Origin of the sequence: Sedimentibacter sp. B4 (assembly GCF_000309315.1) — a bacterium.
In the GTDB taxonomy this organism is placed as follows: Bacteria; Bacillota; Clostridia; order Tissierellales; family Sedimentibacteraceae; genus Sedimentibacter; species Sedimentibacter saalensis.
The window spans coordinates 230,686-288,356 of sequence record NZ_CANG01000955.1; the positions used below are offsets into that span (position 1 = coordinate 230,686).

A 57,671-nucleotide genomic window follows, 5' to 3' on the forward strand; every position below is an offset into this window, starting at 1 on the left:
TCATATAATAATCATCATTTTCTAATGCTTTAATTATTTTTCTTCCAATACCTTGTCCCTGATACTCTGACAAAACAAATATTCTAAATAGACTACTTTCATCTTCTTTTCCCCAATATGATCCTATCGAACAATCCGATTATTTTATCTTTATCGCATACAACATAACTATGTGTCCATTTAGAACGTTCTATTAAATATTCTGGAGTTAAAGTTTTTACGTCATTTTCAATATACTCCTCAGAATAATCTCTGATATTCGTTTCTCTCAATGTTCTGGCGATTAAGGAAGATACCTCAATTGCATCTTCTTTTTTAAATTCTCTAATCATACAAAATGTTCCCCCTCTTTCAACTGATGTTACGTAATTTATTACAATTGTAGTATGCTCATTAGTTTTGATATGTTTTTAATATTTCGTTCCGTATTTTTTTATTTAGATTTCTAACCTATTGAAGCGTACCCCTTGGAGCATCTGGCCATTTAGCATATTACTAATACAAACGTCATATTTGAAAACTGTAAACAAATATCCATAAAAAATGGTCATGAAAAAATATTATTTCCTCGCCAAGTATAAATCTATTGTGTCATAAACATTTATAACATCACCATGTTCTAAAATAGCATTTTCAATTTCATTGTATAATAATTGTTTTGTAGATTCTGTCATACTTCTATGGTCTGAATATGTATTTAATAGCGAAATATAACCTGAAGAATTAAATACCCTTGTTTGGTGATATAACTTTACTTGTAAGTCTCTAAACCCATATGATCGAATAGTTTTTGATATTTTGTTATATCTTGCTGAATCATTTTCAAGAAGTTTATCATTTGAGGGTCTATATTTTTGGTATATGCTTTGAATTTTTTGATGTAATAAATCATCTTCTCGATTTATAAATGGTTTATTCCAAAACAATGCTATCGTTCCACAATTTTTCAATAGATTTAATGCCTTTGGATAACCTATATCTTCAGGAATCCAATGAAATGCAGTTGCAGAGTAAAGAATATCAAAACTGCTATCATCACATTCAAAATCCTCGAATGAAGTATTATATACACTAAAATTTTCATATTCTTTAAATTTTTCTTTCGAGTATTCTGCAAGTTCGTTTCCAAGTTCAATGGCTGTTACATCGCATCCTGTTATTAGAAAAGGTATAGTTGCTTGGCCAGTACCAATTCCAACTTCAATCGCTTTTTTATTTTTATTAAGTTTAGAAAATTGAATAATATCATAGAATAGTTCTTTACAATATGTTGGCCGCCATTTATCATAATTCCTAACATCTTCATTAAATGTAAAACGTTCGTCCATTTTATCCCCTATTTTAAATATTATAATTCTTATTTGTTCTATTTTACCGATGTGACACAAAATTCGAAAGATACGACATAACTAAATATAAGCATGCTACATCAAATCAAATATGCAAATTGGAATTTATCTAATGGATTTCTCCATTAGAAATAAATCAAACTCACCATTACTTCCTTCTCTAAAAATTTCAAATCCAATTTTATTCCAAAAATCTAAAGCATTAATATTTTCTTTTATTACACCTAATTGAACTATTGTTTTGCTATTATTTTTACAAACATCAAATAAATCATTAATAATTAAACTTCCTAACCCTATATTATGCCTATTTATATCAATTTCTAATAATCCAATCCAAATAGCATTTTTATTATTCGCATCTTGAAAACTATATCCATCGATGATATCTAATACTGCAACCAACTCATTTTGAATATTATATATACTTATAAAATGCTTACGAGTACTATCTATAAAAGGTGGTATATCTTCAACATCTCTTTTTACACTTTCAATAGTAATAGGATAATTATTAGATAGTTTTGCAAACTCTTCATTACCTTTGTATAAATCTAATATATCTTCATACTTATTATCTTTAACTTCTAAATGATCCAATTTCAATCTTTGTTTGATATCATCTAATAACATTCATCCATTCTCCCTTCAAATTCCTATTTATCGGTTTTTAATAAATAAATCTTATGTCTTATAATACTAATGACCTTAAAAACATTATACCCCTGTTGAGAAAACGTTTCAACTAAACTTTCCCTTGATTCACTTCATATCAAAAAAGAAATACGTGATGAGAGATAAACAATAAGTAAAATTGTAGAATTAAAAAAAGCACATTTTATTTCTTCGATGTGCTTTTTGATAAAACTATTTAGATTTTTGATAAGAGAATATTATGGAGGAACAAAAACATGCATTCAACTACATGTCTCTGCGGCCTTCCATTGCACGCATGAGCGTTACTTCGTCTGCGTATTCTATGTCTCCTCCGATTGGTATGCCGTGGGCTATACGCGTTGTCCTGATTCCCATTGGCTTTATGAGCCTTGATATGTATACTGCTGTTGCTTCGCCTTCAATTGTCGGGTTAGTGGCAAGAATTACTTCTGTCACTTCAGAATTTAATCTGCTTACCAGATTTTTGATGTTTATATCTTCAGGACCTATTCCGTCAAGAGGAGAAATTGTACCATGGAGAACGTGGTAAACACCTTTGTATTCCTTGGTGCGCTCCATTGCAGCAATATCCCTCACATCCTCAACAACACATATTGTTGAATGGTCTCTTTTAAAGTTACTGCATATGCTGCAAGTTTCTCCTTCTGTGAGGTTTCCGCATGTCTTGCAGTGTTTTGTAAGTTTCTTGGCATTTACTATTGCTTTTGCAAGTTCCACCACATCGTTGCCCTTCATGTCAAGTATGTGAAATGCAAGGCGTTGAGCTGATTTTCTTCCGATTCCGGGAAGTTTAGCCAGTTCTTCTATTAGCTTTGTAATCGGCGGTGTGTACTGCTCCATTATAATAACCCTGGAATGCTTACTCCACCTGTTACTTTTTTCATTTCAGTATCCATCATTTCATCTGCTTTTCTGAAAGCTTCGTTGATGGCTGCAACAATCATGTCTTCAAGCATTTCAACATCATCCTTGTCAACCACTTCAGGATCTATTTTTACTTCAAGCAGAGCTTTTTTGCCTGTTACCTTTACTGAAACTGCTCCTCCGCCTGAAGTTGCCTCCACTTCTTTCTGCTCAAGTTCTTTCTGCATATCTTCCATTTGTTTCTGCATTTTTTGAACCTGCTTCATCATGTTGTTCATATTTCCGCCCCCTGGCATTCCCATGGGCATTCTTCTACCTTTACTCATTTTAATCCTCCTGCTTAAATTCTACTATTTCTTCACCAAATTCATTTTTCAAATCTTCATAGATATCTTCTATTGTTTGTTTGGGTTTGTTTGATATTTCTTCTTTTTCTCTTTTTGAAATAAATTCAACTTCACAATTATCATTTACAAATGAGCTGATAACATCCTTGAATTTTTGCCTGTTCTTGGGCTGATTTGCAGCATTGATGTGGAAAGTGAACTTAGGGTCAAATTCAAATACAGCTTTTTTATTAGTTACTTCTGTGAGTTTTGATTCTCTTATGATTGCCTGCAATCCTGCATTTTCACTTCTAACTTTTTTCAGTATTGCCTGCCATCCGTTTATTATAGCATTGAAAATTGCCTCATCACTTTTGTTTTCAAAGTTTCGTGGTTCCTGAACAGAATTAGAAGTATCATGACTAGTTTCCTGCTTTACTGCATGTTCGGAAACCACAGTCTTTCTTGTTTCCTGAGCAGGAAAATCATTATGTACAGCAGTCTGCCTGCTTGGTGCTGCTTTAGCACTTTGCCTTGCAACAGGAACATTTCCACTCTTAATGATATTTTCAAGCTCTTCAATTCTTTTTGTCAGAGTTTCCACATCAGTATGATTTACACCGTGAAGCATTTTTATCAATTTTGTTTCCAGTAAAACTCTTGGATTAAGAGACCTTTTACATTCAAGCTGAGCTGTTGACAAATCTTCAATATAATTTACAATTTCATCTACTGAAATCTTTGAGCTTGCATTTTTTAACGCTTCTGCTTCATCCTCTGAAACTCTCATGAGATTATCAGTTGAATTTGTTGTCTTTATAATCAACATGTTTCTGAAGCATATTATAAGCTCATCCAGGAAAAAGGAAAGCTCTTTTCCGCTGTTTAATATATCATCAACCAAAATCATGGTTTTTTCTATGCTTTTGTCCATAAGGGAACTTGCTGCTTCCATTACAACCTGGTAATTAACGGTACCCAGCAAATTTATTACAGTTTCGTAATCAACCTCTTCATTGTTAAACGATACACACCTGTCCAGGATGCTAAGTGCATCTCTCATGGCTCCTTCTGAATTAGCAGCTATTAGCTTCAGTGCCTTTTCATCATATTTCACATTGATTTCCTGGCATATTTTCTCCATGTTTTCCACAATTACTGATGACTTGATTCTTTTCAGATCAAATCTCTGACATCTTGACAAAATTGTTGCAGGAATTTTCTGCGGCTCAGTTGTTGCAAGGATAAACAGCAAATGTTCCGGAGGTTCCTCCAGTGTTTTTAAAAGGGCATTGAATGCTCCTTTTGAAAGCATGTGAACTTCGTCTATGATGTATACTTTGTACTTGCTTTTTACAGGGAGAAATTTCACCTTATCTCTCAGTTCTCGTATATCTTCAACTCCATTGTTTGAAGCTGCATCCATTTCTATTACATCCATATTGGTTTCATCCAATATGCTTTTGCATATTTCACATTCGTTGCACGGATTGCCGTCATGGCTGTTTGTACAGTTAACAGCACGTGCGAATATTTTAGCAGTGGATGTCTTGCCTGTTCCTCTGATGCCGCTGAACAGATATGCATGAGCTATATTATCTGACAATATTTGATTTTTTAAAGTCTTAGTTACATGTTCCTGCCCCAGTACATCATCAAATATTTTAGGACGGAATTTTCTGTATATTGCTTGATGCGACAACTTAACCACCTGACCTCATCTGGTAATTTTTAATAATTATAGCATAAAAAAAACCTATGCACAACATTGTAATTATTGCTTTTGAACAGTGCCTAATAATTATTGCTACAAAGGCACAATACTATCAGCTACTGTTATATTTTCTCCGTTAGTTTCTTTTACAAACATAGTTCCTGCAAATGTAACAGCACTTAACACCGCAAGCACAATAAATGCCCTGGAATACAGCTCTCCCCCGACTAATGAAGGATTCATATCAATTATCTTTCCAACTGCTACCGGTCCCACTGCACTTCCAATGAACTCCATGAGGCCTACAAATGAAACTGATAATCCTGCATATGTCAGGTCGTTAGATTCCTTGGCAACTGTGTAGGATAACAGACATGATGACAGGGACAGCCCTGTAAGCATGTAAAGCATTTTCAGTTTATCAAAAGCAGGTTCTCCTTTGCTTATTACAACTATGTAAACCCAGACTGCAGTCATGGTACCGTTAAGAATAAGCATGAATATCTTTCTTTTTCTGAAACGATCAGATAAAAGCCCAAGTATTGTTGACCCTATGGCAAGTGCCAGAGTCAGTATCATTGTATACCTTGAAGCATCAACCATGGATACTCCGTAGGTATCACGTATATACACGCTGCCGAATGAACCTGACAATATTGAAAGTATTGCACCCAGTGAAAATACTACTGCAAATGTAGGCCAGTTGTAACGGTTTATCAGTATCTTTCCAACAGCACTTCGAATTTCTATTTTTTCTTTATTTGGATTTATGACGACTGTCTTTCCTTCTATGGATTCAATTGAAGGAAGCCCCATGTCCTCAGGAGAGTTTCTTACGATTATAAATGTTAGTATACCCATGAAAACAGACATTGCACCGAAAACAAAATATATGCTTCTCCATGAAAACATGTCTGCCAGCATCCTCAATGGCGTCTGAGCCAAGACGCTCCCAAGGTTTCCAAGGAGAAAAGTGAGTCCTGTCATGGTTGCAAACTCTCTTGACAAAAACCACTTTGTTTGGATTTTAATAAGTGAAATGTAGGTTACAGATATACCGATTCCTATTACAAATCTGCTGATGTTTGCAATGGCTGCACCTTGGGCAGCAGCAAACAAAAACGAACCAATTGCTGTAACTATGCATCCTGCCGTAACGGTCATTCTGGCACCTAAGGTATCGGCCAGCAGTCCTGATGGAATCTGCATAATAAGGTACGAGTAAAAAACCATGCTGCTTAAGTTTCCAAAGGCGGCAGTTGACAGATCAAATGAATCTATCAGTTCATCCTGCATTACACCCGTTGAAAACTTGTGAAAATTAGCCAGAAAGTATACCGTTGAAAGCAGAATATAAATTACCCAGCGATATTTCATAACTTTCCTTTTTTCTGTTTCGAAATTTTTGCCTTTCATATGTCACCCATATAAATATTAAGATTTACTGCATACTTTAAATTATATCATAGTTTACATTTACGTACAATTTTTATAATTTAGCAATGAATTACGAAAATTGTAATATTCAACTTAAACTCTGTTTAAAAATTTTGAAATATAATGCATTTTGTGGTAAAATTAACATTATTCTTTAAGGAGTTAAACATGAATATAATACAAATACGAGATCTGACTGTAATAGATTTTGATGAAAAAAGATATCTTGGCATTTCCTGTGATTCATGCGGAGGAATTGGATTAAAGGAACATGATTTTGTAAAGGCACCTCCGCAGCTTACTGCTTATCATACAGGAAAGGTTGTTCTTGCTGAGCTTATGAGCATGGGATTTGCTCCTATGATAATGGCCGACGGTCTGGCTGTTGAAATGGACGATACTGGCAAACAACTCATAGAAGGGTTTAATGAAGTTTTGTCAAAGCTTAAAACTTCAAAGGTTCACCTTACAGGAAGCACTGAGGAAAATATACCTACTGTCCAGACTTCCATGGGAGTTACGTGCATAGGGGTTTGCGACAAAGACAAGCTTAAGTACAAAAAAACAGTTAAAAATGATGTGTGCATGATCATTGGTCTTCCGCTTGTGGGAAATGATGTGGTTAACAACCCAGACAAAATTCTGGACATAGATGACTTTGAAGAATTGTATTTGTCCCATATGATTAAGGAAATGCTTCCTGTTGGTTCAAGAGGAACAGGAGCAGAACTAGAAGAACTTTGCAGCTACAACGGATTAAGTTTTAAATTCAAGGATGATATTTCAATAGATTTGAAACAATCAGGAGGTCCATCCTGCTGCTGCCTTGTTACATTAGAAGAAAAGGATATTGAAGCAGTAAGAAAACTCACCAAGAAACCTTCTGAATTAATCGGGTGGTTTTGTTAAGTGTTTGCAATAAACTATATGGCTATTGTTACAATTTTTAAATATTTGATAAATGTTTTAAATTAACTAGCCTTAGACTATTGACAACAATAATTATGTCATTCTGAACGTCATCGAAGAATTTCATCTTTTTTTAAAACATGAGATTCTTCGGGCAGCGCCCTCAGAATGACAGGGTCGAAAGTTATCTTATCATCAGCCTGAAGCTTGAGATTAATTCAGCTTTTTCTAAGTGATGAAAGTCTTGTTTTATCAATCTTATTAAATCAAAGCAAACTAAAAGGCAAATCCATAACGTATGTTTAGGATTTGCCCAAAAGTCAATGTTCTTATTTGTTGTCCAAGTTGTATTTTTTCTTAAATCTGTCAACTCTTCCGCCTTTATCGATAAACTTTTGTTTACCAGTAAAGAATGGATGACATTCTGAACAAATTTCAACTTTGATTTCGTCTAATACTGAACCAGTTTCAAATGTATTTCCACATGCGCAGTGTACAGTAACAGTTTTATAATCTGGATGTATACCTTGTTTCATCCCGTTCACCTCTTTCTCGCTCTATATATTAATTAAATAATATCTCAATTTACCTTGAGTATTATATCATACCATTTTATATAATACAATATTTTTTTGCTTTATATAATTATTACTTTTTGTTTAAAAATTTCTGTCGTCAAGATCATCTTTCATTTTATCGATATTCAGCAGCTGTGCTGACGCCTGCTTGATAAAATCAGAATTTGTCTTGGTTTTTATAAGCCCGTCGATTATTCTTTCAGTTACATCTGCAACTGAGAAATTGCTCATTGCTTTTCTGAGCTGCCATATTGTCTGCATTTCTTCTGCATTTAGCAACAATTCTTCTCTTCTTGTTCCAGACTTGTTTATGTCTATGGCTGGAATACTCTCTTTTCTGAAAGTTTTCTGTCAAGATGGATTTCCATGTTGCCTGTTCCCTTGAACTCTTCAAATATCATGTCGTCCATACGGCTTCCTGTTTCAATCAACGCACTTGCCAGTATTGTCAGGCTGCCTCCGAACTCGATGTTTCTTGCAGCTCCGAAAAATCTTTTAGGACCATACAGTGCTCCAGGATCAAGACCTCCGGACAATGTTCTTCCTGTGGGAGTGATTGTCAGGTTGTATGCCCTTGCAAGTCTTGTTATGCTGTCCAAAAGAATTACAACATCCTTGCCGTGTTCCACAAGCCTCTTTGCTCTTTCAAGAACCATTTCAGCGACCTTTATGTGGTTTTTTGGAAGCTCGTCAAATGTTGAATAAACAACATCTCCCTTTACAGAACGCTTCATGTCTGTAACTTCTTCAGGACGTTCATCTATAAGAAGCATAATAATTTCTATTTCAGGATAATTTTCAGCTATGCTGTTAGCCAAGTTTTTTAAAATTGTTGTTTTTCCTGCCTTAGGAGGAGCAACAATCATCCCTCTTTGCCCTTTTCCTATTGGAGCAATCAAATCTATCAATCTCATCGCAATTTCTTTGTGAGTATTTTTTCAAGTTTTTATTCTTTCATTGGGATAAATAGGGGTGAGAGAATCAAAATCTTTTCTGTTTCTTGCCAATTCAGGATTTTCATCATTGACTTGTTTCACGTACAATAAGGCTTTGAATTTTTCGCCTTGCTTAGGAGGCCTTGTTATTCCGGTAATTTTGTCTCCTGTCTTCATATGAAATCTTCTGATTTGAGAAGGGGATATGTATACATCTTCATCGCTGGTAAGATAGTTATTTGTTCTTAAGAAACCATAGCCGTCAGGGTGTGTTTCAAGTATTCCTTCAACCTTTACTGCACCTTCTCCGCTGGATTCAATTTCTTCGACTATTTTATCAGGCATTGAATTTTTCTTGTTTGATTCTTCTTCAGCTTCAAACACTTCCAAACTTTTTGCTTTTTCAACAAATTTTACACTTGATTTTCCTTCATCATCTTTATCTTCTATATTTTCGCTAACAAATACCTGAGCATTGTTATCTGTTTCATTCAAATTATCATAATAGTTGTTAAGTTTAATTAACAATTCTTCCTTTTTATACTTATAGGAATCATGCATCCCCAAAGATTTAGCAAGTTCCTTAAGCTCAGTAAGCTTCAAGGCTGCCAATTGGTTTTTTTCCATAAAAACCTCCATACTTATTTAGTTTTTGTCAATTCATAGGAAAATTAAGGTAAGTGTTCGGTAAGTGGTACAATGATAACATTTAATTAAATAATAGTCAAGGATAATCTTGTTGCAATTCCTTTCCTTTCGTTAACTGGATTATAATTTACTATTTGTTAATTTATTAACCAATCATTGACTTTAATTTTTATAAATATATAATGAATATATAAAGATAAATACAATATTACAGAGGGATAAAATGACTGAATTAAAGATTTGCGTAGGCAGCGCCTGCCATTTGAAGGGTTCAACAGAAGTTATAGATATTTTTAAAAAATGCGTGGACAGCCGCAATGTTTCTGACAAAGTGGAAATAAAGGGTGCTTTTTGTCTGGGCCATTGCACAGAAGCTGTTTCTGTGTGCCTGAATGATAAAATCTATTCAGTTGCACCTGAAAATGCTGAAACTTTTTTTGATAAACATGTTATGGACAGTCTATGTGAGGAGTTATTATGAGAATACTAGATTTTTATCCTACTAATTGCAAAAATTGTTACAAATGTGTGAGAAATTGTTCTGTGAAGGCAATAAAAATGATTGACGACCAGGCTCAAATTGTGGAAGAAAAATGTATTGCCTGCGGTAACTGTTTCCAGGTATGTCCTCAAAATGCAAGAAACATTCACAGCGATCTTGACAATGTTTCTGAAGCGTTCAAGCAAGGAAAGAAAATCATAGTAACTATTGCACCGTCATATCTTGGAGTTTACGAAGAGCCGTACAAGCTTATTTCTGTGCTTAAGTACCTGGGTGCTTCTCTTGTTGAAGAAACAGCAATCGGTGCAGTCAAGGTTACTGAACTATACAAGAAATATATTGAAAGCACAGATTCAAGCAGCCTCATAACAACCTGCTGTCCTTCTGTAAATATGATGATTCAGACTTATTACCCTGACTTGATAAAATACATGTTGCCAATAGATTCTCCTATGATTGCCCACTGCAAAATGATAAGGAAGCGTCATGGCGAAGATGCCTACATTGTTTTTCTTGGACCATGCATATCCAAAAAATGTGAAGCCTATGGGTACCAGATATCCGGAATTATTGATGGAGTCATTTCATTTGAAGAACTGGACAAGATGCTTGAAACAAGAAACATTGACATATCAAAATTTGAAGAAAGTCTGCCTGATCTTCAAGGCAACTATACAGGCAAAAAATATCCTCTTGAAAACGGCATATTGTCTGGAATGAAGGACACCATCACTTCAAACAAGTTCACTCCTCTTTCAGTATCAGGAATTGACAATTTAAGAGGGGCATTTGAAGCTTTGGAAAACGGAGACCTTAATAATGTGCTTATAGAAGCAAACAGCTGCATTGGAGGATGTCTCGGGGGACCTGCTGTTCCTAAGAAAAGCAAGAATGTGTTTGTAAGGAAGACTAAGACAAGGACTGAAATACGCCCTTTCAAAAATATAAATATTAAAAATTACACAGATGAAGAAAAAGATTTGGACTATGCGAGAAATTTCAGAAACAAGCAATATGTGCACTCTGTTTATTCAGAGGAAGAAATAATAAGTGTACTAACAAAGACAGGCAAGCATTCAAAATCAGACGAATTAAACTGTGGAGCATGTGGTTATGACACATGCAGAGACAAGGCCATTTCGGTTCTGGAAGGCCTTTCTCACCCTCAGATGTGCATGCCGTACATGCGAAGCGAAGCTGAAAAAATATCAAACATATATTTTCAATATTCTCCAAGCATCATAGTTATTGTTGACACAGACCTGAACATACTTGATTTGAATCCTGTGGGAGAAAAAGCATTCAACACAAAAATAAACTCTGTGAGGAACAAAAATCTTTCAACTCTTATGCCGGTTGATGATTTCAAGGAAGTTCTTACAACTGAAGAAAATACGGTTGGAAGAAAGCTCACTTTGGATAAGTACGGCATAATAGTCTTCGAACGCATCATATATCTGCCCAAAAATAAAATATTGTTTGGAATTTTAAACGACATCACTGATGATGAAATGAAAAAGGAACAAATAATAAACTTCAAGCTGAATACATTGGAAACAGCTGACAGAGTAATCGAAAAACAAATGAGAGTTGCACAGGAAATCGCAGGGCTTCTAGGTGAAACAACAGCCGAAACAAAGGCTGCTCTTCTCAAGCTTAAAAAAGTCGTCCTAGAGGAAAGTGAAAACAATGGATAATTTTATAGATATTAATTATAAAAGCATAAACAAGCACAGCGAAGAACTATGCGGCGACAAGGTGGAATATGTTTCTGATGACGACGGATATATCATTGTAATGTCTGACGGTCTTGGAAGCGGCGTAAAGGCAAACATCCTTGCAACCATGACGACTAAAATAGCAGTTACCATGCTGAAAAACGGAGCTTCAATAGATGACACCATTGAAACCATCATAAACACGCTGCCTGAGTGCAAGGTGAGAAAGCTTGCTTATTCAACATTTACCATAATTAAAATTGACAAGAATAACAATGCATACATTGCAGAGTATGATAATCCTCCCTATTTTTATTATTCAGGCAAAAGAATTATTCCTGTTGAAAAAAAGGAACGAATGATTGGAAACAAAAAGATTTACGAATCCAATTTTCAGCTTAACATGGGAGACACCATCTGTGTTGTAAGTGATGGAGCAATTCATGCCGGCATAGGACAGATGCTCAACCTGGGCTGGTCATGGAATGAAGTAAACGGATACCTGAAGGAGCTGAACAATGTAAATCGTTCTTCTCAGCTGGTAAATGGAAACTTCATAGGAGTATGCAACAATCTATACAACAATAAACCCGGCGATGATACGACTATTTTAACTGTAAAGGTTAGAAAGACTGAGTCTATAGATGTGTTTGTAGGACCCCCTGCTGATAAATCTTTTGATACTTATCTGGCAAACATAATGAAGACAAGTAAAAACATGAAAATAATCTGCGGCGGAACAACAGCGCTCATTGCTGAAAGGGAACTTGAAAAAGAACTGATGGTTGATCTTGAATCAATGAAAAATGATATTCCTCCAATAGCATACATGGATGATTTTGATCTTGTTACAGAAGGAGTTCTAACTCTTGGAAAAACTCTTGAAAACATTAAAAAACTAAACAAAGCAAGCTATGAAGACTCTATAGAGTACAATGACTATGATGGTTGCTCTATTTTGACAAACCTTCTGATGGATGTGGGCACACATATTAACTTTTATGTGGGTAGAGCAGTAAACCCTGCCCATCAAAATCCAAACTTCCCCATGGGCTACAACATCAAGCAAAACATTGTTGAAGGGTTAATGGAAGAATTAAAAAAAGCAGGAAAAAATATTAATGTGATGTATTTATAAAAAATATAGACTTCAAAGATTTCAATAATTAACAAACCCTATTTACGTCAGATCATAGGGGAGGACTACTGTCCTCCCGCAGCTGTTAGTGACCAGCCCCTACAATCTGTAGAATTCAATACTTATTAATTATAGAGCAAGGACATCCTTGCTCTTTTTTTTCACACATACAAAATACTACAAAATAGCTTGTATCATTAAGTTATAATTTTATTAACCAAATTATGTAGGAGGTCCATATGCGAAACAAAAAAATCATCTTTATTTTGTTAATTGCAATGTTAACAACTTTATTTCCTATTCAGGTATTTGCAGATGTTGTAACTGCAGACACAGTGTACATTAATGGAAACATTTATACTGTCGATGAAAACTTTTCAAAGGTTGAGGCTATTGCCATAAAGGGACAGTATATCATTGGAACAGGAAGCAACACAGAAGTTGAAAAGTTTGTTGGTCCATCAACACAGGTTATTGACTTACAAGGCAAGACAGTAATTCCTGGTTTGATTGAAGGACACATGCATTATCCGGGTGAAGGACAAAAGTTAATTAAACTTGATGTATTCTGGAAGCCAAAAGATGTTATATTGGCAGCTGTTAAAGCTGAAGCAGACAGACTTCCTGACGGTGAATGGATTACAGGCGGCGGATGGAATCAAGAAGTATGGGACATTCCCGAGTTTCCCACTAAGGAAGATTTAGATTCTGTTGCACCAAATAACCCTGTTGCTTTAAAAAGAACTTGCGGACATGCAACCTGGGTTAATTCATTAGCACTAAAATTAGGCGAAATCACTAAAGATACTCCAAATCCACAGGGCGGCGAAATTTTAAAGGATGCAAACGGAGAACCTACAGGAATATTGACTGATACAGCTGCTGCATTTGTTAACAGCAAAATTCCCCCATTGACTGAAGAAAGAAAAAAAGAAGCTTTGCTTCTGGCACAGGAAGAATTGTTCTCATATGGGCTTACTACATCAATGGATGCAGGTTCAGGAGTGGAAGATATACAGCAAATGAAGGGCTTATATGAATCCGGAGATTTGAAAATAAGATTGTATGTAATGGTTGATTCAGGTCCGGATGCTGAAGCATATTACGAAAAGGGGCCTGAAGTAGGACTTTACGACAACAGATTGACTATGAACTGCATTAAATTTTATACTGATGGTTCATTAGGTGCAAGAAGTGCATGGATGCTTGAAGAATACTCAGACAGAGCAGGGCATTTCGGTAACAGCAGACATACTTACGATGAATTTTATGAATTGATCAAGGCAGCAAGAGATAATGGATTCCAGGTGGCAACTCATGCAATAGGTGATGCTGCAAACAAACAGGTTGTAGATATATATGAAAAAGTATTAAGTGAAAATCCTCTTGAAGATCATAGATACAGAATCGAGCACTTCCAGGTGGCCGCACTGGAAGACATCCAAAGAATAGCTGACTTAGGAATAATTCCTGCAATGCAATCAGTACATGCAACTTCAGACAAAAATATGGCTGAAGACAGAGTAGGCTCTGAGAGAATAAAAGGTGCATATGCATGGCGCAAGGTTTTAAATACAGGAAATATTATAGTAAACGGGTCAGATGCCAATGTTGAGCTTGTTAATCCTTATCATGGATTGTATGCAGCAGTAACAAGAGCAGGAAGAGACGGAGAACCTGTTGGCGGATGGTATCCTGAAGAATGTATGACACGTGAAGAAGCATTGCGTTCATTTACAATTTGGGCTGCTTATGGACAATTTGAAGATAAAATAAAAGGCTCTTTAGAAGAAGGAAAGCTTGCAGACTTTGTTGTCATTGACAGAGACTATATGACATGTCCATCTGGCGATATAAAAGACATACTTCCATTAACTACTGTAGTTGGAGGAGAAGTAGTATATACTAAGGATAATTCTAATGTAACAGTTGTGTTCCAGGGTGACAAGATGGTATTTGATAGTGCTCCTGTTCTTGAAAACGGAACAACTTATGTACTGGCTAAAAATTTGTTTGTCAGCCTTGGAGTAGAATTTACATATGATGAAGTTAATAATAAGTATTATGTAAATAATGGCAGCAGCAAAATAGAAATAGATGCCAAAGATGGTGTATATGTTCCTCTTCGTGCTGCAGCAGAATCCCTTGGATATAAAATTAACTGGTATCAAAGCAGCATGTCAGTTTCAATAGGAAAATAATTTAGTTTATTTAAGTAATATTTGTCATCAATTTGCGGGAGGACAGTAGTCCTCCCCTACAATTTGCTCAAAATTATTCAGTAGTACAAATAAAAAACCTATGAAGTTAAAAATATTCTCCATAGGATTTTTACAATTTTTATTATTTCACATATGCATATGTGGGCTTTTTGTCCAATACATGAATTGTGTCTATGAAACGTATTGTACCTGACTTAGAGCGGGTAACCATTGAGTATGTCTGTGCCCTGTTGTTGGCCATGTATCTTACTCCCTTTAAAAGTTCACCGTCTGAAACTCCTGTCGCTGCAAAAATAATGTCATCACCCTTTGCCAGGTCTTCCATAGTGAGAACTCTGTCCCAGTTGTCTCCTGCCATTTCCTTGCATCTTCTTTTTTCTTCTTCATTGTCAGGAACAAGTATTCCCTGGAACTCTCCTCCCAGACACTTGATGGCAGCAGCTGAAATTACTCCTTCGGGAGCTCCTCCCTTTCCAATCATCATGTCCACACCGGAATCATCAAAGCATGTAGCTATGGCAGCAGCAACGTCACCATCTCCGAACAGTTTTATTCTTGCACCAACAGCCCTTGCTCTGTCAATGAAATCTGCATGTCTTTCCCTGTCCTGCATTATTACAGTTACTTCAGTAATATCCTTGTTCAGTGCCTTGGCAACATTGTACAGGTTTTCTTCAATTGGAGCTGTAATGTCTATATGTCCTGCTGCCTGAGGTCCAACTGCAATTTTATGCATGTACATATCAGGTGCATGAAGCAGACATCCTTTAGGTGCCACAGCAACAACAGCCAATGCTCCGGGCAATCCCTTTGCCACAAGTTTTGTTCCGTCAAGAGGATCTACTGCTATATCAATTTCAGGGGAACCTGCTTCCCATGTTCCGATTTTTTCTCCAATATAAAGCATAGGGGCTTCATCAAGTTCACCCTCACCTATTACAACAGTGCCTGAAATATCAAGAACCTGAAACATGCTTCTCATTCCGTCAACAGCAGCCTGATCGGCAATTTCTTTGTTTCCTCTTCCCATGTATTTTCCACAGCCCAGTGCAGCAGCTTCTGTAACCCTTACTATATTAAGCGCAAGTTCTCTATCCATATAAATCTCCCTATTGTTTTTTTATAGTGTAACACATTCGACAGATTTTGTGAAGTATGACACGTTATATTTTACAATTTTTAAATCATACTAATAATGCTACAATTTGTACTATTTGTATATTCTTTTCATACAATTATTTATTATGAAAATTTAATAATTAACAATCAATTGACTATATTATGCAAATCAGTTAAAATGTTGGTAGGCAAAGAATTATAAAAATGGAGGGTTACAATGGAAAAATTAATTATCACTGCTTGCTTAACAGGAGCAGAAGTAACAAGAGAACAACAGCCAAATCTTCCCCTGACACCGGATGAAATAGCTGAAGCAGCATACCAGTGCTACCTGGCTGGTGCATCAATGGTTCATGTTCATGCAAGGGATGAAAAGGGCAATCCTACGCAGGACTATGCAGTTTACAAAGAAATAAAAGAAAAGATTGAAGCAAAATGCAACATCATATTTCAGCCGTCTACAGGAGGAGCTACTTGGCATACACCTCAGCAGAGAATGCAGCCAATTGAACTCAGTCCTGAAATGGCAACACTGAGCATGGGTACTTGCAACTTTGCTGATGATGTGTTTATGAACACTGAAGAAAACATTAAAATATTTGCTAATAGAATGAATGAACTTGGAGTAAAACCTGAACTTGAATGCTTTGAAAAAGGAATGGTTGACACAGCTCTTCGTTTTGCTAAAAAAGGACTTATTAAAACTCCTATGCACTTTGACTTTGTTCTTGGAGTTCCGGGAGCAATGGGCGGAGAATTGAGAGATTTGTTATACATGGTTGAATCAATACCTGCTGACTCCACATGGACAGTTGCAGGAGTTGGAAGATATCAGCTTCCTCTTAACATAGCAGCAATCATGCTTGGAGGCCATGCTAGAACAGGTTTTGAAGACAATATTTACTACAAAAAAGGCGAAATTGCAACATCCAATGCACAGCTAGTTGAAAGAGTTGCAAGACTTTCAAGAGAAATGGGCCGTGAAGTAGCAACACCTGATGAAGCAAGAGCAATTCTTGGCTTACCAATAAAATAAGTTGTAAAATATTAGAAGGACTGTTGTGTTAAGCATTTTCATGTCATCCTGAGCGTCAGCGAAGGATCTCATCTTTTGAAGTAATGAGATTCTTCGGACTAAAGCCCTCAGAATGACACGATAATATTTACTACCGCAACAGCCCTTTTTTAAATTCTTAATTCTTAATTCTTAACTCTTAATTGCTTTTTAGTTTTTTTCCATTGCCAATTCCACAAGTTTCACAATCAAATCTTTGTATTCAATGCCTATTTTCTTAAGCATTGAAGGATAACGGCTTAAATCTGTGAGTCCGGGGATTGTGTTTATTTCATTTAAATATATTTTGCTTTCAGGAGTAACAAACATGTCAACTCTTGAAAGTCCCTTGCAACCTAAAGCTCTATATGTTCCTTCGGCTATTTGTTTTGCTTCTTTTTTAAGCTCATCGCTTATTCTTGCAGGGCAGTGGATTTTTGAATTGTGCTGAGAATATTTCTCCACATAATCGAAGAAGTCATTTTTTGTGTCGATTTCGTCAACTTCACCTATTATAAGTTCTTCATTTCCTACTACAGCACAGCCGATTTCAAATCCCTGTATCATTTTTTCAATTATTACCTTTTCGTCATATTCAAAGGCTTCCATTATTCCCTTTTCAAACTCATCATAATTTCTCACCTTGCTTATTCCAAGGGAAGAACCATTGTTTGCAGGTTTGATAAACATTGGAAGCTCAAGTTTCTCAAGAGCTTCTTCATATAATTTTTTTACATTAAGCTTATTTGAGTTAACTGCCCTCATGAAAGGTGCTGTCATGATTCCTGCCATTTCACAGATTACATGAGTGAATTCCTTGTCCATGCTAACAGCAGATGCAGTCATGCCGCATCCTACAAAAGAAATTCCAGTCATCTGACAAAGTCCCTGTATTGTTCCGTCTTCGCCGTTTCTTCCATGAAGAACCGGGAATATGCAGTCAATTGCTATTTTTTCAAATGTACCTTTTTCTTCATCAAGCTTTATCAGTCCTTTGAAGTTATTGTCCATGCTCAAGAGAACAGGACTTAACTTATCCTGATGCCATGTATCATCATTTACTTTATCAGCCGTACCTTCATAGTGAAGCCATTTTCCGTCTTTTGTAATTCCTATCAAAGTTACATCAAATAAATCTTCCGGCACATTCTTGATTATTGCAGCTGCTGAATGCAGTGAAACTGAATATTCGTCGGATTTTCCACCAAACAGTATTGCAAGTTTAGTCTTATTCATTTTTCCCCTCCGTATTCTTTAATGTGTTAACTATATATTCGAGTTTTAAAAATCTGGATCCCTTTATGAGAATTGCACAGTCTTCACTCATATATTTCTTCAGGTAATCTGTTGCTTCTTCCTTTGTGTCAAATTCAACAATGCTTTTTATATTTGTGTTTTCCCTCGCACCCTTGGCCATGAACTTTGCTTCCTGTCCTATGGTTACAAGCTCATCAATTTTATGCGAAGTCAGATTTTTCCCAACATTGTAGTGCATGTCATGACTCATTTCCCTGTAGCCAAGCATATCACCAAGCACTGTTATTTTATTTTTTGCATCTATAAGCTCAAATATATCAAGTGCCGCGCTTATGCTTACGGGATTTGATTTGTAGCAGTCGTTGAGTATAGTGCAGTCATTTATTTTTATAACTTCGTTTCTAAGTCCTGTTTTTTCAATTCTTAAAAGTCCAAGGCGTATTTCTTCATCATTCATGCCAAGCTCTCTGGCAGCAAGTATTGCAGCCATTGAGTTTAAAGCCTGGTGCTTTCCAAGCATTTCAACATGCAGCTCGCCTAGACTGTGGTCATTTACCTTGAAATTAATTCCTTCCATGCTTTCAGAAAAATCAGTTAAAAAAAGTGTGTTCTTTTCTTCAAGTCCGAATGTCTGCTTCCTTATGGATTCTTTTATTTTTGTTGAGTTTACTGTTTTTTCAATGAGCTCATCATCACCGAAGTATATGAAAAGTCCGTTTTCCTTTATTCCTTCTGTAATTTCAAGTTTTGCCTTAGCAATTTCCTCAATTGAAGGAAAATTGTCTATGTGAACTAGTCCCACGCTTGTTATAATTCCTATATCAGGCTGAACAAGGCGAGTCAGGAAGTCTATTTCTCCCTTTCTTTCCATACCCATTTCAATAACTGCTGCTTCACAGTCTTCATCAAGGCTTAAAAGAGTGTAGGGAACTCCTATTTCTGTGTTAAAATTGCCCATGGTTTTTTGAGTTTTAAATTTCTGTGACAAAACACCTGCAGTGATATCCTTTGTGGAAGTCTTGCCGTTGCTTCCTGTTACTCCCACTATTTTGGCCTTAAGAGTGTTTCTGTACCAAAGAGCCAGGTCCTGCAAAGCTTTTAAAGTGTCTTCAACCAGCAGCACAGCAACATTTTCAGGCGGATTAGGCTCGTCCTTGTTCCACAAAGTTGCACATGCTCCCTTTTCAACGACATCATTTATGAATTTGTGACCGTTTACTGTCATCCCCTTTATGGGAACAAACAAATTATTTTTTGATACTTTCCTTGAATCTATGCTAACACCTTCGATGAAGTCTTCCCCGCTAAAGCTTCCAGCACATTGTGCATTTAAAATGATTGCTGCTTCTTTTATCCTGATTTTTATCATAGCAAACCTTCTTCTAATTATTAAAATTATGTAATACTTTTATACTTCAATCAATTAATTATATTGTAATTTCTATATTATTACAAGGGTAAAAAATTGTAAATACATGATACCGTTTAAGTCTTTTGTGGTATAATGTCCATTGTGATTATTTAAGGGAGATTATTATGAATGAATTTAAAAGAATAATAAAAAAAGAAGCCGTACTCTTCATATCATTACTTGCAGCAGCCGTATCAGCAGTCTTTGTACCCCCTTCAGCCAAATATATTTCCTACATTGACTTCAAAGTGCTGGCAATACTTTTCTGTCTTATGACAATAGTGGCAGGCCTTAAGGAAATAGGGTTATTCAATGTGCTGGCACAGAAAATGACATCCGGCACCAGAAACACAAGGGGACTTTTTTTAAGCCTTGTGCTCATTTGTTTTTTCAGCTCCATGCTTATTACCAATGACGTTGCCCTCATAACTTTTGTTCCATTTTCAATTCTTGTTTTGACTGTCACTGCACAGACAGAACATCTCATAACGGTTACAGCAATGCAGACTGTTGCAGCAAACTTAGGAAGCATGCTGACACCTGTTGGAAATCCGCAAAACCTTTATTTGTACTCATTTTATGACATGAAATCATTGGATTTTTTTAGGATTACTCTTCCTGTAACCCTGGCGGGACTTGTTCTCATTCTAGTTTTTTCGATTTTCGGAAAACGTGAAATGATAAATGTTGAATTTAGTCTCAAGGAAACTATAAGCAGCAAAAAAAATCTTTATGCTTTTATTTTGCTGTTCTTTCTCAGCCTGGCAGCAGTGTTCAGATTTGTGGATTATAAAATTGTTTTTGTAATTGTCCTTGTATCAGTACTTGTCATTGACAGGAGCCTGTTCAGCAAGGTTGATTACAGTCTTCTTGCAACATTTATTTTCTTCTTTGTGTTTACAGGAAACATAGGAAACATTGAGCCGGTTAAAAATTATCTTTCCACGCTTATAAAGGGGCGTGAGATGCTGTTTTCTGTAATGCTCAGCCAAGTATTGAGCAATGTTCCAACAGCAGTACTGCTTTCAAACTTTACTGTTGATTTCAAATCTTTGATTGTGGGAACAAACATAGGAGGCCTTGGGACTCTGGTGGCCTCACTGGCAAGCCTCATTTCATACAAGCTCTATGTGCGGACTGAAAATGCTAAACCACTTAAATATTTAGGTGTATTCACATTGATTAATGCAGGCATGCTCATAATTCTCTTCATATTTTCATCAATACTTGTGAATTAATACGATTAATAAAAAGGAAAGGGCTGTAGACCTCAATTTGAATCAACAAAGCGGGCGGACACAAGGTCCGCCCCTAGAATTTATTTAATAAGAACTTTTCTGTTTTTTATAGAAAGCTTGCAAACACCGGGGCCAGAACAACCGTCAGAAGTCCTGATATGGCAATTGACAAACTGCTCATTGCTCCCTGAATTTCTCCCAGTTCCAGAGCCCTTGAAGTTCCGATGGCATGTGAAGATGTCCCAAAAGATAATCCCACTGCTATGGGGTCTGTTATTTTAAACAACCTGCACACACTCTCTCCTATGACATTTCCCAGTATTCCCGTCATAACAATTGCTGCAACAGTTATTGTCTTGATTCCGCCCAGCTCTGTCGATACTGCAATACCGATTGCTGTTGTTATTGATTTCGGCAAAATGGTAACATATTGTTCATGGTTCAGCTTGAACATGAGTGATATGACCATGATGGTGAAAAGACTTGTAAAAACTCCTGCTAAAATTCCTGCCATGATTGCCTTGAAGTTTTTGTTCAGCAGTTCAAGCTGCTGATACAGCGGTATTGCCAAACAAACTGTTGCAGGAGTCAGAAAATAACTCACGTACTTTCCCCCATTGTTGAAGCTCTCATAATCGATGTTGAATATCAAAAGCACGGCAATTACAATTACTATGGACACAAGAAGCGGATTTAATATGGCCCACTTTAATTTTTTCTTAATCCATATGCCGGCAATATATGATAAAAGGCAGAGAGCTACACCAAAATATACTGAATTTCCTATTACCTCTTTCATTGTTTCGCCCCCCTGTTCCTGCGCAGCATAAACTGTGTTGTCCTTCCTGTTGCTGCTATTACAAGCACTGTGGATAAAACAACAATAATTATTATAGGCACTATAATGTTTATAACATCTTTCCAGACAGTGATAAGTCCAACTGCAGCAGGAATGAACATTATAGGCATGGTTTCCAGGAGAAAGCCTCCTGCTCCCTTAACCTGGTCCAGCTTTATTATTTTTGTTTTCAGACATACTAGCATTATAACAAGCCCATAAATGCTTGCTGGCACGGGCAGCGGTATAAATTTATATAAAACTTCACCTATAAAAGTAATTATGAATATTATGACTATCTGATAGATGTATTTCATCTTAACCTCTTAATATTTGATTTTATTATAGTTGACAGACCTTGTGCGGATTCAAAATATTTTTAGGGTCAAATGCTTTTTTGATTCCCAGCATGAGCTCCACATGGGCTGGGTCAAGAGATTTCATAAGGTATGACTTCTTGGCGTATCCTATTCCATGCTCTCCTGAAACCTGTCCTTCAAGTTCCTTTGCCTTGTTGTATATTTTGTCCATGGCCAGTGTCATTTTCTCTTCCCATTCTTCTTCACTTAAATCATCCTTCAGCACATATGCATGAAGATTTCCGTCTCCGGCATGACCAAAGCTTTTTATGCGGATGTTCACTTCCTTGTAAAGGTTGTGGATGTATTCAACCATTTCATTTACCGAGCTTCTTGGAACTACAACGTCTACTTCATCCATGTATGTTGTTGAGCCTTTGATTGCTTCAAGGAATGCTCCTCTGGCTTTCCATATGGATTCTTCTCTTTCAGTTGTGTCTGATATGAGAATATCTATGGCTCCCTGCTCCTGACAGATTTTTGCAACACTTTCATAGGCCCTTTCAATCTCTTCTGTTGAGTTACCGTCAAACTTCAACAGCAGGTATGCATCAGAACTGTTGTCTGGAAATTTCTTTCCAAGATATTGTTCAGCATCTATTATTACTTCTCTTTGCATGAATTCAATTGCTGTTGGTATCGATTTTGACTTTACAATCAATGGAACTGTTCCTATTGCCTGCTCCAATGTTGGAAAAGGAATCAACAGGCTTATTGCCTTCTTGGGAAGAGGAATCAGCTTTAATATTGCCTTGGTGATTATACCAAGAGTGCCTTCAGACCCAACCATCAAATCTTTCATTGCATATCCTGTGCTGTTTTTTACAACCTTGCCGCCAAATTCAACAATTCTGCCATCAGGAAGCACAACTTCAAGACCTCTTACATAATCTCTTGTAACACCGTATTTTACGGCCCTCATTCCGCCTGCATTTGTGCTGATGTTTCCTCCGATGGTCGCTGACTTTTCACCCGGATCAGGAGGATAGAATAAATCTCTTTCTTCCACGTAAGCTGAAATTTCCATCAACAAAACACCAGGTTCAACTGTGAGAGTCAGATTTTCTTCGTCAAGTTCAAGGAAATGGTTCATGAGGCTTGTGTCTATCATTATTCCATGCTCTATTGCAACGGAAGCTCCCACAAGTCCTGTCCCTGATCCCCTTGGTGTAACAGGAATGTTGTTTTCATATGCATATTTTATTATTTTTGAAACTTCCTTAGTTGAAGTTACCTTTACAACAACATCAGGATAGCTTGTTGTGTCGCTTAGCTCATCGTGGCTGTACTCTTCGTTTATATTTTCTCCGTAAAGCACTCTGTCTGCATCTTTTACTAAATCTATTATATATTTTAAATCTTCGTTGTCCAGTTTTTTGTAGTCCATTTTATGCCTCCCTGCCTGCTTTTATTTGTTCTATTAAGTTAGGAATAATTTCATACAAATCTCCTACCAGTCCGTAATGGGCAGTCTTGAAAATAGGTGCATGTTCATCTTTGTTTATTGCTATTATCTGTTCTGAATTGTTCATGCCTGCAACAAACTGAATTGCTCCCGATACTCCACAGGTAATTATGAGCTTTGGTCTTACTGTTCTTCCGCTGAGTCCCACCTGGCGTTTTGCTTCAACCCATCCTGCTTCAGACATAGGTCTTGTGCATGCCATCTGTCCTCCCAATAAATCTGCAAGTTCTTTTATCATTGCCAGGTCTTCTTCTTTTTTGACTCCTCTTCCTGCAACAACCAACACATCAGCTGCTTCAATGAACTGTTCCTTTTCCTTTGGAATTATGTCCATTACTTCAACCTTGCAGTTTAATTTTTCTGAATCAATGCTGCACTTAACTATTTCTCCTGCTTCCTCTTGATTTCTTTTAGGTGCATCCATTACCTTGTATCTAACAGTAGCCATCTGAGGTCTGTTGTTAGGGGTGAGTATCTGTGCCATAATGTTTCCGCCGAATGCTGGACGTATCTGCACCAAATCTGTGTTTTCATTGATTTCAAGTTTCGTACAGTCAGCAGTAAGGCCTGTTTTCAGTCTTGCAGCAAGCCTTGGAGCCAGCTGTCTTCCAACTGGTGTTGCTCCAACCAGTATGGCAGTTGGCATGATGCTTTTTACAAAATCTTCAAACACTGCTGTGTATGGTTCAATTTTAAATCTGTCAAGCTTTTCATCATCATATACGAACACCTTGTCAACACCGTAATGAAGGATTTCATGACATTGCTTTGAAATGCCGCTTCCCATCATTACAGCATAAACAGGATAATTTATTTTTTCTGCAAGCTCCTTTGCTTTTCCAATGAGCTCATAAGTAACAGGATGAATGTTTCCGTCAATGTGGTCAACATATACTGCAATTCCCTTCCACAAACTCTTGTCTACTTCTTCCTTTGTTTCTTCCACATATTCTATTGCTCCTGCAGGTCCCTTTTTAACGCAAAGCTTGCACATTTTGCACGCAGCATTTATCTGAAGTTCACCGTTTATTTCTTCAAGAGCTCCAAAGGGGCATATGCTTATGAGTTCCTGCATGTTGCCTACTTTTGACTGATTAACAACTAATTTTGCCATGATTGCCTCCTATGCGAATTTCATTTCTTTCAATTTATTTAACAGCTGAGTTGTAAGCTCTGAGTTTGATCCTGCCCACATTTCCCTGTGAGCGTTCACAGAAGGAGGAAATATGCGCTGAACCTGCGTTGGAGAACCATTGAGTCCGTAGTGTTTTTCATCCTTGTCTTCCATGTCATCAAGGCTCATGACTGTAATTTCTTTGTCCTTTGTATTTATTTTTCTTGTGTAGGAAGGAAGTCTCGGCATAAAAATATCCTTGTCAACAGCCAGGAGGCATGGATATTCAACCTTGGCAATTTCTATGTCATCTGTCATATCCATTTCTACTGAAATAAATTTTTCTTCAATGTCAATAATTTTGCACACATTTGAAACGCTTGGTATGTTAAGCCATTCAGAAACTTCAGGTCCAACCTGGGCAGTATCTCCGTCAGTAGTCTGCTTTCCGCAGAGAATGAGTTCAAAATCTCCTGTTTTCTTTATTCCCTGAGCAAGTGTGTAGCTTGTTGCAAGAACGTCAGCTCCGCCGAATTTTCTGTCGGAAATGAGCACACCTTCATCTGCTCCCATGGCAAATGCTTCTCTTATTACTCCTGCCGCCTGTGGTGGTCCCATGGTAATAACAGTAATGGTTCCGCCTGTTTTTTCTTTCACTCTCAGTGCTGTCTCAATTGCATACAAGTCATAAGGATTCATTTTTGAATCTACGCCGTTTCTTTTCAATACTCCTGTAACAGGATCTACTTCAACTTTGTTTGTTTCAGGAACTTGTTTGATGCAAACCAAAATGTTCATATGTTTACCTTTTCCCTTTCTGAATACATTAACTATAATTTCGTTTTCACTAACTGGTAGTACCACTTCTGATAAAAATAAAAATGCATGCGCATTTTCAACTGGTAGTACCACTTACTTTATTAAGTATATCTGCAAATGTTATCATTGTCAACAATAGTCACTTTTTTAACATTGATATTTTAAAAAATCTTTTTTGCTTTCTATTTATATATTTTTTGTCATTCTATCCAACTCTTCGTCAATCAAATCAAAATGTTTGTTTATTGCAGAAAAAGCAAGGGTTTTGTCCTTGATTATAAGGCTCTTCACCATTTTGTCATGTGCATCATGAAGGTAATCTTTGCTGGTTTCAGAGCTTAATATTTCCTTCCTCAGGTCCGCTATGAACTTATCCATCACTTCTGAAAGAGCTCTTAGTATATTTATTATCAAAGTATTTCTGGATGCTGCTGCAATGTTATAGTGAAGCTGCTTATCTAGAATTACATTATATTCTTCTGTTTGATTTTCAAGCTGAGAAATTATATTTTCAAACTGTTCAATTTCTTTATCTGTTACATTGTCAATGGCAATCATCAGCGCCTCAAGTTCCAGTGCACGCCTCAGCTGGCTTATTTGCTGATAAGTTATCTGATTAAGCATAAACATCATGGACATAGATTCCACAAGATTGTTTTCAAAATTGCCTGTAAGATAATTTCCTGCTCCCTGCTGGCTAGAAATAATACCCATAAAATCAAGCATCCTGATGGCTTCCCTGACAGAGTTCCTGCTTACACCCAGAATATCAGACAATTCTCGTTCTGATGGAAGTTTTCCTCCTGTTATTAAATCTCCGTTTACAATTTGTTTTTTAATATAATCTATAACTTTTGTATAGGACTTTTTCTGCAATGCTTTTTCTTCCATAAAACCACCTGACAATATATTTTAGTTTATATCATTATAGCATATTATCAGGAAATAGTAAGTATTTTGTTATACGGCATATATTGCTGACGAAAATTTGTTGATAACCGTTTTCATAATTAAGATATGTCGTATTTAAATTTTTCCCTTTTGTTTTTTCCTAGTACATGCTATAATCATGCCCAGTGATAAAATTAAATATTTCGGATGAAGATAGTGGGAGAGAGATCATATGATCCGCCGAAGGAGTTACACTTTCAGGCAAAAGGACCATTATCGGACGAAACTCTGGAGAGCCTCAAATGAGCACCGAAGGAGCAAGCCGGTTACACCGGTCAATCTCTCAGGTAAAAGGACAGAGCTATGCTGTAATTTTTTGAGGCCGGGTCTTTTTTGATCTGGCTTTTTGTCTTTTAAGAGGATTCCTTAAACGCACTATAAAATTTAGGGAGGTACAAAATGCAAAACGTAACATTATTTTTAGAAAAGGCCGATTCCTTTATATGGGGACCGCCACTGCTGATGCTGCTAGTGGGAACAGGAATCTACCTTACATTCAAACTTGGACTCATTCAGGTTTTCAAGCTTCCCCTGGCATTGAAACTGGTTTTTTCCAAAGACACTGATAGCAATGCACAGGGCGATGTTTCAAGCTTCGGTGCACTTTGCACAGCATTGGCGGCTACAATCGGAACAGGAAACATTGTAGGTGTTGCCACCGCCATCAAGGCAGGAGGACCTGGAGCCTTGTTCTGGATGTGGGTTGCAGCTTTCTTCGGCATGGCTACCAAGTACGGCGAATGCCTTCTTTCCGTAAAGTACAGGGTTGTTGATGAAAACGGACAAATGTCCGGAGGACCTATGTACTACATTGAAAGAGGACTTGGAAACAAAGTCCTTGCAAAAATGTTTGCTGCCTTCGGCGTAGGAGTTGCCTTCTTTGGTATAGGAACATTTCCACAAATTAATGCAATTACAGATGCCGTAAAAATTACTTTCAACATTCCAGTTCTTGCTACTTCAATAGTGATAACCGCAATAGTTGCACTTGTAACATTGGGAGGAATCAAAAGTATTGCAAAAATTTCAGAAATCATTGTTCCATTTATGGCTGTATTTTATGTGCTGGGAGCATTGTTCATAATGATATCAAACATTCAGCTTATTCCACAAACATTTTTGTTGGTAATAAAAAGCGCATTTACCCCAACTGCTGCAACCGGTGGATTTTTAGGAGCAAGCGTCATGTATGCCATGCGAAACGGCGTTGCCAGAGGTGTTTTCTCAAATGAGTCAGGCCTTGGAAGCGCACCAATTGCAACTGCTGCTGCAAAAACAAATTCATGCGTGAAACAAGGACTTATTTCAATGACAGGAACATTCTTTGACACAATAATTATATGCACCATGACAGGTTTGATGCTTATTATGACAGATGTATGGAACGGAAGTCTCCAAGGTGCAAGCATGACAAATGAAGCATTCAACCAGGGGCTGCCTTTAATCGGACCTTATATTGTTACTGTAGGATTGATATTCTTTTCTTTCACAACAATTCTCGGTTGGAACTACTATGGTGAGAGATGTACAGAATACCTGTTTGGAGTTAAGGCAATCAAATTATACAGATTGATTTTTATTGTACTTGTAGGGGCAGGATCATTCCTCAAGCTTGACATGATATGGATTCTTGCAGACATTGTAAACGGACTCATGGCAATACCAAACCTCATAGCTCTCATTGGACTCAGGGGAGTTATTGCATCTGAAACAAGACTGTATTTTGAGGGACTGAAAAGCGAATCAAAAATAGCATGGAAAAGTAAGACTGTAAATGAAGAAAATTAAACTAAAGGACGGCGCAAGCCGTCCTTCTAAATTTATTAACAAATTTATTTTTCAATTACTGCAGTGGAAAAATCACCATCAAGAGTATAAGTTATTTTGTATCCGAGTTTTTCAAAGTCTCTCACTTTAACCATTGTTCTTGAGTCAACAATCACACCTGTCATGTCGATTTTCTCATTGCCTCTTATAACATATGCTTTTCTTGCATCATTATCCCAATATACTTCTTCTCCAAATGTTTCGCCTATGTATCTCAAAGGAAGATAAACTCTGTTTTCAATGATAGTGTATGGCTGTGTATTCCAATCTGTCTTGCCGCTTTGTCTCGTTATATCAACATCAAGATCTTCACCCTCTGTATACCACATAAGCTGCATTGTCTGAGCGGGATTAATTTTGTTTTCTGTTTTCTCATATAGGCTTTCAGCATCTTCTATAGTCATAACACTTTCTGTAACTGAAATTTTTTCAACATTTTCAGGTGTTACTAAAGTTTCTGCTGAAAGTTTTCCCATGGACATTCCTTCATAAACAATTTCTGCTGATGAATTTTCCTTGTATGATGAACCTGTTTTTACAATATTTTGCTGAATTTTACTTCCTCTCACAAGTTCTTCAATGGAAGCCAGTTCTTCAGTTTCAAGTATCATAACTGCTTCATCCAAGAAATCATAAAAATCCTGTCTGCTTGCTTCTAATTCAGCTATTAATGTTTCCTTGTCCTCAGCAGTCATTCCTTCAAATTCTGTGTTGTTGTACAGGTTTTCAACATACTTCACAGTTTCATCAAACACATGCTCTCTGTTTTCGCTTACATATGTAATGAGTCTTTCCACAAATTCTAAAGCGCCCTGTGAAGTAAGTTCAATGGAGTAACCTCCGTTTATCTTTGTTATGAGTTTTGAATCAAAGCCCTTAAATGCTGTTGTAATATAGTCAATTGCATTATCCTGCATTTCCTTGTAATCCGTTTCATATTCAATGCTGTCCATTTCACCTAAATCACTAAGCAGTATGTATTCCACATCCTTAAGGCCGTTGTTGTAGAAATCATTTATAACTTCCACACTTTCTGTTGCTTCGCCATTTAACATTTCATCAAATGTAATTAACTGAAGAACCAGATTTTTTGAAACATATACGTTATTGTCTGCAATTATGAAATTGATTGGATCAGTTGACTTTAATCCATTTAAGCTGAATGTCACATCAACATTCATGTAAATTGAGTTTAAGTCTTCTACGTTAGCCTTACCCTTTAAATTAATTGCTGCATTGTAGTCTTCCCCTGCCACATCTTCAGTAACTTCAATGTTTGTTGTATTTTCAAATGAAAACTGAGTCAAAGCCGCCAGTTCTCTCGACAAACTGAGATAACCCAGTTCGTTTGTGCTGCATCCTGTAAGTACAGAAAATAGCATAACTAATGATAACATCAATGAAATTGTTCTTTTAAACATATCTCCTCCTCGCAACCAAAACATAGTGAATATCATTTCACCATACCTGTTGCCCCCTCGTATTTTGTATACCTTATTTTACTATAAATATATTTTTTTTACAACTAAAAGGTGAGTACAAGTTCTCTACGCGATTTAAATGTTATAATTTCGATAATCTATGAAGCTACTTGCCCATTAAGTAAGTGTCCTATATCTTTAACACCCCTATCATTGTAATTTCCTACTTTTGAAACTGCACTTAGCCCCCATGTTATTAGTAAAACTGAACACGAAAGAACTGAAATAATTAAAAATTCTTTTCATTTATAATGAATCCCCCTTTTCTATTGTTTAAATATGAAACTACATTCTCTTCTCAACACGGATTTACTGAGTAAAGTTTCTATTTTTATGCTAAATATTTTAACGATTGTAAACTTTTGATCTTTCCAAATCAATTATATTAATTTTACTAACTGCATACATTACTTTTAATTTGTGAAAATGAATCTATATTAATAAGACTCCGCACAAGCGTAAAAGGTTGCATTTTTTCAATTACTAATTTCAATTTTTTTAACATTGATGTATGAAAATATCATCAAAAACATTCTCATTAAAGTGTAACCTTTTAGCTAAGTTAATTGTCTTATATATGAAATGAAATTTAACTGTAGGTGTTAGATAAGTAGTGACTCTATATTTTATATGGGCTATACTTGTTAATATATGGATATAATCGACAATTGAGCATCAACCACTAAGTAGTTTTACATGACTTTCATTTTTATCAAATATATCAGAAATGAAAAAGGCAGAGGTAAAAACAAAATGGTAAACAATATCGCTGACAATTTTAAACCTAATGAAACAATCAATAAAAGTCAGTTTTCTAATTTAGTAGAAACTCACCAACTAAGCATGTACCGTTTAGCAAAAAGCATTCTCTTGAATGAATATGATGCTGAAGATGCCGTAGGTTCAGCTATATATAAGGCCTATGTAAGCAGAAATACTCTTAAAGATTTAAATTGTTTTAAAGCTTGGATATTAAAAATAGTATCTAATGAGTCATACTCCATTATAAGAAAAAACAAAAAACTAATTTATATGGAACAAGTGATTGAGCCGACTCAAATTAGTAAGGATTATGAGTCTTCTTATGAAGTATGGGATTCAGTACAAAAATTAGAAGAGAAGTATAGAGCAATTATTGTTTTATTTTATTACGATGACTTTAGTATAAAAAATATAGGCGAAATTCTAGATATACCACAAAGTACAGTTAAAGTCAGGCTTTTTAGAGCTAGACAGAAACTAAAAATCGAATTATTGACTCAGGGAGGACTTACATATGAACAATAATTTTGATAAAACGATTAAATCTATGATTGAGCATGAGCCAAATCCTATGGCAGAAGAATTCAAGAATTCAATTAAGTCAGCACTAGAAAAATTACCCGAAGATAATACTGGCCTTAAAAAGGTACAAAAGAATACTCAAAGAATAAAAGTTATACTTATAGCTTCTATAATTGCCTTGTTTCTTATGACAACAGCCTTTGCTTCAGTACCAAGATTATTAGAAATGACTCAAAATTTCTTGAAAGAATTTTATAAAATAGATAACCTAAACATAGAGTCCAAGCAATCTGAATATGAAAAGTACAATGCTACTGTAAATTATACGAGTGAAAGTGAAGGTATTTCTGTAACGGTAAATAGCATAGCGGTAGATGGAAACTTTATTTTAATAACATCTACCGTAACCAGTTCAGTACCTATAAAAGAAATTATTATGAATGATTCAATATATAAACGTAATTATGAAAAATACGGCATAAGTGATTTTACAGAATATATTCTTCCCTTGGCCCCATTTTATACTTTTAAAATAGATGGTACGGATTTAGGAATTAATGATACAACAGATTGGGATTATTATTTAAAAAATGATTATTCATTTGTTGCTATTCAAAAATATATAATGACAGATGAATTACCAATAATTTTCAATTTAAATATATTTACTGAATATATCTGTAATTCTAAAGGTACTTGGTCTTTTTACATGGCAATTGATAGAAGCAGTACAATTGAAAATTCAATTACTGTAACTCCTAACATTCAAGCAGAAGTCACATCTATAGTACAAAGGAGCGAATATAAACATAATATCACAATAGATAAACTATCTATTTCTCCATTTGGTGGACAAATTGCCATAAGTGAGGGTGGTTCAGATCCTTTTAGGGATTTTACCTTGAGAGATGAAAATGGCAACTATTATCTTGTATTAAATGATATAGTTAAATTTGCTGAAAATGGAGATATCAGCAAGAATGTATTCGAATTTATATATCCATCAACTAACAAGAAAATTAATGAACTATACTTGGTACCAATTTTAACTTTTGGTGATCCAGTTGAAAAACAAGTAATGATGTCTGATGATAATACTCCAACAGAAATAAAAATAAGTGATATAGGTGGGTACAAGACAGAAAATATAGAAATTGATGATAATCAAATAAGAGTAATACTCAAACCTTATGGGGCAATACTTCAATACAGAAGCATTATAAATGGAGCTTTTGGTTTTTTAGATAAAAACGGCAGTAAGGATATAAACAAATATATTAATTTAAAAGAAGTTAAATATGATAAGCAAACTGGAAATGCAGTTATAACAGGTTCTTGGAGTACAGACGCTCCAGATAATATCTCTGATCAAATTGGAGGGTTCTGGTATGTAGAAATGCCAGACATGCTCCTTAATGAAGATGAAGCAATAACAATCCCTCTCAAATAAATAATTATATTTATTTTTAAAAAGTTTTATTTTTCAAGAAAATATTCTCTTATATATATAAGAAGCCATAAAAATATTTATGAATTCAGACATAATAAATATTTTTATGGCTTCTATAGTGTTATAGCTTTTGTTGTTCTTATTCTCTATTTTGATTTTGTGTTTTCTTACAAAGCTATTAGAAATACAGCAATGAATTTAAATTCATTAGATTAAAGTTGAATTGTAATTTCTTGATATTCTTCAAATCTAGGATTTCTATATTTTATTAAGACCTTATTATCTTTATCATATTCAGTTTTATATTCACCTGAATGAAAAGGTGCATTATCTGTTACAATATAAGGACCATTTTCTAAAGGTTTTTTAAATAGCAAGTACTTTTTTTCATAAAAAGTAATAGTATATTCTTCTATTACACTATGTTCTTTAACTATTAAATCCCTATTATTAGGTAAATCTATTTGTGTTGTATATAAAAGCTGTTCAAACATAACATGATAAAGTGACATTAAAGAAATAAGTACTATACAAATGATAAAAGAAGCTATCTCTAGAAAGTTTATGTCTTTAAATATAGTTTTATTCAGAGATACAAAAAAACTAATTAGTATTACAATTTTAGTATAAAAATTATATTTATTATTAATAAAACTAAGTTGTGTTACACCTTGTATATAAAGCAAAATTGCAATAAAACAAATATTAATAATCCAAACACTTATTACCCTTTTTTCTGTTTTCATATTTTATCCTTTTATATTTTTTTCATTTTAAACATATGTTTAAAAAAATATATTTCTCCTACTAGTAATCCTGTTTCCTACATAATTATTCACATTATAATAATTGATAAAATAAATATGAGAAAAAGGTAAATATTTTTAAAAACTAATTTTCTGAAACTCTTTTATAATACTCATCATTAGGAAGGCCTACAACATCATTTTGTAATTCATCTCTTTGACTGTCTCCTGACGGCTTCCAGTTAGAAACGGTGTTATTGTAATAGCACTCATATATATCACCTTCATTTAATCCAACATGAGAACCGACACAACGAGCATTTACCATTGTTTTGACCCAAACACAGGCTCCGCAGTTCCTTATCTCTGCCCAACAGTTGTTACCGGCGAAGCCGCCAATAGCTATTGGCATATTGGTATCTTCCGTAATTTTGTCACATGTAACTATTCCCTTTACAGAGCAATTTGCAACAATAGTCCTGTGATTTGAGCCTATAAAGCCTCCAACCCAGTTCTCACCAAAAACTTCTACATCAGCTTTACAGTTATATATTTCACTACAAACATCATCTGTTTTATAATCAAATGATGTACTCCCCACAAGTCCTCCTACATTACTTATGCCCTTAACGGTACCGCTAACATTGCAGTTTTCAACTGTTGCACTTAATATCCTGCCGGCAAGTATTCCTGCAGATACATTATTGAATTCGCCTTTATAGCCTATGTTGGCATTTTCTATATTTAAATTTTTAACAATGGATCCATTTCCCAAAACAGAGAAAAATCCGAAATACTCACCCATCTCATTAGGTTCAGTCGATTCTCCAACATAATTCAAATTAGAAATTGTGAAATTATTTCCTTCAAAAATTCCGCAAAATCCAATGTTGTTCGGATTTCTTTCATCAAAATAATAAATATCTGATTTGTTTATTCCAATAGGTGTAAATTTCACATTGCTCATATCAATGTCTTTAGTAAGTGTATATGTTGCGTTTAACTCATTATATATTTCACTGTTTACCCTTTTTGCCATTGCAAGAACATCATCTGGGCTGCTGATTTCATATGTTTTGTCAATAACCAAATCTCCGTATCCATTATCAGCATATATCTTTTTTGCATATTCTAAATTTGTTATATTTTCAATTTTTTTTATTCGATATTGCTGTTCTCCAGCCTTAAGTTCATCAGATAAAATAAGCGGAATTTCATCCTCAGTGAGAATATATGGAACCATGGTGTAAGTAACCGGATAAAGCCAACGTCTGTTGCCGTCTTCATCATCAATAAATCGTCCATATAATACACTTACTTCTTCACCATTGTCATTAATTTCAAAAGGTTCAAGAATTATATCTTTATAATTGTCATCATCCGGAAAACTATAATAAACAGAATCATTCTTTATAGCAATAAGCTCCTTGCAGAAAAATATAGATGCAATCTCTTTTGTATTTTCATATGGCATTGTAAAAGCATAATCTTTTATATAATCTTCATCTTTATTAAATTCAGCTAAAATACCAATTGTAAAAATCACCGGTGAATCTGTATCTAACGTTCTTCCTAATACTGATTTTTCATACATTTTTGCTAATTCGTGTAAATTGGAATAATCAGTCTCAGACTTTGAAACAGTCATTTCCTGATCAGATGTATTCTTTATAGCTATGTTATTGTTTTTTAAATTACATGCACAAAGGAATATCATTAATACTAATAAAATAATGCAAAATCTTTTCATTTTAAATTTCTCCCCCCAAAATATTTATCCAACTTTATCCAATATATAAATTTATGAAACTGAATAATAACTTTAAAGACCTTTTGACTCAACAGTTATACCAAAGGGCTTTTATTCTGCAATACTCATTGTTATCGTTCGCTTACCAAACCAATATTAAAATTCTTATTTTTATTTTATTAGATATGATTGAATTTATATATTATAGATTATTTTATAAAATCCAATATTTTTTCACTGCTATCATTTATTGTAAATGAATCTTTTAAGTGAAACTGTTTATCTAATAGTATTATTTTGCTTTTATCAGTTATTACAAAATCCGTTTCTAGAGGATTTTCTACTATAAAATTAGTTATTGTAATAACGTTAACTTTTCTTTGTTTATTATTTGAAAAAGTCACTTTGTTTATTATAAACTCAGTCTTAATGCTTCATAATTTCAGTTTGCTGCCTTTCCTTAATCAACCATTTTTCATAAAATTTCCATATTTTCATATTGCAGATATGTTTTATCATTGCTTTTATTTATACTATATGTTATTTGACATATTGCAATTGCAGTTGGAACCGGCTCTCCTTCTACATCATACCATAAATATAAACACACATCATTATTTACTTCTTTATCATATGTATAAAATATTAGACCAGGAAAAGTGCTGTACGCTGCAAAGCCTCCTGGTATATCTATATAAATATTCTCATATCTGCAATCAATATCGCAAGCCAAATCCCTGATTGATTTGTAAACCAGATTAACTTCAAAAATATTTCTCAGTCTGTCGTCCTCTTTAGTCAGTATATAAAGCTTATCATTATTTTCACCCCATACTGTTACCCCAAGCTCTATATTATTTTCATTGTTTTGATTTTTGTTGCCTGAATAATCATTATTTGAAAAATAGTCAAGCACATTGTCTTCAAAGTATTTATTCCCGCTGCTGTCCAGCACAATAAGATCTCCGCTTTTATTGTACAGGCTTATGTATTTACCAAGCTCACTGAAATTTATATCGTCAAGTTTATCTGCAACAATATTTGCATTGTTATTTTCGGTGTATTGAATTAGCTTTTTATTTTCGCCATCATCAACAACAGCATAAACAATATCATTAAATTTAATAAGCTTTGTATTATCGGCTTCATCAATGCTAATTCAGAAACAAGCGTATCTTTGTAGCCTGCTCTTGTATAAGCGCTGTCTTTTCCAATCATGATTCGTGTTCTAAATCTATGTATTTATTTAGAATAATTTTATTTTCTTTATTATCAACAACACAAATAGAGAAAAAATTATTTATATAACAGGTGAAATCTCTATTATCACTGTTCAATATATCTGTATAATAGCATTCGTATAAAATTTTCTCTTTTCCTTCATTGTCAGATTCTAATTTTATAATGTATGAATTATATGCTCCATCTATAATTATTTTATCATCATCCTGACTATATACAACATCCTCCATGTTATAAAGAATTCTTTTTAAATCACCATTTTCATATCTCCATATTTCATAAAAATCTCCAATGATTTTTTCTTCTATGTTATTCAGCGATCTATCCGTGTAATTTGTAACGGTAGTATACTCACCGTCACCTGCTTGAATATAATCATTATGTAACACTAAATCGTGTATTTTTACCTTTATATAATATGTATTTTCAATGCTAAAAAGCTCTGAAGTCTCAACATCATCAAGCCCGGTTAAAACCTTAACCTCACCTTGAACCTTAATTAAAGCTTCATCCGCATTTGAATATTCAATATCTTTAGAGATATTATCACTTTGGCTTAGTGCATCAATTTCATCATAAAAATTACTATCGTCTTTATTGCATGAGCATAATAAAAAAATCAACAGTAAACTGATCATACTCAATTTATAAAAACTTTTGTTTTTTATTGCTCTTCTAATTCTAAAATGTCTGTCATTCATATTATTCAATGTTCCAACGCCCCCAAATAATAATTTTGTGTTTTTCATTATTGTAAATATTAAGTTTGAAGCATAAAATACCATTCCTTATATCTGATAAATAGGATAAATAAACTAAACTAATTATATGACGCTTTTATAATATAAAAAGTTTCACACTATCGTGGTTTTCTGTATACAAAAAAAGAACGGTTCTAAAAGAACCGTTCTACATTTTTATTAATATTTCATTTCAGCCATTCTTACATAGCCTTCATATCTTTCCTTAGCATCTTTTTCTGCTTTGGCAAATAATTCTTCAGCTATTTCTGGGAATGAAGCTTTCAATGATACATATCTTACTTCGCCTTCAAGGAATTCTCTAAATGAAGTCTTTGGCTCTTTAGAATCCAGTATGAATGGGTTCTTGCCTTCTTCCTTGAGAAGTGGGTTGAATCTGTATAAATGCCAGTATCCTGCATCAACAGCTTTCTTTTCTCTTTCAACAGTCTTGCCCATTCCGGCTTTGATTCCGTGGTTGATACATGGAGCATAAGCTATGATCAATGATGGTCCGTTGTAGCTTTCTGCTTCTTTCAAAGCTTTAAGGAATTGGTTCTTATCTGATCCTATAGCAACCTGAGCTACATATACATAGCCGTAAGTTGAAGCGATCATACCTAAGTCTTTCTTCTTAACTCTCTTACCTGAAGCTGCAAATTTAGCAACTGAAGCAGTAGGAGTAGATTTAGAAGACTGTCCGCCTGTATTTGAGTAAACTTCTGTGTCAAGAACAAGAACATTTACGTCTTCGCCTGATGCCAATACGTGGTCTAATCCGCCGTATCCTATGTCATATGCCCAGCCGTCTCCGCCTATGATCCATTGTGATTTCTTAACAAGGAAGTCTTTCTTGTCAATAATGTTTTTAACTGCTTCTTCACATTCTTTGCATGGTGTAAATCCTTCTACAGCTGCAAGAACTTTAGCAGAAGCAACTTTTGATGCTTCAGCGTTGTCTATTCCTGCTATCCATTCCTGGCATGCTGCTTTTAATTCAGCAGGAATTTCTTTTTCAAGCAATGCTTCCATTGACATTTGAATTGATTCTCTCATTTGTCTTACAGCTGTTGCCATACCTAAACCAAATTCAGCATTGTCTTCGAACAATGAGTTAGCCCATGAAGGACCTCTTCCGTTTTTGTCTGTAGTGTATGGTGTTGCTGGTGCAGATTCCCCAAATTGATGAACATCCAGTAGCATTAGCTATCATCATTCTGTCGCCGTACAACTGAGTAATAGTCTTAACATAAGCTGTTTCTCCGCAACCTGCGCAAGCGCCTGAGAACTCGAAGTATGGTTTGCAGAACTGGCTTCCTTTTACAGAAACTTTATCCATCAAGTTATCTTTTATAGATACTTCATCCATTGCATATTTCCAGTTTGGTATTCCTGCTTCAACTTCTTCAGCAATAGGATTCATAACAAGAGCTTTTGTCTTAGCTGGACAGATGTCAGCACAGTTTCCGCATCCTGTACAATCCAATGGGCTTATAACAAGTCTGTACTCAAGGCCTTCAAGTCCTTTTCCAGTTGCTTTTATAGTTTCAAAAGTTTCTGGAGCAGCTGATTTTTCAGCTGAATCAAGCAATGTAGGTCTGATTACTGCATGAGGACATACAAATGCACATTGATTACACTGAATACAGTTTTCAGGTATCCATTTAGGTACAGTTACAGCAATACCTCTTTTTTCGTATGCTGAAGTTCCCATTGGGAATGTACCGTCTTCGATTCCTGCAAATGTGCTTACTGGAAGGCTGTCACCTTCTTGTCTGTTCATAACGTCAGCAACATTTTTAATGAAATCTGGTTTTTCTTCTTCTGTGAAAGGTACAGCAAGTCCACTGTTTGCACTTGAATCTGTTGCATCTTTCCAAGATTCAGGTATTTCTACTTTTACTAATTCAGTGATACCTTTTTGAACTGCTTCTTTGTTCATGTTAACTATTGCTTCACCTTTTTTACCATAAGATTTAACAATAGCTCCATTTAAGTACCCAACTGCTTCATCAACAGGAATAACATCAGCCAGTTTGAAGAATGCAGACTGAATGATCATGTTTGTTCTGTTTCCAAGTCCTAATTCCTGAGCAATCTCAGTTGCATTGATTGTGTAGAAATTAATTTCTTTTTTAGCAAGATATCTTTTATATTTTGCAGGCAGATTAGCTTCTAACTCTTCTTTTGACCAAAGAGTATTTAATAAGAATGTGCCGCCTTTTTTAAGTCCTGTCAATACATCATATTTATCAACATATGATTGCTGTGACAATGAAACAAAGTCAGCTTCATCAATTAAATATGTTGATCTTATTGGTGATTTACCGAATCTTAAGTGAGATACAGTAACACCGCCTGATTTTTTAGAGTCATATGAGAAATATCCCTGAGCATACATGTTAGTATGGTCACCGATAATTTTTATAGCGTCTTTGTTAGCTCCAACTGTTCCATCTGAACCAAGACCCCAGAATTTACATCTGATTGTTCCAGGTGCTGAAGTGTTAACTATTTCTGGAGTTTCCAGTGATTTGAAAGTAACGTCATCAACTATACCTATTGTGAAGTCATTTTTAGGAGCATCTTCTTTCAAGTTGTTGTAAACAGCAAATATCTGAGCAGGAGTAGTGTCTTTTGAACCTAATCCGTATCTTCCGCCAACGATTAATGGCTGTTTTTCCTGTGCATAGTACATTGATTTAACGTCTAAGTACAATGGTTCTCCAATTGAACCTGGTTCTTTGCATCTGTCAAGTACTGCTATTTTCTTAACAGTCTTTGGCATTACATCAAAGAAATATTTTGATGAGAAAGGTCTGTACAGGTGAACTATAACTATACCAACTTTTTCTCCCTTTGCAGTTAAGTTATCTATAACTTCTTTTGCAGTTTCTGTTACTGAACCCATAGCAACTATGATGTTTTCAGCATCTGGTGCTCCATAGTAGTTGAATGGTTTGTATTCTCTTCCTGTTATTTTTTCAATTTCTGTCATGTAGTCAGCAACTACTGCTGGAACTTCATCATAGAATTTGTTTGATGCTTCTCTTGCCTGGAAGAATATATCAGGATTCTGAGCAGTTCCTCTTGTTACTGGGTGTTCCGGATTTAAAGCTCTGGCTCTGAATTCATTTACAGCATCCATATCAACTAATTTAGCTAAGTCAGCATAATCAATTGTTTCAATTTTTTGTACTTCATGAGAAGTTCTGAAACCATCAAAGAAATGTACAAATGGAACTCTTGTTTTCAGAGTAGCCAAGTGAGCAACTCCTCCTAAGTCCATTGCTTCCTGAACGCTGCTGGAAGCTAAAAGAGCAAATCCTGTCTGTCTTGCTGCCATTACGTCTGAATGATCTCCAAATATTGATAGAGCATGTCCTGCAAGAGCTCTTGCACTAACATGGAAAACTGCCGGTAATAATTCACCTGCTATTTTATACATGTTTGGTATCATTAACAACAAACCTTGTGATGCAGTGTATGTAGTTGTTAAAGCACCTGCCTGCAATGAACCGTGTACAGCACCTGCAGCTCCACCTTCTGACTGCATTTCAACAACTTTGACAGTTTGTCCGAAGATGTTTTTCTGACCATGAGCTGCCCATTCATCTGCAAGTTCAGCCATTGGTGAAGAAGGTGTTATTGGGAATATTGCAGCTACATCAGTAAACGCATATGAGACATACGCAGCAGCTGTATTTCCGTCCATAGTTTTCATAACTTTTGACATTAATATATCCTCCTATATAATAATTAATAATATAATGTAACTCAAATATTGTTTATAAAAATCAATACCACATTGATTATATATTAAAGGTTATTTATTTGCAACCATAAATATTTCAATATTTGCTAATATTGAAAGAGTGGCTAATAATATAAGTGAAAACTCGCAGTTTATTTTTATTTAATTAGGCTTTTATCGTTTTCACGTTTGTTTTACAAAACTTTTAACAAATAAAAAACTTATTTATTATGCAAGATAATTATGTAAAATTGCATGATAAAATAATGTCAAAAGCATTTTTCGTTGAAATTCTGACTGAGATCATTTTTATGCCGTCTTGCAATTGTATCTATTATCGTGCAAGATTTCTGAATTTTTTATTGTATGTTTCAAGAGGATTGTACCCAAGAAGCTTTTGTCTGTAATTTTTTGCTGCAATTTCCACTATTGCAGATATATTTCTTCCTGGCTTGACGGGAACAACCACTGTTGGCACCTTAATTCCAAGAATTTCAGTGAAATCCTCGTCAGCTCCTATACGATCATATTCCTTGTTTTCATCCCATTCCTCCAGTTCAATTACCATTTCAATGAACTGCTCAAGCCTGATTGACCCTACACCGAACAAATGCTTGATGTCGAGTATTCCAATGCCCCTTATTTCCATCAGGTGCTGGGTAAGTTCAGGACAAGTGGCCTTAAGCCCGCCGTCAACTTTCTTCACTATTACAGCATCATCAGCAACCAGTCTGTGACCTCTGTTTATGAGTTCAAGAGATGTTTCGCTTTTTCCTATTCCGCTTTTTCCTTTTATTAATACGCCTATTCCAAACACCTCAAGACATACTCCATGGATGATTGTTTCCTCTGCAAGTTCTTCCTCAAGGAAGTTTATCATCACATTTACAAGCTTATCTGTCTTTTCGCTGGATTTTAATACCGGTCTCTTGTACTTTTTTGCATAGTGAATAATAACATCATCAACTTCCATATCATTGGCAACAATCAATGCCGGTATTGGAAAGCTGAAAAATTTATCAATTCTCTGCCTTTTTACTTCTTCATCCAATGTCTTTATATAAAGCATTTCAGACTTGCCCATAACCTGGACTCTCTCAAAAGAAAACCAGTCGAAATAACCTGCAATCTGCAGGCCCGGTCTGATTATTTCTGCTGTATAAATTCTCGACTGAACATCTTCCGGATAATAAACTGTCTCCAGTCCTATATAGCTTACTAAATCTTCAAGTTTTACGTACTGCATAACTACCACCTTTTATATAATGAAGAGTGAAGAAAATATTCTTCATTCTTCATTGTAATGTTTTCTGCTTGTTGAAGTAATTGAAAACTGATTCTGCTGCCTTTATATTCATTCCAGGAGCAGCAGACAATTCTTCCACACTCTTTTTTCTTATATTATCAACGGAGCCAAATTCTTTCAGCAGGTTTAATTTTCTTTTTTCACCGATATTTTCAATGTTATCAAGTTCGGATCTGAATAACGTCTTATCTCTTAAATTTCTGTGATATTCAATTGCAAACCTGTGAGCTTCTTCCTGTATTCTGTAAATTAGCCTGTAAACAGGGTCTGTTTTTTTGAATTCAATTTCTCTGTTGTTGAAAATCAAACCCCTGGTTGTGTGCTTGTCATCCTTAATCATTCCGCAAACGGGAATTCTCAAACCATAGTTGGCTATAACATCCTCAGCTATTTTAGTCTGCCCTTTTCCACCATCAATGAGTATTAAATCCGGCATCTTGTTGAAACCCTTCACTTCATCGCTGTTGTCCAGGCCTCTGTTTATACGTCTTTCAAGAACTTCCTCCATGCTTTTGTAATCGTTGGGACCTTCCACTGTCTTTATCTTAAAGCGTCTGTAGTTGCTCTTGCTTGGAACTCCCCTTTCAAAAACAACCATTGAGCCTACGGACTCAACCCCTTGAATGTTTGAAATATCATATGCTTCAATTCTTAAAGGCAGTTCATCGAGTTCAAGTAGGTTTTTAAGTTCTCCTATTACCTGCATGCTTTCATCCAGATTTTTCTTAATCCTCTGGCTTCCTTTTTCAAGAATTTCAAGAGCATTTTTCTTGATCATTTTTATGAGCATGCTCTTGTCCCCTTTGGCAGGAACTTTTATGGAGACTTTGTTTCCTCTTTTTTCAGACAGAAGTTTTTCAAGAACGTCCATATCTTCTATTTCGGCTTCAATATATATTTCTTTAGGGATATATACAGTTCCGGTGTAAAATTGCGTTAAAAATGAGCTGATTATTTCCTCTCTGGTTTCATTTTCTATGTTTGTGAGGAGATAATGCTCTCTTCCCATGATTTTTCCATTTCTTATAAAGAAAATCTGAATGCACGCTTCTTCGATTCCCATGGCACTTCCGATTACATCCTGATCAATGCTTGAATTTGCAGAAACAATTTTTTGTTTTTCTGCAATGAGTTCAAGAGCGTTTATCTGATCTCTGTACTTTGCAGCAAGCTCATAGTCCATATTTCCTGAAGCTGCAATCATTTTTTCCCTGAGAGCCCTGATAAGCTCATCTTCCCTGCCGGATAGAAGGCTTATGGCTTTTGTTACTTCTTCCTTGTATTCCTTTATGCTAACGTTTCCCATGCATGGAGCTGTGCATCTGTTAATATGATAGTTCAGGCATGGCCTCTGATTTTTTTTTGTTCCGTCAAGTTTTAAGGAACACTTTCTCAGCTTGTACAGACTTCCTATTATGTCTATGATTTCATTGACTGCATAAGCGCTTGGATATGGTCCGAAATACCTGGCTCCATCTTTTTTTACTTCTCTTACCTTGTAAATGCGCGGATATTTTTCGTGAGCTGAAATTTTAATATATGGATATTGTTTGTCATCCCTTAAGAGCGTGTTGTACCTGGGCCTGTACTTTTTTATTAAATTGGCTTCAAGTATCAGTGCTTCAACTTCGTTGTCTGTAATTATATACTCAAATTCAGAAATGTTATTTATCATTGCCTGAATTTTCGGGCTGTGATTTTTAGATTGGAAATATTGTCGAACTCTTTTTTTAAGGTTTTTTGCCTTACCCACGTAGATTATTTCACCGAATTGGTTCTTCATGTGGTAGACGCCAGGGTTGTCTGGCACTTTTTTTAATTCTTCCTGTATATCAAACATGTTTTCTCCCAAAAGTTGATACATATATTATACCACTTTTGCCTTAATTTTAACATAATTTATAAATTAAATTTATATTAATTTTTTGTGTTTTTATAAATTTTTATACATGATTTTATAAAACAAAATACGTATTTTATTTTTAGAATTATTGAGACATGAACAAAACAAAAAAATTTTAAAAAAGACATAGGCGAAAAATGCATAGCAAAGTACAAAATGCAGCGATTTGTAAAAACCGCTGCATTTTATAATATATAGTAATATTATCTTATAGGACAAATTCCTGAATCGCATCCTTCATTTCCAACATCCAAAGCTTCTTCCTGCACTTCATATGTGCTCAAAAGAGATGGTATGAAAGGCTTCATTTCTTTCAGTTTAGTGTTGTATTCTTCTTCTGTGATTGACTCGTAAGGCATGAGCTGGTAGAAACTGTCATCCAGTGAAAGGAATGAAAGTGCAACCACATCGTCCCAGTTGTCCCAAACCCACTGCTCTACCTGCTCCCATTCCTTGTCCCTCACATGTACTGTTATGGAGCAGTTGTGATCAACGTAGTTTTCCATGAACAACTTGTAATTTTCAAGCTGTTCAATTGCTGTAACATCGTACTTTGTCTTGCCAACCGGAGCTTTTTCAGGGAACTCGATAACCTTTGTGGTGCAGGTTTTAATTTCCTGGCCAACTTCAGGATAAATCGGATATCCCAATTCTTCACATACCTTAACCAATGGGTCATGGCTGTTGATTCTTACTCTTCTTAAGAAGTATGGTGAATGTGAATAATGTACACCGCTTGATACTCCAGGCAGCTGTGACAATGTTCCTTCAGGTTTGATTGTTGTCACAAGTATTGGAGCGCCTTCTCCTATTTCACCTGCATAGCGTTCCGATTCATCCTTGGCTGCATCTCTTAATTTTCTTAAAAGTGCTGCCTGCTGTTCTCTGTCAAGTCCTACAGCATTGACCATATCCTGCCATCCTGTTAATGAACAGCCTGTTATCTTGTCTCTTTGCTGAACTCTGTCCCATTGTGAAAGTTCAAGTTCAACACACGTCATTCTGTATGCTGCTCTTGCAGAAAGTCTCTGTGCTTTTAACAGCCCTTTTTCATCAAGGTTTCCATTTTCATCAACAAATGCATATACATTTATAGTAGTGAGGTTGCAAAGACCTTTGTTGTCAAGGAGAATTTCGCCGCATGGGTTTACTCCGTTCATATTCGGTCTTCTCTTGTTTCCTGCTTCTTCATTAACCCAGCCAGGTTCGCCTGAATAACGCATTTGTTCTATCTGCCACTTAAGCTGTTCACGTGTAGGTTTTTTCCTGTAGTAAATTGAATTATTGCTCATGGAACGGTGAATTATGTCCTTATCAACTATCCACTGTCCGTCTATTTGTTTGTACAGCTTGTTCTTAGCTTCGATGCAGTCAGTGTCGTCGTAGTCGATAAGCATTATTTCAGCTGTTCTCCTTACTCCTCCAACAACTACATTTTCTCCTATTATGTTAGCAATGTCCAGGCAGTCTATAGGCTTAAGCTTGAATCTTTCCTTGCCTTCAATTGTTCCGCGTTTCTTAATCACGGAATCTATTTTAGAAAACATGTTTTTCATGCTTGAATGGCCGCTGGCAGTTCCACCGAAAGTTTTGAGAGCCTCTCCCTTTGGTCTTACATTGTTGTAATTGATTATAATTGTTGATATGTTTCTGTATTCGCTGCTTGTGATGAAGCTCAAGAAATGATCAAGGGCCTGAACCCAGCCTTCCTTGCTGTCTCCAACTATTATTTTTACAGAGTTGTTCTGAGTAAATTCAACGCCTGTGTTGTCTTCTCTTTTTGATTTTTCTACAGGAGAGTAATCCTCATGCATGATTTTGTAGTTTGATCTTATTTTAGGAAGTTCTTCAACGTCCTTCTTCAATATTCTTACCCCTACCCCTGAACCTATCATCAGCAGGTAGAACAAATCTCTGAAAGCATGGAAATCATTTATTATTTCAAATGCACAGTTGAAATTTGCCATAGGGTAATTGTATGAAACCGGAGTTCCTCCCACCCAGAATGTCCTGCCTGAAAGGAACTGCTTCAGGTTGAATATGTTATCGTATAATTGCTCTGCCTCTTCCTTCTTAGTCGGTACAAGGCTGCAGTTATACTCAACTGCACGTCTTACAGTCTCCCACCAGTATTCCCTTCTTCTTTCTTCAGGCAGCCACCTTGAATATGTTCTGTAATAAACAAAGTTTCCTAATTGGTTCATTGGTGAACCTACATGCTTGTAGTGGCTTATAAATTCTTCACTTAAAAGTTTGTAGTCTTTTCTTTTGCGGGAATCTCTGGATTTGTCTCTTTCATATCTGTACAATATGTATTTTTTGGCAACATCTTTTCTCTCGCTGTCCATAAGTTCATTTTCAACCATGTCCTGTACCATTTCAACAGGTATCGGGAAAGATTTGCTTAAAATTTCATTTTCAATTTTGCTGCTTATTTTTCTTGCAAGTTCTTCATCCACCCCGTCCTTCGTTTCCTTCATAGCCTTAATTATGGCGCTGGTTATTTTATCGGCATTGAAGTCAACGAAGTTTCCAGTTCTTTTCAATATCTTTATCATACAATCCCTCTTTCTCCATAGTTCTTTTATAATGCATCTTTTGTGACACTACATATTGTAGCATTAAGCTATACCTGTGTCAATATATAGTATATCCTGTATTCTTTGACAAAATATATTTATATTGAAATATCCACATTTTAGATAAAATGCTAAAAATTCCTTTACTGAAATTTCAAGGAATTCTTATTTCTTAATAAATCTTAACAATTTTTTCTGATAAAATTTATGTTCTTTATATATTCCCCACTAAAGTAATTATCGTCTGCCAATTCATAATGTGAAGTGCCCTCTGCTATATCATTGCAAATTTTCCTCATTTTCCTATCTAGAAGAAACATTGAAGCACCCTTTCCTGCTCCGTTTCCCAATAATTTTATCTCAGGAAGTCCATGAGGCAGCAGCCCCATATACAGCGCATTATTTATGTCGATGTAGCTTCCGAATGCTCCGGCAACCACTGCCTCATCAACATCCTCCGGATTTTTTCCAAGTGTTTTCAATACAGCCATACACCCTGAACATATGGAACTTTTAGCAAGCTGCACCTGTCTTACATCTTTTTGAGTTATGAATATTTTCTTTTCATTGTTTTCATAAATTACGAAGCAGTTTTCTCCGTCAATTGTTCTTAATTTTCTGAAAAGGGAAGATTGAGGGTTTAATTCCTTGTATTCATGGCTTGTGAGCATTCTTCCGGTATTGTCTATTATGTTGTTTCGAAGCATTTCTGCAGTTATGTCTATTATGCCTGAGCCGCAAATTCCATCAGGCTCAGCGTCGCCGATTACATTTAACGCACATTCATCATTTTCTATTTTAAAATGTTCAACAGACCCAACAGTTCCTCTCATGCCAAACTTAATGTTTCCTCCCTCTAGAGCCGGACCGCATGCAGTGGAAGAAACCAGGTAACCCTTCTTGCTGCCTGCTGCAATTTCTCCGTTTGTTCCGAGATCAACTATAAGCTTGAAATTGTCTTTATTTCCTGCAGCCAGAAGCACAGCGGTTGTATCCCCGCCTACAAATCCTCCAAGAAGAGGAAGAAACACTATTTTACACCTGTCCGGACAATTTAAATCCATATCTTCACCATAGCATTCAACAAAATCCATGGTAATGCTTGTAAATGGGCTTATTCCCAACCTGTCAGGCCTTAATTTGAAAAACAGATGCTGCATGGCGCTGTTGCCGCAGAGAATAACATTATACATGTTGTCAGCAAAAAAAGGCACTTCAATATTTGCTTTGTCTGCCAAATTGTTCAAAGTATATATAATTTTTCCGCTTAGCTCTTCTATTCCATCATTACTTGAACCTTTGAATATTCTGCTTATGACATCAGCACCCGTTGATGACTGACTGTTGCTGCCAGAATATGATTTTACTAATTTTCCTGTGTTCAAGTCATAAATATACATAACCACAGTTGTTGTTCCAATATCAACGGCTGCACCATACAAAAATTCAGTGGTGTCGTTTTTTTGCACATCAATGATTTTATCCTCATATCGGACAAATGTGACACCTTTTATTCCCTTTTCATTAATCAGTGATGAGAACTTTCTTAATGTCTTGAGGTCGCAGCCTCTTATAAATTCTCCCTTCTGCTTCTTTAATTCCTTTATGTCCACGTATGTTTTTTTAAGAGCAGGATCAAAATTAAATTTTCCTTCTGTTTCCATGCATTCCAGTATCTGATGTCTTTTGGAATAGTCATTTTCTCCTATGTAAATGTTAATGGGTCCGGAAAGCCTGGCCTGACATGCAAGAACAACTTCCTTTTTCCCATTTTCTTCTATTTCAACCCTGCATTTGCCGCATGTTCCTTTTCCGCTGCACACAAGATCCAATGGAAATCCTGCTTGCTCACAAATTTCAGCAACAGTTGAATTTTCTTCTGCTTCTAATACAATATTTTGATTTATAAAATTAACATGGTATTTTTTCATTTTTCATCCCTGTACTGGCAATTATTATTTTTGCAGCGCTCACATTCATTCTCTTCATCATGCTTAATACAGCAGCCATCTTCCGCTTCTTCAGCTACAAACACATATAGAAGGGATCTTTCAGGAAAAAGCACATTTCTTTCATTAATGTATGCAACAACATCTTCCTTTTCTTTTAGCCTCCCCAGAATTTCCCTCTGCATGTTTAAATCAATGTCTCCGTCACCGGCAAAATATCTTCTGCTAAGTTTACGTCCATGTTTATGCTCTTCTTGCCTCACTAACTTGCTGAATCTGTCCGAAGCTTCAAACAACGCATGGTTTGCAGCCTCGTACAAAAGATATCCTTTCAGGTAATTTCCGCCATTTATCATTTCCCGGGAAAAATCACCTATGTCGTCCTTTGATGACACAAGGCAGATAATACACATTTTATCAGCTCCTTCGTTGAGTCCGATTAAATTAATATGTGCTTTTGCAAAACATGCTGATATACTCATGTTTTTTGTGATGAATTCCTTTATTTCATCAATTATTTTGTTGGCGCTGTCAAAGACTTCAGTACCTTCTTTTATATGAAGTTTTTTGAAAAGACTTTCATTATTTATACGGGGCATTAATTTGTATGACGGCATTTTTCTTCCTGCTTTTTCTTTTTATTATATTATAATGATAAATTTATTTTAAGTCCATAAAAAATAACCCGGGCTTAAGCCCGGGACAGACTATTGACAAACCTCGGCACTGTCATCCTGAACGATAGTGAAGGATCTCATCTTTGTGAAAACATGAGATTCTTCGAGCAAGCTCTCAGAATTACAACGCCAAATTTAAACTTTGTCATCAACTTAACCCGGGCTTAAGCCCGGATCATTACATTGCTTTTATAATTTCATCCTTGAATTCAGTTGTGCTTAAGTTTCCGCCTATGTCCTTTGTGTGAAGCTTTTTATTTTTAAGGGTTTTCTTCAGGGCGTTTTCTATTTTTAATGCTGCTGAATCCTCACCTATGTGTCGCAGCATCATTATTCCTGACAATATTGCAGCGGTTGGATTTGCTATGTTCATACCGGCAATGTCAGGAGCCGAACCGTGAACAGGTTCAAATATTGCTGTTTCTTCACCTATGTTGGCGCTTGGAGCCATTCCAAGCCCTCCAACAAGACCTGCTGCCATGTCTGAAAGTATGTCCCCGTAAAGGTTCGGAGCAACTATTACCTGGTAATCCTGCGGCTTCATTACAAGCTTCATTGACATGGCATCAACTATTACATCCTCAAACTTTATGTCCGGATAGTTTTTTGAAACGGTACGTCCTGATTCTAGGAACAAACCATCAGACAGTTTCATAATGTTTGCCTTGTGAGTAAGTGTAACTTTGCTTCTATTTTCCTTTTCAGCAACCTTAAATGCAAAATCTGCAATTCTTTCACTTGCCCCTTTTGTAATTACCTTAATGCTTTGTGCAACATCATCCTTTGCCATGTATTCTATTCCCATGTACAAATCCTCAGAATTTTCCCTTACGATTACAAGATCTAAGTCCTTGTAGAGAGCATCTATTCCTTCATATGATTTTACAGGACGAACGTTACTGTACAAATTGAATTTTTGTCTAAGCTGTACATTTATGCTTCTGAAGCCTTTTCCAACCGGTGTGGTTATAGGACCCTTGAATGCAATTTTATTTCTTTCTATGCTTTCAATTGTTTCCTTAGGAAGAAGCTCTCCGCACTTTTCATATGCGGCAAATCCGGCAATATTTTCCTCCCACTCAATTGTGTCAGTTGCTGCATCAATGATTTCTGTTGCTGCATGCATTATTTCAAGCCCTATTCCGTCTCCGGGAATCAATGTTATTTTTCTTTTCATGATGCGATGCCTCCTATACATTTTTCAGGCTCATATAATTTAAAAGCCCTCCAGATTTTATGATTTCAATTTGTCTTCCTGACAATTTCAGTTCCATTTCATATTGCTTGTTTTTTGTTTTGTTTTCCACAATTATCGTTGTTTTTTCGATTTGTTTCAACAGATTTGGTATTTCTATCTCGTCCATCTTGTCTATATCATCATAGTCTGCTTCATATTTGAATGTTAAAGGTATTATTCCGTTATTCACAAGGTTGCTTTTGTGTATTCGTGCAAATGATTTTGAAAATACTGCCCTTACTCCCAGGTACAAAGGAGCAAGAGCTGCATGCTCGCGGCTTGAACCTTGTCCATAGTTTTTTCCTGCAACAATTATTCCTCCGCCGTTTTTCTTTGCGTTCTTTGGAAAATCCTTATCAATCTGCATAAAGCAAAATTCTGACAAATAAGGAATGTTTGATCTGAACGGAAGAAGATGTGCATTTGAAGGCATGATTGCATCTGTTGTCACATCATCTTTAACTTTTATAAGTACAGGAACCACACATCCTGTATGATCTGCCAGCTTGCAGTTCTTTGGGAACGTCTTGATATTCGGCCCCCTGGCTATCTTAACATCTCTTCCATCATCTGCAGGACTTATTATCATGTTATCATTTAACATAAACTTTTCAGGAATATCTATGTCAAGATCAACATTTTCATCAAAGTCCTCTTCCCCTGCAATGAAGCCTTTTATTGCAGAAAATGCTGCAACTTCCGGGCTAACCAGGTATACTCCAGCAGAATCAGTTCCGCATCTTCCCTGGAAGTTTCTGTTGAATGTTCTCAAGGACACTCCATTATTTTCAGGTGCCTGACCCATTCCAATGCATGGACCGCACCCAATTTCAAGTATTCTTGCACCTGAAGCAATTATTTTAGATAAAGCACCATTTGCTGCAAGCATAGCAAGTACCTGCTTTGATCCGGGAGATATAACCAATGAAACATTTTCATGAACCGTATTACCATCAAGTATATTGGCAACCTTCATCATATCTGTGTATGAAGAGTTTGTGCAGCTTCCTATGGCTACCTGGGTAATAGCAGTACCCCTTACCTGGCTTACAGGAACTACCGCATCTGGCGAATGGGGCAATGCCACATTGGGTTTAAGCAAGTTTAAGTCTATAGTTATTTTTTCCGAATAAACAGCGTCATCGTCAGCCTTAAGTTCAGAATAATCATTTTTTCTTCCCTGTGCCTTTAGAAATTCCAGCGTTCTTTCATCTGATGGGAACAAAGATGTTGTAGCTCCAAGTTCAGCCCCCATGTTTGTGATAGTTCCTCTTTCAGTCACTGAAAGAGATTTTACACCTTCACCTGTATATTCAAATATTTTGTTCACTCCGCCCTTTACTGTGAAAGTCTTCAAAACTTCCAGTATGATGTCCTTGGCTGATGAAAACTTGTTCAATTTCCCTTTAAGTTCAACATTGACTATCTCCGGCATCACCAGTCTGTACTCACCGCCAGCCATGGCAACGGCAACATCAAGCCCTCCTGCTCCCATGGCAATCATGCCCATTCCTCCGCAGGTTGGAGTGTGGCTGTCAGAGCCTAAAAGAGTGTCGCCCGGAACCGAAAAGCGTTCAAGATGAACCTGGTGGCAAATGCCGTTTCCCGGTTTGGAATAATAAATTCCATGTTTTTTAGCAACTGTCTGTATAAACAGGTGGTCATCAGCATTTTCTGGTCCGGACTGTAGCATGTTGTGATCTATGTAAGCAACTGATTTTTTTGTTCTTACTCTGTCTATGCCCATAGCCTCAAATTGAAGGTATGCCATTGTGCCCGTTGAATCCTGAGTTAATGTTTGATCTATTCTTATTCCAATTTCATTTCCAGCTTTCATTTCTCCGGTAACAAGATGATTCCTGATAATTTTTTCTGCAAGTGTAGCCATAGTCCCTCCTATATTGCCCTTTCATTTTGATAGTTGTTGAAAATATATAATTTTGCAAACTTTTCCATTTCTTCGCTGGAGATGTTTGTTGTTCTCCCGCTGTCATATTCTGAATCTATTTTGTTTTTAACAGGTATGAGCCTGTTATCGCCCTTATGGATTTTTTTATCTCCGCAAAGATCAAAGTAGCTGTTTATCCAGTATGCAATGCTTGAAATACCGGAATAAGAATTGATTGCCACTAGAGGAGGTTTTCCTAAAATCCTGCGTGTATCAAAGCTGTTGTAAATTTCTTCGTCCTTCAAAAGACCGTCTGCATGAATCCCTGCCTTTGTAACATTGAATTCTTTTCCTACAAAAGGTGTCTTTGGAGGAATTGCATAATCAAGATCCTTTTCAAAAAATTTTTCTATTTCATTTATGAGCTCAAGGTTCATTTCCGCAGTGTTACCTTTGATTTGTCCGTATTCGATTATCATAGCTTCTAAAGGAGTGTTCCCAACTCTTTCACCTATTCCAAACATTGTGGTGTTCACAGAAGATCCTCCGTACAGCCATGACGTTGTGGAATTTGTAACTGCTCCGTAATAATCGTTGTGTCCGTGCCATTCGATTGAACTAGACGGAACATTTCCGTAATATCTCAATCCGTGAATGATTGCCGGAACGCTTCTTGGAAGTTCAACTCCCACATGTGACACCCCAAGCCCCAATGTGTCACATGCCCTTATTTTTACATTTATTTTACTTTCATTCATCATGTCCATAAGATTCCTTGCAAGAGGTACAACAAAACCGTAAAAATCTGCTCTTGTTATATCTTCAAAGTGGCATCTTGGGACAATGCCGTTTTCAAGTGCCGCATAAGCTATGTCAAGATACATCTTCATTGCTTCCTGTCTGGTTTTATTCAGTTTGTTGAATATATGGTAATCGGAACATGACATTAAAATTCCCGTTTCCTTGATTCCCATGGACTTAACAATATTGAAGTCATCTTTGTTTGCCCTTATCCACGAAGTTATTTCAGGAAAATCATAGCCTCTTGACATGCATTGTTCCGCGGCATTCCTGTCCTTTTGTGAATAAAGGAAAAACTCTGTCTGCTTTATAATACCGGACCCGTTGTCAAGCTCATGAAGATAATCATAGATTTTTACCATCTGTTCTGTATTCATGCTAGTCATGGACTGTTGACCATCTCTGAATGTTGTGTCAGTGATCCATATGTTTTCAGGTATGTCCATGGGCAGCTGAATGTTGTTAAATTTGATTTTAGGAATTTCATCGTATGGAAAAACATATTTGTATAGATTTGGTTTTATTGCTTCAACTGGATTATACTTCATGTTGCACCTCCGGGTTAGTTTATGAAAGAATTATGTTTTAAATTGCAAATTTGTATTTACTCACTTTTTTGATTTATGTTTCACATTATAATGCGATGTTTGAAATCAGTCAAGTTCAAAAATTATTTCTTTTATGTAATAATTTAATATTGCATTTTCCATGTCATTTCTTGCAACATTTACATATTATCTTGCAAGGAAAATGATAACCCTTAATTTCAGCCAATAAGTCAGAATCAAATCTAATTTTCTTACCGACTACATTAATTTGAACAGCTGCATCTGTATATCAAAAAACAAAAAAGGCATGCTGCTGCATACCTTAAAATCATGTTCAAACCCCATATTCAACAAATCGTAGAGGAGGGTCTTGTGCCTGCCCGCGGGAGGGCAGTAACCCTCCCCTACATAATTAAAATAAATGTCTTAAGACATGCAATGTTGCATACCTTTTAATTGCAACTCTGTTGCATATATTGTGTACTAACTAAACATCCGAAAAGCTAAGCAGATAGTTTATTTTTCAGTTCCAAGCCAGTTTATTGTTTTTCTGGTATCATTGAAACATTCATTTTTCAGGAAATCATCATCATATTTTTCTGAGCACATCATTGGATGCCTGCTTATATAAAATTTCCCGCTTGACAGATACCTGCTTTTTTCCTCTGCAAGTTTTCCCCACAAAAACCAGTTTATATTTTTGTTTTCCCCGGAAATGTATTTAAGGAGTTCAATGCTGAAAGGCTCCCATATGGCAATGTGGCTTCCTGTGATTCCATGTTCAACCGTAAAATATGTGTTGAGAAGAAGCACTCCCTGCTTTTCCCATGATTTAAATATTTCATCGGGTGGAAGTATTTTGAATTTTCCCTTTTTGATTTCCTCTTGAATCTGGGAAAATTTTTTGATTTCAGAATAATCATTGATGTCATTGTAATTTTTGTGTATTAATCTTACAATGTTTTTAAGGGAAACCTGCCTGAACTTCGCATCCCATGAATGCAGATCTCCTACTTCGAATGCCCGGCCGGTGGCTCTTCCTTTTTCAGGATATGGATCCTGCCCTAGTATTACAACCTTTATGTCATCAAGATTACATCTCATGAAGCGCAGTACATTTTCATATTCAGGGTTAATATTTTTCCCTATTTTTCCCTCGATATTTTTTAACTGCAGGATTATTTCCTCAGTTAAGAATTTATTCCACGAAGGGTGATAATCTATAGGTATTAAGCTCATATTGTCTCCTGTCAATTTTTATTTAACTTTTCTTCCCACAGCATTTTCATAATGGAAAGTTCCTCGCTGTAGTCTGTCTTTGTTTCATCATCCTTGTCATATTCAAGCTTTTCAAGAATTTCTATAACAAAGTTATTTTCCCCTCTCTGGTTCCACTCATTCTGCATAGCCTTGTTGGGATGAGAGCCATGCTGCAGCTGAAATCTTGTGCTGTTGATTTTACCCTTGAGGTTTTGTGTTGTTTCAAGGAAATATTTTGTACCGTCCTTTGTGCGCACTGCAAAAATTCCCATTTCACTTTTCATTTGCTTGTATTGCTCTTTCAGTTCCTTTTTCCTGTCCATTTTAATAACCCATTTCCTTTAATATTGCCGACAAAGTCCTCAATCTTTCTCCTATTATTTCGCCGTCATCGCTTAAAGCCTGATTAAACAATTTTATATCTTCGTTTATTTTTTCGTTGTCCGTGCATACTTCAACTGTCATTGCATCTCCCTGGAGACCCACTCTGTCAATAACAGGATGTTCAGGGTCATAAAGCTTTTCATAACGGTAAGCTTCCCTGAAATGGAGCTGTGTTCTGCAAACAAGTATAGCAAGGTCCAGCACTCTGTGCAAAGGCAGTTCTTCAGATTGTCTTGACCATTTTTCTCCTGTGTATCTCCAAACCTTGGCTGAAATATCAACCTTGCCTCTGTCGTTCCACTGGGCAAGGCCTAAAGACAGCCCTTTTGCATCTGAATTGTATGCGTATCTTCCATCAACATTTTCGTAATTTTCTGAAACAATAACCGGTTTATGTTTTAAGGCTGTAGGTATTTTCATCTTGTTCTCCTTTGTTTACTAATTTACTAAACTACTAAGTAAATAATACTGCAAAAAAATAAAATTGTCAACTGTACAAATAAAAAAACAGCAGTTAGATGCTGTTTAGGTTGATGACAAAGTAATTTTTGACGTTGTCATTCTGAGGGCGTAGCCCGAAGAATCTCATGTTTTCAATAAAGATGAGATCCTTCACTATCGTTTCAGGATGACAGCGTCGAGGTTTGTCAATAGTCTGACAACATGAATGACTGTTGTTTTTATTATGCTGTTTTTTTCTTGAACAATACCGCTCCTATTCCAAGGAGAACAGCTGCAGCTGCTCCTGCCCCAATAGCTAAAGGAGAAATTCCTTTTTCTTCTTTAACATCATCCTTTGCGCTGATTACCTTGGCATCAGTTGCACTTACAACCTGAGCTTCAGGTGCAGCTTCTTCAGCCGGACCGCTTGTTGCTGCATCAGGGGCAGTCTTTACATCAGGAGCACTTGTTGTGCTCATAAGTTCATCTGTAAGAGTTATTGCCATAATTCCATCCACAACTTCTACTTCGTCGCTTCCAAGAATTTCAATGATGTATTTTTGATTTTCTTCATTGAAGGGTGTTATTCCAACTTCAACATATCCATCTGCAGGATAAGTGTGAGTTACTGTAATACCTTTTTCTTCAATCTCCTTTAATTTTTCTTCAAACAATATTTTATCAAAAGCTGCCTGCTTTTCATACAAAGCTTCATCTACTGCTGTTATTTGCATTTGTGCTGCCTCAGGAGGAAGCTCCAGTGTCTGGGCAAAAGCTGCTGTCATTGTTGCCATTGACAGGCATGCGCTTAAAGATAATACTTTTATAATATTTTTATTCATAATAATAACCTCATTTTTTAATTTTTATTTTTAATCTATTTTTAGTTTTATGTCTCAGTTAAATTTAATTTCTAATGTTTAATTTTACATCATGGCCATGTAAGGATTAACCTCCTTTCTTGTTACACTTATTTAGACGGGTTATATATATAAATGTTTCATGGTAGTTATTGGATGGGTAAATTAAACGCCATAAAAAAACCACCTCATGGGTGGTTAGGTTAATGTCAGTTTAATTTTAGTTTAATGACCGTACAAAGGATATCAAAGGTTCTATGTCTTTCTTATCTGAAAATTCAACCTTATCTCCGTAGGTTTCAAGCATCAGTCTGTCTTCATCCGTAAGTTCATCCTTTTTCTTAACAGAGGATTTGAGAGCTGCCATCATTGCCTTGTGAACAATTCCCAACTCCTTGTAATTTATTCCTCCCCTGAGGTGAAATATGTTTATTCTTTTTTGCATTTCATCGGTGAAGTTTTTTTTGATTATAGGTTCAAACTGTGATTTAATATCCGGATCCGCCAGTCCAACTGTGAAAACAACAATATTCTTGCTATTTATATTGCTGAAGTTTTTTGTAATAAGTTCAATTCCCAGTATACCGCTGGCATAAAGCCCTCCTCCGTAAACAATAGTGTCATATTCAAGCATTTTTTCACCTGAAATTTCTGACTGTTCAAACAAATCACATTTTAATTCTTCTGAAATCCATTCTGCATATTGTTTTGTGTGTCCATACTTGGTTTTAAAAATTACTGCAACATTTCCCATTTCTGCCTCCTAGCTCATTCCTTCAATAAGTGCTTTTTCTATTGCTTTTAAAATAACTATGCTGCTATAGGTAGCTCCAGATACCGAGTCAACTTCAAGGCTTTGTGCTTCAACTACCATCTGTGGTATTACTTCTGCAGCCTGACCTTTTCCGTTGCCATGCTCCA

General features: G+C 35.8%; 45 protein-coding genes, 3 pseudogenes and 1 riboswitch (2 of these 49 only partly in view). Of the genes and pseudogenes, 10 read left to right on the forward strand and 38 right to left on the reverse strand.

Annotation, left to right across the window (positions count from 1 at the left end):
• The 7 genes and pseudogenes from BN358_RS19175 to BN358_RS19205 all read right to left on the reverse strand — a co-directional run.
• A pseudogene (locus BN358_RS19175) lies at window positions 1-332 on the reverse strand (GNAT family N-acetyltransferase) (it extends 131 nt beyond the left edge of the window).
• Between the two features lie 228 nt (window positions 333-560).
• Window positions 561-1,328, reverse strand: coding sequence for a class I SAM-dependent methyltransferase (locus tag BN358_RS19180; RefSeq protein WP_019230151.1), 768 nt, complete (start codon window positions 1,326-1,328; stop codon window positions 561-563).
• Between the two features lie 126 nt (window positions 1,329-1,454).
• Window positions 1,455-1,982 carry an N-acetyltransferase gene (locus BN358_RS19185; protein ID WP_019230152.1) on the reverse strand — a complete coding sequence of 176 codons (528 nt, stop codon included), beginning with the start codon at window positions 1,980-1,982 and terminating at the stop codon, window positions 1,455-1,457.
• 288 nt (window positions 1,983-2,270) lie between these two features.
• Complete coding sequence (gene recR, locus BN358_RS19190) at window positions 2,271-2,867, reverse strand: recombination mediator RecR (protein WP_019230153.1); 597 nt, start codon at window positions 2,865-2,867, stop codon at window positions 2,271-2,273.
• On the reverse strand, window positions 2,867-3,217 hold the full coding sequence (locus BN358_RS19195; protein ID WP_019230154.1) for a YbaB/EbfC family nucleoid-associated protein: 351 nt from the start codon (window positions 3,215-3,217) through the stop codon (window positions 2,867-2,869). Before BN358_RS19195 ends, recR begins: the two co-directional genes overlap by 1 nt.
• A gap of 1 nt (window position 3,218) precedes the next feature.
• Window positions 3,219-4,928: a DNA polymerase III subunit gamma/tau gene (gene dnaX / locus BN358_RS19200; RefSeq protein ID WP_083851666.1), complete on the reverse strand. Its 1,710-nt coding sequence runs from the start codon at window positions 4,926-4,928 to the stop codon at window positions 3,219-3,221.
• A gap of 96 nt (window positions 4,929-5,024) precedes the next feature.
• Complete coding sequence (locus BN358_RS19205) at window positions 5,025-6,347, reverse strand: MFS transporter (RefSeq protein WP_019230156.1); 1,323 nt, start codon at window positions 6,345-6,347, stop codon at window positions 5,025-5,027.
• Between the two features lie 189 nt (window positions 6,348-6,536).
• Between BN358_RS19205 and BN358_RS19210 the strand changes: the two genes are divergently transcribed.
• Window positions 6,537-7,277, forward strand: a complete 741-nt coding sequence (locus BN358_RS19210; RefSeq protein WP_019230157.1) for an AIR synthase related protein — start codon at window positions 6,537-6,539, stop codon at window positions 7,275-7,277.
• 329 nt (window positions 7,278-7,606) lie between these two features.
• On the opposite strand, the gene rpmE is transcribed toward BN358_RS19210, so the two are convergent.
• Together rpmE and rho are read right to left on the reverse strand one after the other, a co-directional pair.
• A complete protein-coding gene (gene rpmE, locus BN358_RS19215) occupies window positions 7,607-7,813 on the reverse strand; it encodes a 50S ribosomal protein L31 (protein ID WP_019230158.1) in 207 nt (68 codons plus the stop codon).
• Window positions 7,814-7,936: 123 nt separating this feature from the next.
• Window positions 7,937-9,081, reverse strand: a pseudogene (gene rho, locus BN358_RS19220) (transcription termination factor Rho); the annotation flags it as partial.
• A 580-nt stretch (window positions 9,082-9,661) separates the two neighbouring features.
• On the opposite strand from rho, the gene BN358_RS19225 reads away from it, so the two are divergent.
• From BN358_RS19225 to BN358_RS19240, 4 genes are all read left to right on the forward strand, one after another.
• A complete protein-coding gene (locus BN358_RS19225; RefSeq protein WP_019230162.1) occupies window positions 9,662-9,919 on the forward strand; it encodes a (2Fe-2S) ferredoxin domain-containing protein in 258 nt (85 codons plus the stop codon).
• Window positions 9,916-11,637, forward strand: a complete 1,722-nt coding sequence (locus BN358_RS19230; RefSeq protein WP_019230163.1) for a [Fe-Fe] hydrogenase large subunit C-terminal domain-containing protein — start codon at window positions 9,916-9,918, stop codon at window positions 11,635-11,637. Before BN358_RS19225 ends, BN358_RS19230 begins: the two co-directional genes overlap by 4 nt.
• On the forward strand, window positions 11,630-12,796 hold the full coding sequence (locus tag BN358_RS19235; protein WP_040583988.1) for a SpoIIE family protein phosphatase: 1,167 nt from the start codon (window positions 11,630-11,632) through the stop codon (window positions 12,794-12,796). Before BN358_RS19230 ends, BN358_RS19235 begins: the two co-directional genes overlap by 8 nt.
• 239 nt (window positions 12,797-13,035) lie before the next feature.
• Window positions 13,036-14,997, forward strand: a complete 1,962-nt coding sequence (locus tag BN358_RS19240) for an amidohydrolase family protein (protein ID WP_019230165.1) — start codon at window positions 13,036-13,038, stop codon at window positions 14,995-14,997.
• 142 nt (window positions 14,998-15,139) lie between these two features.
• Here the strand turns inward: BN358_RS19240 and glpX are convergent, their stop codons facing one another.
• Window positions 15,140-16,117, reverse strand: a complete 978-nt coding sequence (gene glpX / locus BN358_RS19245) for a class II fructose-bisphosphatase (protein WP_019230166.1) — start codon at window positions 16,115-16,117, stop codon at window positions 15,140-15,142.
• Window positions 16,118-16,354: 237 nt separating this feature from the next.
• Between glpX and BN358_RS19250 the strand changes: the two genes are divergently transcribed.
• Window positions 16,355-17,173: a 3-keto-5-aminohexanoate cleavage protein gene (locus BN358_RS19250; protein WP_019230167.1), complete on the forward strand. Its 819-nt coding sequence runs from the start codon at window positions 16,355-16,357 to the stop codon at window positions 17,171-17,173.
• 189 nt (window positions 17,174-17,362) lie between these two features.
• On the opposite strand, the gene BN358_RS19255 is transcribed toward BN358_RS19250, so the two are convergent.
• Window positions 17,363-18,427 carry a D-alanine--D-alanine ligase family protein gene (locus BN358_RS19255; protein ID WP_019230168.1) on the reverse strand — a complete coding sequence of 355 codons (1,065 nt, stop codon included), beginning with the start codon at window positions 18,425-18,427 and terminating at the stop codon, window positions 17,363-17,365.
• Window positions 18,420-19,817, reverse strand: coding sequence for a UDP-N-acetylmuramoyl-tripeptide--D-alanyl-D-alanine ligase (murF, locus tag BN358_RS19260; RefSeq protein WP_019230169.1), 1,398 nt, complete (start codon window positions 19,815-19,817; stop codon window positions 18,420-18,422). Before murF ends, BN358_RS19255 begins: the two co-directional genes overlap by 8 nt.
• Before the next feature lie 167 nt (window positions 19,818-19,984).
• On the opposite strand from murF, the gene BN358_RS19265 reads away from it, so the two are divergent.
• Entirely contained in the window at window positions 19,985-21,097 is a 1,113-nt protein-coding gene (locus BN358_RS19265) for an SLC13 family permease (protein ID WP_019230170.1), read from the forward strand.
• A 106-nt stretch (window positions 21,098-21,203) separates the two neighbouring features.
• Here BN358_RS19265 and BN358_RS19270 read toward each other — a convergent pair whose 3' ends face one another.
• The 6 genes from BN358_RS19270 to BN358_RS19295 form a co-directional block, all read right to left on the reverse strand.
• Window positions 21,204-21,896 (reverse strand): LrgB family protein, encoded by a 693-nt coding sequence (locus BN358_RS19270; protein ID WP_019230171.1) that lies wholly within the window; start codon window positions 21,894-21,896, stop codon window positions 21,204-21,206.
• Window positions 21,893-22,252, reverse strand: coding sequence for a CidA/LrgA family protein (locus BN358_RS19275; RefSeq protein WP_019230172.1), 360 nt, complete (start codon window positions 22,250-22,252; stop codon window positions 21,893-21,895). The genes BN358_RS19270 and BN358_RS19275 overlap by 4 nt, the downstream gene beginning before the upstream one ends.
• A 25-nt stretch (window positions 22,253-22,277) precedes the next feature.
• On the reverse strand, window positions 22,278-23,681 hold the full coding sequence (locus tag BN358_RS19280; protein WP_019230173.1) for an FAD-binding oxidoreductase: 1,404 nt from the start codon (window positions 23,679-23,681) through the stop codon (window positions 22,278-22,280).
• Between the two features lies 1 nt (window position 23,682).
• The gene (locus tag BN358_RS19285) at window positions 23,683-24,873 is read right to left on the reverse strand and encodes an electron transfer flavoprotein subunit alpha (protein ID WP_019230174.1); all 1,191 of its coding nucleotides are present in this window, start codon (window positions 24,871-24,873) and stop codon (window positions 23,683-23,685) included.
• A gap of 9 nt (window positions 24,874-24,882) precedes the next feature.
• Complete coding sequence (locus BN358_RS19290; RefSeq protein ID WP_019230175.1) at window positions 24,883-25,671, reverse strand: electron transfer flavoprotein subunit beta/FixA family protein; 789 nt, start codon at window positions 25,669-25,671, stop codon at window positions 24,883-24,885.
• Window positions 25,672-25,878: 207 nt separating this feature from the next.
• Entirely contained in the window at window positions 25,879-26,583 is a 705-nt protein-coding gene (locus BN358_RS19295; protein ID WP_019230176.1) for a FadR/GntR family transcriptional regulator, read from the reverse strand.
• Between the two features lie 278 nt (window positions 26,584-26,861).
• Window positions 26,862-26,952, forward strand: a riboswitch (glycine riboswitch).
• A gap of 90 nt (window positions 26,953-27,042) precedes the next feature.
• Between BN358_RS19295 and BN358_RS19300 the strand changes: the two genes are divergently transcribed.
• On the forward strand, window positions 27,043-28,431 hold the full coding sequence (locus tag BN358_RS19300) for a sodium:alanine symporter family protein (protein ID WP_019230177.1): 1,389 nt from the start codon (window positions 27,043-27,045) through the stop codon (window positions 28,429-28,431).
• Window positions 28,432-28,475: 44 nt separating this feature from the next.
• Here the strand turns inward: BN358_RS19300 and BN358_RS28020 are convergent, their stop codons facing one another.
• Window positions 28,476-29,891 (reverse strand): copper amine oxidase N-terminal domain-containing protein, encoded by a 1,416-nt coding sequence (locus BN358_RS28020; protein WP_019230178.1) that lies wholly within the window; start codon window positions 29,889-29,891, stop codon window positions 28,476-28,478.
• 813 nt (window positions 29,892-30,704) lie between these two features.
• Between BN358_RS28020 and BN358_RS19310 the strand changes: the two genes are divergently transcribed.
• Window positions 30,705-31,238, forward strand: a complete 534-nt coding sequence (locus BN358_RS19310; RefSeq protein WP_040583990.1) for a sigma-70 family RNA polymerase sigma factor — start codon at window positions 30,705-30,707, stop codon at window positions 31,236-31,238.
• Window positions 31,228-32,685 carry a DUF4179 domain-containing protein gene (locus BN358_RS19315; protein ID WP_019230180.1) on the forward strand — a complete coding sequence of 486 codons (1,458 nt, stop codon included), beginning with the start codon at window positions 31,228-31,230 and terminating at the stop codon, window positions 32,683-32,685. Before BN358_RS19310 ends, BN358_RS19315 begins: the two co-directional genes overlap by 11 nt.
• A gap of 212 nt (window positions 32,686-32,897) precedes the next feature.
• Here the strand turns inward: BN358_RS19315 and BN358_RS19320 are convergent, their stop codons facing one another.
• The 19 genes and pseudogenes from BN358_RS19320 to BN358_RS19410 form a co-directional block, all read right to left on the reverse strand.
• Window positions 32,898-33,431, reverse strand: a complete 534-nt coding sequence (locus BN358_RS19320) for a hypothetical protein (protein WP_019230181.1) — start codon at window positions 33,429-33,431, stop codon at window positions 32,898-32,900.
• Window positions 33,432-33,576: 145 nt separating this feature from the next.
• Window positions 33,577-35,181, reverse strand: a complete 1,605-nt coding sequence (locus BN358_RS19325; RefSeq protein ID WP_019230182.1) for a hypothetical protein — start codon at window positions 35,179-35,181, stop codon at window positions 33,577-33,579.
• A gap of 475 nt (window positions 35,182-35,656) precedes the next feature.
• Window positions 35,657-36,136 (reverse strand): hypothetical protein, encoded by a 480-nt coding sequence (locus tag BN358_RS19330; RefSeq protein ID WP_019230183.1) that lies wholly within the window; start codon window positions 36,134-36,136, stop codon window positions 35,657-35,659.
• A gap of 259 nt (window positions 36,137-36,395) precedes the next feature.
• A complete protein-coding gene (locus tag BN358_RS19335; protein WP_019230185.1) occupies window positions 36,396-37,208 on the reverse strand; it encodes a hypothetical protein in 813 nt (270 codons plus the stop codon).
• Between the two features lie 135 nt (window positions 37,209-37,343).
• Window positions 37,344-40,899, reverse strand: a pseudogene (nifJ, locus tag BN358_RS19340) (pyruvate:ferredoxin (flavodoxin) oxidoreductase).
• Window positions 40,900-41,251: 352 nt separating this feature from the next.
• Window positions 41,252-42,163 (reverse strand): HPr(Ser) kinase/phosphatase, encoded by a 912-nt coding sequence (gene hprK, locus BN358_RS19345; RefSeq protein WP_019230187.1) that lies wholly within the window; start codon window positions 42,161-42,163, stop codon window positions 41,252-41,254.
• A 49-nt stretch (window positions 42,164-42,212) separates the two neighbouring features.
• Entirely contained in the window at window positions 42,213-44,063 is a 1,851-nt protein-coding gene (gene uvrC, locus BN358_RS19350; protein ID WP_040583994.1) for an excinuclease ABC subunit UvrC, read from the reverse strand.
• Between the two features lie 266 nt (window positions 44,064-44,329).
• A complete protein-coding gene (nrdJ, locus tag BN358_RS19355) occupies window positions 44,330-46,684 on the reverse strand; it encodes a ribonucleoside-triphosphate reductase, adenosylcobalamin-dependent (protein WP_019230189.1) in 2,355 nt (784 codons plus the stop codon).
• A gap of 203 nt (window positions 46,685-46,887) precedes the next feature.
• A complete protein-coding gene (locus BN358_RS19360; protein ID WP_019230190.1) occupies window positions 46,888-48,636 on the reverse strand; it encodes an ASKHA domain-containing protein in 1,749 nt (582 codons plus the stop codon).
• Window positions 48,633-49,271, reverse strand: a complete 639-nt coding sequence (locus tag BN358_RS19365; protein ID WP_019230191.1) for a hypothetical protein — start codon at window positions 49,269-49,271, stop codon at window positions 48,633-48,635. Before BN358_RS19365 ends, BN358_RS19360 begins: the two co-directional genes overlap by 4 nt.
• Window positions 49,272-49,509: 238 nt before the next feature.
• Window positions 49,510-50,508 (reverse strand): isocitrate/isopropylmalate dehydrogenase family protein, encoded by a 999-nt coding sequence (locus tag BN358_RS19370; protein WP_019230192.1) that lies wholly within the window; start codon window positions 50,506-50,508, stop codon window positions 49,510-49,512.
• 13 nt (window positions 50,509-50,521) lie between these two features.
• Entirely contained in the window at window positions 50,522-52,456 is a 1,935-nt protein-coding gene (locus BN358_RS19375; protein ID WP_019230193.1) for an aconitate hydratase, read from the reverse strand.
• 8 nt (window positions 52,457-52,464) lie between these two features.
• Window positions 52,465-53,805: a hypothetical protein gene (locus BN358_RS19380; protein ID WP_019230194.1), complete on the reverse strand. Its 1,341-nt coding sequence runs from the start codon at window positions 53,803-53,805 to the stop codon at window positions 52,465-52,467.
• Window positions 53,806-54,321: 516 nt separating this feature from the next.
• Window positions 54,322-55,044 carry a uracil-DNA glycosylase gene (locus BN358_RS19385; RefSeq protein WP_019230195.1) on the reverse strand — a complete coding sequence of 241 codons (723 nt, stop codon included), beginning with the start codon at window positions 55,042-55,044 and terminating at the stop codon, window positions 54,322-54,324.
• Window positions 55,045-55,055: 11 nt separating this feature from the next.
• Window positions 55,056-55,388 carry a GIY-YIG nuclease family protein gene (locus BN358_RS19390; protein WP_019230196.1) on the reverse strand — a complete coding sequence of 111 codons (333 nt, stop codon included), beginning with the start codon at window positions 55,386-55,388 and terminating at the stop codon, window positions 55,056-55,058.
• Between the two features lies 1 nt (window position 55,389).
• Complete coding sequence (locus tag BN358_RS19395) at window positions 55,390-55,869, reverse strand: DUF6530 family protein (protein ID WP_019230197.1); 480 nt, start codon at window positions 55,867-55,869, stop codon at window positions 55,390-55,392.
• A 263-nt stretch (window positions 55,870-56,132) separates the two neighbouring features.
• Entirely contained in the window at window positions 56,133-56,732 is a 600-nt protein-coding gene (locus BN358_RS19400) for a hypothetical protein (protein ID WP_019230198.1), read from the reverse strand.
• Between the two features lie 238 nt (window positions 56,733-56,970).
• Window positions 56,971-57,504 carry a flavodoxin domain-containing protein gene (locus tag BN358_RS19405; RefSeq protein WP_019230199.1) on the reverse strand — a complete coding sequence of 178 codons (534 nt, stop codon included), beginning with the start codon at window positions 57,502-57,504 and terminating at the stop codon, window positions 56,971-56,973.
• 9 nt (window positions 57,505-57,513) lie between these two features.
• Window positions 57,514-57,671: the final stretch of an FMN-binding protein gene (locus BN358_RS19410; RefSeq protein ID WP_019230200.1), read on the reverse strand. 241 nt of this gene lie beyond the right edge of the window; the window shows 158 of its 399 coding nt (coding positions 242-399); its start codon lies beyond the right edge, outside the window; it ends in the stop codon at window positions 57,514-57,516.

What these genes read in the sequence shown, in the direction of transcription:
- BN358_RS19180 (WP_019230151.1), bottom strand. Translation starts at nt 1,328, where the DNA reads ATGGACGAACGTTTTACATTTAATGAAGATGTTAGGAATTATGATAAA.
- BN358_RS19185 (WP_019230152.1), bottom strand. Translation starts at nt 1,982, where the DNA reads ATGTTATTAGATGATATCAAACAAAGATTGAAATTGGATCATTTAGAA.
- recR (WP_019230153.1), bottom strand. Translation starts at nt 2,867, where the DNA reads ATGGAGCAGTACACACCGCCGATTACAAAGCTAATAGAAGAACTGGCT.
- BN358_RS19195 (WP_019230154.1), bottom strand. Translation starts at nt 3,217, where the DNA reads ATGAGTAAAGGTAGAAGAATGCCCATGGGAATGCCAGGGGGCGGAAAT.
- BN358_RS19205 (WP_019230156.1), bottom strand. Translation starts at nt 6,347, where the DNA reads ATGAAAGGCAAAAATTTCGAAACAGAAAAAAGGAAAGTTATGAAATAT.
- BN358_RS19210 (WP_019230157.1), top strand. Translation starts at nt 6,537, where the DNA reads ATGAATATAATACAAATACGAGATCTGACTGTAATAGATTTTGATGAA.
- rpmE (WP_019230158.1), bottom strand. Translation starts at nt 7,813, where the DNA reads ATGAAACAAGGTATACATCCAGATTATAAAACTGTTACTGTACACTGC.
- BN358_RS19225 (WP_019230162.1), top strand. Translation starts at nt 9,662, where the DNA reads ATGACTGAATTAAAGATTTGCGTAGGCAGCGCCTGCCATTTGAAGGGT.
- BN358_RS19230 (WP_019230163.1), top strand. Translation starts at nt 9,916, where the DNA reads ATGAGAATACTAGATTTTTATCCTACTAATTGCAAAAATTGTTACAAA.
- BN358_RS19235 (WP_040583988.1), top strand. Translation starts at nt 11,630, where the DNA reads ATGGATAATTTTATAGATATTAATTATAAAAGCATAAACAAGCACAGC.
- BN358_RS19240 (WP_019230165.1), top strand. Translation starts at nt 13,036, where the DNA reads ATGCGAAACAAAAAAATCATCTTTATTTTGTTAATTGCAATGTTAACA.
- glpX (WP_019230166.1), bottom strand. Translation starts at nt 16,117, where the DNA reads ATGGATAGAGAACTTGCGCTTAATATAGTAAGGGTTACAGAAGCTGCT.
- BN358_RS19250 (WP_019230167.1), top strand. Translation starts at nt 16,355, where the DNA reads ATGGAAAAATTAATTATCACTGCTTGCTTAACAGGAGCAGAAGTAACA.
- BN358_RS19255 (WP_019230168.1), bottom strand. Translation starts at nt 18,427, where the DNA reads ATGAATAAGACTAAACTTGCAATACTGTTTGGTGGAAAATCCGACGAA.
- murF (WP_019230169.1), bottom strand. Translation starts at nt 19,817, where the DNA reads ATGATAAAAATCAGGATAAAAGAAGCAGCAATCATTTTAAATGCACAA.
- BN358_RS19265 (WP_019230170.1), top strand. Translation starts at nt 19,985, where the DNA reads ATGAATGAATTTAAAAGAATAATAAAAAAAGAAGCCGTACTCTTCATA.
- BN358_RS19270 (WP_019230171.1), bottom strand. Translation starts at nt 21,896, where the DNA reads ATGAAAGAGGTAATAGGAAATTCAGTATATTTTGGTGTAGCTCTCTGC.
- BN358_RS19275 (WP_019230172.1), bottom strand. Translation starts at nt 22,252, where the DNA reads ATGAAATACATCTATCAGATAGTCATAATATTCATAATTACTTTTATA.
- BN358_RS19280 (WP_019230173.1), bottom strand. Translation starts at nt 23,681, where the DNA reads ATGGACTACAAAAAACTGGACAACGAAGATTTAAAATATATAATAGAT.
- BN358_RS19285 (WP_019230174.1), bottom strand. Translation starts at nt 24,873, where the DNA reads ATGGCAAAATTAGTTGTTAATCAGTCAAAAGTAGGCAACATGCAGGAA.
- BN358_RS19290 (WP_019230175.1), bottom strand. Translation starts at nt 25,671, where the DNA reads ATGAACATTTTGGTTTGCATCAAACAAGTTCCTGAAACAAACAAAGTT.
- BN358_RS19295 (WP_019230176.1), bottom strand. Translation starts at nt 26,583, where the DNA reads ATGGAAGAAAAAGCATTGCAGAAAAAGTCCTATACAAAAGTTATAGAT.
- BN358_RS19300 (WP_019230177.1), top strand. Translation starts at nt 27,043, where the DNA reads ATGCAAAACGTAACATTATTTTTAGAAAAGGCCGATTCCTTTATATGG.
- BN358_RS28020 (WP_019230178.1), bottom strand. Translation starts at nt 29,891, where the DNA reads ATGTTTAAAAGAACAATTTCATTGATGTTATCATTAGTTATGCTATTT.
- BN358_RS19310 (WP_040583990.1), top strand. Translation starts at nt 30,705, where the DNA reads ATGGTAAACAATATCGCTGACAATTTTAAACCTAATGAAACAATCAAT.
- BN358_RS19315 (WP_019230180.1), top strand. Translation starts at nt 31,228, where the DNA reads ATGAACAATAATTTTGATAAAACGATTAAATCTATGATTGAGCATGAG.
- BN358_RS19320 (WP_019230181.1), bottom strand. Translation starts at nt 33,431, where the DNA reads ATGAAAACAGAAAAAAGGGTAATAAGTGTTTGGATTATTAATATTTGT.
- BN358_RS19325 (WP_019230182.1), bottom strand. Translation starts at nt 35,181, where the DNA reads ATGAAAAGATTTTGCATTATTTTATTAGTATTAATGATATTCCTTTGT.
- BN358_RS19335 (WP_019230185.1), bottom strand. Translation starts at nt 37,208, where the DNA reads ATGGTATTTTATGCTTCAAACTTAATATTTACAATAATGAAAAACACA.
- hprK (WP_019230187.1), bottom strand. Translation starts at nt 42,163, where the DNA reads ATGCAGTACGTAAAACTTGAAGATTTAGTAAGCTATATAGGACTGGAG.
- uvrC (WP_040583994.1), bottom strand. Translation starts at nt 44,063, where the DNA reads ATGTTTGATATACAGGAAGAATTAAAAAAAGTGCCAGACAACCCTGGC.
- nrdJ (WP_019230189.1), bottom strand. Translation starts at nt 46,684, where the DNA reads ATGATAAAGATATTGAAAAGAACTGGAAACTTCGTTGACTTCAATGCC.
- BN358_RS19360 (WP_019230190.1), bottom strand. Translation starts at nt 48,636, where the DNA reads ATGAAAAAATACCATGTTAATTTTATAAATCAAAATATTGTATTAGAA.
- BN358_RS19365 (WP_019230191.1), bottom strand. Translation starts at nt 49,271, where the DNA reads ATGCCGTCATACAAATTAATGCCCCGTATAAATAATGAAAGTCTTTTC.
- BN358_RS19370 (WP_019230192.1), bottom strand. Translation starts at nt 50,508, where the DNA reads ATGAAAAGAAAAATAACATTGATTCCCGGAGACGGAATAGGGCTTGAA.
- BN358_RS19375 (WP_019230193.1), bottom strand. Translation starts at nt 52,456, where the DNA reads ATGGCTACACTTGCAGAAAAAATTATCAGGAATCATCTTGTTACCGGA.
- BN358_RS19380 (WP_019230194.1), bottom strand. Translation starts at nt 53,805, where the DNA reads ATGAAGTATAATCCAGTTGAAGCAATAAAACCAAATCTATACAAATAT.
- BN358_RS19385 (WP_019230195.1), bottom strand. Translation starts at nt 55,044, where the DNA reads ATGAGCTTAATACCTATAGATTATCACCCTTCGTGGAATAAATTCTTA.
- BN358_RS19390 (WP_019230196.1), bottom strand. Translation starts at nt 55,388, where the DNA reads ATGGACAGGAAAAAGGAACTGAAAGAGCAATACAAGCAAATGAAAAGT.
- BN358_RS19395 (WP_019230197.1), bottom strand. Translation starts at nt 55,869, where the DNA reads ATGAAAATACCTACAGCCTTAAAACATAAACCGGTTATTGTTTCAGAA.
- BN358_RS19400 (WP_019230198.1), bottom strand. Translation starts at nt 56,732, where the DNA reads ATGAATAAAAATATTATAAAAGTATTATCTTTAAGCGCATGCCTGTCA.
- BN358_RS19405 (WP_019230199.1), bottom strand. Translation starts at nt 57,504, where the DNA reads ATGGGAAATGTTGCAGTAATTTTTAAAACCAAGTATGGACACACAAAA.